Origin of the sequence: Cellulomonas cellasea (assembly GCF_006538745.1) — a bacterium.
GTDB lineage: Bacteria > Actinomycetota > Actinomycetes > Actinomycetales > Cellulomonadaceae > Cellulomonas_A > Cellulomonas_A cellasea.
This window is the reverse complement of the sequence record NZ_BJLR01000042.1, coordinates 1-49484: the sequence shown is the minus strand read 5'-3', so window position 1 is coordinate 49484 and position 49484 is coordinate 1. Positions and strand designations below refer to the sequence as shown.

General features: G+C 75.2%; 42 protein-coding genes. 29 read left to right on the top strand and 13 right to left on the bottom strand.

Going from position 1 to position 49484, the window contains the following annotated elements:
- The first annotated feature begins 40 nt into the window (after positions 1–40).
- The 5 genes from CCE01nite_RS20305 to CCE01nite_RS20285 all read left to right on the top strand — a co-directional run bounded on the left by CCE01nite_RS20305 (position 41) and on the right by CCE01nite_RS20285 (position 6710).
- On the top strand, positions 41–1075 hold the full coding sequence (locus tag CCE01nite_RS20305; protein WP_034630416.1) for a tyrosine-type recombinase/integrase: 1035 nt from the start codon (positions 41–43) through the stop codon (positions 1073–1075).
- Positions 1076–1341: 266 nt separating this feature from the next.
- Entirely contained in the window at positions 1342–1695 is a 354-nt protein-coding gene (locus CCE01nite_RS20300) for a hypothetical protein (RefSeq protein WP_034630414.1), read from the top strand.
- 129 nt (positions 1696–1824) lie between these two features.
- Positions 1825–3309: an FtsK/SpoIIIE domain-containing protein gene (locus CCE01nite_RS20295; protein WP_034630412.1), complete on the top strand. Its 1485-nt coding sequence runs from the start codon at positions 1825–1827 to the stop codon at positions 3307–3309.
- A gap of 150 nt (positions 3310–3459) precedes the next feature.
- On the top strand, positions 3460–4785 hold the full coding sequence (locus CCE01nite_RS20290) for a protein rep (RefSeq protein WP_034630409.1): 1326 nt from the start codon (positions 3460–3462) through the stop codon (positions 4783–4785).
- 800 nt (positions 4786–5585) lie between these two features.
- Complete coding sequence (locus CCE01nite_RS20285; RefSeq protein ID WP_034630407.1) at positions 5586–6710, top strand: hypothetical protein; 1125 nt, start codon at positions 5586–5588, stop codon at positions 6708–6710.
- A 217-nt stretch (positions 6711–6927) separates the two neighbouring features.
- On the opposite strand, the gene CCE01nite_RS20280 is transcribed toward CCE01nite_RS20285, so the two are convergent.
- On the bottom strand, positions 6928–7473 hold the full coding sequence (locus CCE01nite_RS20280; protein WP_052104173.1) for a hypothetical protein: 546 nt from the start codon (positions 7471–7473) through the stop codon (positions 6928–6930).
- Positions 7474–7637: 164 nt separating this feature from the next.
- On the opposite strand from CCE01nite_RS20280, the gene CCE01nite_RS22445 reads away from it, so the two are divergent.
- From CCE01nite_RS22445 to CCE01nite_RS20255, 5 genes are all read left to right on the top strand, one after another.
- A complete protein-coding gene (locus CCE01nite_RS22445; protein ID WP_281282415.1) occupies positions 7638–8861 on the top strand; it encodes a Fic family protein in 1224 nt (407 codons plus the stop codon).
- Between the two features lie 107 nt (positions 8862–8968).
- On the top strand, positions 8969–9910 hold the full coding sequence (locus tag CCE01nite_RS20270; protein ID WP_034630405.1) for a DUF6910 family protein: 942 nt from the start codon (positions 8969–8971) through the stop codon (positions 9908–9910).
- Between the two features lie 81 nt (positions 9911–9991).
- Positions 9992–11482 carry a DUF3375 domain-containing protein gene (locus CCE01nite_RS20265; RefSeq protein ID WP_034630403.1) on the top strand — a complete coding sequence of 497 codons (1491 nt, stop codon included), beginning with the start codon at positions 9992–9994 and terminating at the stop codon, positions 11480–11482.
- Positions 11475–12212, top strand: a complete 738-nt coding sequence (locus CCE01nite_RS20260) for a DUF4194 domain-containing protein (RefSeq protein WP_084142712.1) — start codon at positions 11475–11477, stop codon at positions 12210–12212. The genes CCE01nite_RS20265 and CCE01nite_RS20260 overlap by 8 nt, the downstream gene beginning before the upstream one ends.
- The gene (locus CCE01nite_RS20255; RefSeq protein WP_034630402.1) at positions 12209–15583 is read left to right on the top strand and encodes an ATP-binding protein; all 3375 of its coding nucleotides are present in this window, start codon (positions 12209–12211) and stop codon (positions 15581–15583) included. Before CCE01nite_RS20260 ends, CCE01nite_RS20255 begins: the two co-directional genes overlap by 4 nt.
- 83 nt (positions 15584–15666) lie before the next feature.
- On the opposite strand, the gene CCE01nite_RS20245 is transcribed toward CCE01nite_RS20255, so the two are convergent.
- The 5 genes from CCE01nite_RS20245 to CCE01nite_RS20225 form a co-directional block, all read right to left on the bottom strand.
- The gene (locus CCE01nite_RS20245) at positions 15667–16905 is read right to left on the bottom strand and encodes an MFS transporter (protein WP_034630400.1); all 1239 of its coding nucleotides are present in this window, start codon (positions 16903–16905) and stop codon (positions 15667–15669) included.
- A gap of 26 nt (positions 16906–16931) precedes the next feature.
- The gene (locus CCE01nite_RS20240) at positions 16932–17312 is read right to left on the bottom strand and encodes a VOC family protein (RefSeq protein ID WP_034630398.1); all 381 of its coding nucleotides are present in this window, start codon (positions 17310–17312) and stop codon (positions 16932–16934) included.
- Positions 17313–17390: 78 nt separating this feature from the next.
- Positions 17391–17792, bottom strand: a complete 402-nt coding sequence (locus CCE01nite_RS20235; protein WP_034630395.1) for a nuclear transport factor 2 family protein — start codon at positions 17790–17792, stop codon at positions 17391–17393.
- A 93-nt stretch (positions 17793–17885) separates the two neighbouring features.
- Positions 17886–18647, bottom strand: a complete 762-nt coding sequence (locus CCE01nite_RS20230) for a YqjF family protein (protein WP_246056789.1) — start codon at positions 18645–18647, stop codon at positions 17886–17888.
- A 40-nt stretch (positions 18648–18687) separates the two neighbouring features.
- Complete coding sequence (locus tag CCE01nite_RS20225) at positions 18688–18900, bottom strand: hypothetical protein (RefSeq protein ID WP_034630385.1); 213 nt, start codon at positions 18898–18900, stop codon at positions 18688–18690.
- 121 nt (positions 18901–19021) lie between these two features.
- On the opposite strand from CCE01nite_RS20225, the gene CCE01nite_RS20220 reads away from it, so the two are divergent.
- Positions 19022–19477 (top strand): MarR family winged helix-turn-helix transcriptional regulator, encoded by a 456-nt coding sequence (locus CCE01nite_RS20220; protein ID WP_084142711.1) that lies wholly within the window; start codon positions 19022–19024, stop codon positions 19475–19477.
- 23 nt (positions 19478–19500) lie between these two features.
- Here the strand turns inward: CCE01nite_RS20220 and surE are convergent, their stop codons facing one another.
- Positions 19501–20283: a 5'/3'-nucleotidase SurE gene (gene surE, locus CCE01nite_RS20215; protein WP_034630373.1), complete on the bottom strand. Its 783-nt coding sequence runs from the start codon at positions 20281–20283 to the stop codon at positions 19501–19503.
- Positions 20284–20346: 63 nt separating this feature from the next.
- Here surE and CCE01nite_RS20210 point away from each other — a divergent pair, with 63 nt between their 5' ends.
- The 7 genes from CCE01nite_RS20210 to CCE01nite_RS20185 all read left to right on the top strand — a co-directional run bounded on the left by CCE01nite_RS20210 (position 20347) and on the right by CCE01nite_RS20185 (position 28282).
- Positions 20347–21336: an NAD(P)/FAD-dependent oxidoreductase gene (locus tag CCE01nite_RS20210; protein ID WP_034630370.1), complete on the top strand. Its 990-nt coding sequence runs from the start codon at positions 20347–20349 to the stop codon at positions 21334–21336.
- A 137-nt stretch (positions 21337–21473) separates the two neighbouring features.
- Positions 21474–21605 carry a hypothetical protein gene (locus CCE01nite_RS22440; RefSeq protein WP_258726899.1) on the top strand — a complete coding sequence of 44 codons (132 nt, stop codon included), beginning with the start codon at positions 21474–21476 and terminating at the stop codon, positions 21603–21605.
- A gap of 537 nt (positions 21606–22142) precedes the next feature.
- Positions 22143–23270: an alanine dehydrogenase gene (gene ald / locus CCE01nite_RS20205; protein ID WP_034630367.1), complete on the top strand. Its 1128-nt coding sequence runs from the start codon at positions 22143–22145 to the stop codon at positions 23268–23270.
- Positions 23271–23431: 161 nt separating this feature from the next.
- A complete protein-coding gene (locus CCE01nite_RS20200) occupies positions 23432–23989 on the top strand; it encodes a dihydrofolate reductase family protein (protein WP_034630481.1) in 558 nt (185 codons plus the stop codon).
- Between the two features lie 37 nt (positions 23990–24026).
- On the top strand, positions 24027–24572 hold the full coding sequence (locus CCE01nite_RS20195) for a GNAT family N-acetyltransferase (protein WP_034630478.1): 546 nt from the start codon (positions 24027–24029) through the stop codon (positions 24570–24572).
- A 124-nt stretch (positions 24573–24696) separates the two neighbouring features.
- Positions 24697–26796 (top strand): M3 family metallopeptidase, encoded by a 2100-nt coding sequence (locus CCE01nite_RS20190; RefSeq protein WP_034630502.1) that lies wholly within the window; start codon positions 24697–24699, stop codon positions 26794–26796.
- An 88-nt stretch (positions 26797–26884) separates the two neighbouring features.
- Positions 26885–28282, top strand: a complete 1398-nt coding sequence (locus CCE01nite_RS20185) for a M20/M25/M40 family metallo-hydrolase (RefSeq protein ID WP_084142715.1) — start codon at positions 26885–26887, stop codon at positions 28280–28282.
- Between the two features lie 3 nt (positions 28283–28285).
- Here the strand turns inward: CCE01nite_RS20185 and CCE01nite_RS20180 are convergent, their stop codons facing one another.
- Positions 28286–28534, bottom strand: coding sequence for a DUF5703 family protein (locus CCE01nite_RS20180; protein WP_034630497.1), 249 nt, complete (start codon positions 28532–28534; stop codon positions 28286–28288).
- A gap of 94 nt (positions 28535–28628) precedes the next feature.
- On the opposite strand from CCE01nite_RS20180, the gene CCE01nite_RS20175 reads away from it, so the two are divergent.
- Positions 28629–28916, top strand: a complete 288-nt coding sequence (locus CCE01nite_RS20175) for a hypothetical protein (RefSeq protein ID WP_034630473.1) — start codon at positions 28629–28631, stop codon at positions 28914–28916.
- A gap of 53 nt (positions 28917–28969) precedes the next feature.
- Here the strand turns inward: CCE01nite_RS20175 and CCE01nite_RS20170 are convergent, their stop codons facing one another.
- Positions 28970–29932, bottom strand: a complete 963-nt coding sequence (locus CCE01nite_RS20170) for an aldo/keto reductase (RefSeq protein ID WP_034630467.1) — start codon at positions 29930–29932, stop codon at positions 28970–28972.
- Between the two features lie 63 nt (positions 29933–29995).
- Here CCE01nite_RS20170 and CCE01nite_RS20165 point away from each other — a divergent pair, with 63 nt between their 5' ends.
- A complete protein-coding gene (locus CCE01nite_RS20165; RefSeq protein ID WP_034630464.1) occupies positions 29996–30886 on the top strand; it encodes an undecaprenyl-diphosphate phosphatase in 891 nt (296 codons plus the stop codon).
- A 103-nt stretch (positions 30887–30989) separates the two neighbouring features.
- On the top strand, positions 30990–32252 hold the full coding sequence (gene mshC / locus CCE01nite_RS20160) for a cysteine--1-D-myo-inosityl 2-amino-2-deoxy-alpha-D-glucopyranoside ligase (RefSeq protein WP_034630494.1): 1263 nt from the start codon (positions 30990–30992) through the stop codon (positions 32250–32252).
- A 21-nt stretch (positions 32253–32273) separates the two neighbouring features.
- On the opposite strand, the gene CCE01nite_RS20155 is transcribed toward mshC, so the two are convergent.
- Positions 32274–33140, bottom strand: coding sequence for a PAC2 family protein (locus CCE01nite_RS20155; RefSeq protein WP_034630461.1), 867 nt, complete (start codon positions 33138–33140; stop codon positions 32274–32276).
- Between the two features lie 107 nt (positions 33141–33247).
- Here CCE01nite_RS20155 and CCE01nite_RS20150 point away from each other — a divergent pair, with 107 nt between their 5' ends.
- Positions 33248–33871 (top strand): hypothetical protein, encoded by a 624-nt coding sequence (locus CCE01nite_RS20150; protein ID WP_034630458.1) that lies wholly within the window; start codon positions 33248–33250, stop codon positions 33869–33871.
- Between the two features lie 27 nt (positions 33872–33898).
- Here CCE01nite_RS20150 and CCE01nite_RS20145 read toward each other — a convergent pair whose 3' ends face one another.
- Positions 33899–34477 carry a TetR/AcrR family transcriptional regulator gene (locus CCE01nite_RS20145; RefSeq protein ID WP_034630456.1) on the bottom strand — a complete coding sequence of 193 codons (579 nt, stop codon included), beginning with the start codon at positions 34475–34477 and terminating at the stop codon, positions 33899–33901.
- A 151-nt stretch (positions 34478–34628) separates the two neighbouring features.
- Here CCE01nite_RS20145 and CCE01nite_RS20140 point away from each other — a divergent pair, with 151 nt between their 5' ends.
- The 3 genes from CCE01nite_RS20140 to CCE01nite_RS20130 all read left to right on the top strand — a co-directional run bounded on the left by CCE01nite_RS20140 (position 34629) and on the right by CCE01nite_RS20130 (position 36931).
- On the top strand, positions 34629–35474 hold the full coding sequence (locus CCE01nite_RS20140) for an SDR family oxidoreductase (RefSeq protein ID WP_034630454.1): 846 nt from the start codon (positions 34629–34631) through the stop codon (positions 35472–35474).
- Positions 35471–35986, top strand: coding sequence for a VOC family protein (locus CCE01nite_RS20135; protein WP_052104176.1), 516 nt, complete (start codon positions 35471–35473; stop codon positions 35984–35986). Before CCE01nite_RS20140 ends, CCE01nite_RS20135 begins: the two co-directional genes overlap by 4 nt.
- Before the next feature lie 177 nt (positions 35987–36163).
- Positions 36164–36931, top strand: a complete 768-nt coding sequence (locus CCE01nite_RS20130; RefSeq protein WP_371861064.1) for an HAD family hydrolase — start codon at positions 36164–36166, stop codon at positions 36929–36931.
- Positions 36932–37002: 71 nt separating this feature from the next.
- Here CCE01nite_RS20130 and CCE01nite_RS20125 read toward each other — a convergent pair whose 3' ends face one another.
- Positions 37003–38187 (bottom strand): RecB family exonuclease, encoded by a 1185-nt coding sequence (locus CCE01nite_RS20125; RefSeq protein WP_307722760.1) that lies wholly within the window; start codon positions 38185–38187, stop codon positions 37003–37005.
- Positions 38188–38236: 49 nt separating this feature from the next.
- Between CCE01nite_RS20125 and CCE01nite_RS20120 the strand changes: the two genes are divergently transcribed.
- The 4 genes from CCE01nite_RS20120 to dop all read left to right on the top strand — a co-directional run bounded on the left by CCE01nite_RS20120 (position 38237) and on the right by dop (position 43956).
- Positions 38237–39394 carry a site-2 protease family protein gene (locus CCE01nite_RS20120; protein WP_034630449.1) on the top strand — a complete coding sequence of 386 codons (1158 nt, stop codon included), beginning with the start codon at positions 38237–38239 and terminating at the stop codon, positions 39392–39394.
- 65 nt (positions 39395–39459) lie between these two features.
- A complete protein-coding gene (locus tag CCE01nite_RS20115; protein ID WP_034630484.1) occupies positions 39460–40452 on the top strand; it encodes a tRNA (adenine-N1)-methyltransferase in 993 nt (330 codons plus the stop codon).
- A gap of 168 nt (positions 40453–40620) precedes the next feature.
- Positions 40621–42255, top strand: coding sequence for a proteasome ATPase (arc, locus tag CCE01nite_RS20110; protein WP_034630447.1), 1635 nt, complete (start codon positions 40621–40623; stop codon positions 42253–42255).
- 81 nt (positions 42256–42336) lie between these two features.
- Complete coding sequence (gene dop / locus CCE01nite_RS20105; protein ID WP_034630444.1) at positions 42337–43956, top strand: depupylase/deamidase Dop; 1620 nt, start codon at positions 42337–42339, stop codon at positions 43954–43956.
- 147 nt (positions 43957–44103) lie between these two features.
- Here the strand turns inward: dop and CCE01nite_RS20100 are convergent, their stop codons facing one another.
- A complete protein-coding gene (locus tag CCE01nite_RS20100) occupies positions 44104–49230 on the bottom strand; it encodes an SCO7613 C-terminal domain-containing membrane protein (protein WP_141372910.1) in 5127 nt (1708 codons plus the stop codon).
- Positions 49231–49484: the final 254 nt, after the last annotated feature.

Genomic DNA, 49484 nt, shown 5'->3' with positions numbered 1-49484 from the left:
TTCTGAGGCCCACCCACACGCTCGACCCGAAGGAAGCCTGATGCCCACCGCGGAGGAGCTGGCTGCCGCCCGACTGATGCTGTCGCGAATGGGCGTCACGGTCGATGACCTCATGGCCGGTGACGTCGCGTCGGTGAGCAATGTGCCAACGGTCGCCGAGTTCCTCATCAAGGTCGAAGCGCTGACGAACAGCACGAGCCGTCGCACGATGGAGAGCTACTGGAAGAAGCTGGGGACCCGGCTGGGTTCACGGCGCCTCGACGAGGTCAAGCCGTCCGACATCCGAGAGTTCATGAACTGGTGCCAGGAGAACGCCGTCTCACGGGCCAACGGGACGAACGGGACAGGTGCGGCTCGAAACGCTCTGTCCACCGCCCGCTACGTGTGGAAGCTCGCGATTGAGGACGGTCTGGTTCGCACCAGCCCTGCTGCCGATGTCGCCCAGGTGAAGCGCACACCTCGACTCCGACCCGCTCTCGATGCGTCCGAGCTGGCTGACCTCGCCTCCGTCGCCTCCGAAAGCGGGGACGACCCCGAGCTCGACGCACTCCTGCTGCGCTTCCACTGGGAGACCGGCGCACGACGCGAGGGCGCCATCGGTCTCACCATCGGCGCACTGGACTCGCGTCGGTCGACCGTCCGACTGTTGGAGAAGGGCCGCAAGACGCGCGAAGCACCCATCACAAGTGAGCTGATGCGAGCGCTCGGCGCCCATGTTCGTGAGCGTGGTGGGGACAACCAGCCGGCAGCCGCCGAGGTCTTCCGCTACCGCCGTGGCGGTGCCCTTACCCGCCGCCGCTACAACACGCTTGCGGAGCGCTGGCAGGAATCGTTGGAGTGGGCAGCGTCTCTGGGTGTCTCCATCCACTGGGTCCGGCACACCGCATTGACCGAGACCGAGCGTTGCGCCGGCGAGGCGGTCGCTGCACTGCTTGCCGGGCACACGGGCACGACGACGACCTCCGGCTACACGGTCGCAACGCTGCCCGAGGTGGCTGAGGCGCTCCACCAGCGAACGGGCACCCCACACCCGCTGTGCACCCCCGTCTGCCGCGACGCACAGGCGCGGAGCTGAACCAAGGCGTGGGGAGCGGGCGAGACGCTCGCGGGGCCCCTGGCCGGCGTGGGCGCGCCAGCGTCCACGCGCGCGAAGCGCGGCACCGGCCGGGGTGCGTGCAGGCGCGCTCGGTCCCCACGCCGGGCCGGCGCAGCCGGCCCCTTGGTAAGACATCGCGGAGTTTGCTTCCGTTCGATGGCGGAGCAACCTCCTTGCGCTATCGGCCCTTGCCGACACGGTTCGGGGTACAGCAACCCCGCTGCCCGTGACCTTGGAGACTTCCCATGCTTCTGCCCATCGACACCGCCCGCCTTCACGCCGTGCTCGCCGCAACCGCCGGTGAGGCCCGCCCTGCTCAGCGCTACGAGGGCTCGGGCGCAGATGCCCGCGCCGTCGGCCAGGCCACGAACGACGCCGGCGTCCCGCTGTGGCAGGTCGAGGCCGTTGTCGCCGGGCAGGACGGCGCCGAGACCATTCGCGTGCGCATCCCTGCCATGACCGCGCCGAACTTCCCGGCCCCGCTGGCCCAGCTCACCATCACGGGTCTGACCGCACGGGTGCTGCGCGACGGGCGCGTCTCCTACTCCGCCGACTCTGTGGTTCTCGCGCCGAAGAGCGGCGGTCACCGCGAGGGCTGACCGGCACTCGCGCCAGGGGACAGGGCCCGGTCCACAACCACGGGCCGGGCCCCCTTCCCGCACCGCACTTGTCGGTCGTACCACCACCGCCACCCCGGCAACAACGCCTCTGACCCCGGAAGTACCCCGATGACCGAGACCAATACTCCGGCCGGCGACGCCGGTACCGCGGCCGTGCTGGCCGTTCTTGCTTGGCGCCTGCTGCGCTTGGTGTTCACCCCGTTCCATCGACGGGTGTGGGTCTACGCCTGCCTGGTGCTTGGCATGGCCGAACGAGCGCACGGCGCCGGCGTCCTCGGCGCAACCGCGCTGGCCTCGCCTCTGGCGTGGTGGCTGCTGCGGACCAGCTGGGCGCCCGCATCGGCCTGGTACGCCGCCCGGGAGACGGAGCACCGGGCGGGCCGCTACTCACGCGAGCGGTCTCAGGCTGCACGGGCGGTGCTCGCGCACCTGAACCTCGACGCTGAGGTCGTCGTTGCCTCGTTTCCGTTCGGTGATGAGCTGACGGTGCGAATCCCGCACGGTGGCACCCGCGCGCAAGTGCTGAACGCCGCGCCTGCGCTTCGCGAGGCGCTGGGCTACCTCACGCTGAACGCCGCCGATGACGACGCGCCCGGCGTCGTGAAGCTCAACGGCGTCACACGCGACCTGCTGTCCGACCCGCTGGAAGGTCCCGCCCCGGTCGCAGCCGACGGTTGGGAGGCCGCCGCTGGCAGTTGGGTCACGGTCGCTCTGGACCGCAACGGGAAGGACGTCGAGCTGCCGCTGTTCCTGCCGGCCGCCGGTGGGCTGCGCTACCTCATCGCCGGGGCATCCGGCTCTGGCAAGTCGTCGTGCCAGACGCAGCTCACGGTTGCCGCCATCCGTTCCGGCGCCCGCGTGTGGTTGGCCGACCCGAAGCAGACCGAGATGGCGGGCTTTCGGCCGTGGGCCGAGCGGTATGCGACGACGCCCGACGGCATCGTCGAGATGCTTGAGGCGCTCTGCGTCGAGATGCGTGCCCGTCAGGGCGCCCTCGCGGGTCAGTTCCAGAGCTGTTGGACCCTCGCGGACGGCCCCGTCGTCCTGCTGGTCGTGGACGAGCTGAGCGCGGTCACGATGTGCGGGGACAAGAAGCTCAAGGAGCGCGGCCTACGTGCCCTCGAGGACCTCGCCGCGCGCTCGCGCTCGGCCGGCATCACGCTCATCCTGACGACGCAGCAACCCACGACCGATGTCATCCCGTCTGTCATCCGGTCGAACCTCGACATCCGCATCGGGCACCGCGTGATGACCGCGACCGTGAGCGACGTCATCATCCCCGGCAGCGCCCGCGACGGGCTCGGCGCCCCGCACGACATCCCCGGCAGCTACGACCGTTCCGGTCGCCTGACCTGCGCCGGTGTGTTCTACCTCGACGGCATGGGCCCGCGCACGCTGGCCCGCGCCTGGTACATCCCGCAGGCCGAAGTGCCCGACATACTGACGGGAGCCGGTGTCCTGCCAGTCGTCCGGCCAGCCCAGGAGGCATCGCGTGACCGGGCGCCGTCGCCCACGTCGTCCGCCGGCGAGCCCGATGCCGCGCGGCCCGAGCGCCGCCCTCGTCGACGCCGGACCCCGGCACCCGGAGCCTGAGCGTCCATGCCATCCCGGCACCCTTGAGAAGGCCACGCGCACAGGCCCGGTGCCGGGGGTTTCACCACGCCCTGGCGGCCGTGACCCAGCGCTTCTGCCAGCGTCGCCCGGATACTGGCGCGACCGCCCGGCGCGCGCACGGTGCGCGGGGTGCGCACCACCGATGACCCCACCGCCCCCACGCCCGAGCCGGCTGCCCGCCGCCGGTCGCGCTACAAGACCCGCGCGGCCATCCAGCAGCTCATGGACGAGCATGGCTCGCAGCGACGCAGGTTCTGCGGCCACACCACCGGTGGAAGTGTTCAGGTGCGACACACGCCCGGAGCCGGCGGACTTCGTGGCGTCCAGCGCTGCGGCTCCGTATGGCTGTGCCCCACCTGCGCAGCCACTATCGGCCAGCACCGCGCCGACGAGCTGAGCAAGGCCCTCGACACCTGGCGTGCGGACCCCAGCCACGACGTCGTGATGCTGACCCTCACGATGCGCCACCACCAGGGCCACACCCTCGCGCAGGTTAGGGACGCGTACCGCTCTGCCTGGCGCGCCGTCACCTCTGGCAGGGCCTGGACCCGCACTCGCGAAGCCGCCGGCGTCGTCGGGTACACCCGCTCGACCGAGCTCACCGTCGGCGCCAACGGCTGGCACCTGCACGCGCACGTCCTTCTGTTCCTCGACCGTCCTCACGCCCTTACGCGGCTGGCCGTTGAGGCGTTCGCAATGAGCGCGTTCGACCGATGGGCCGCCAAGCTCGTCGCGGCCGGCCTGCCCCGTCCCATCGCCAGCAGCGGTGGCCTCGACCTGCGCGCAATCCGAGAGGGCGGAGCTGATGGGTTGGCCACCTACCTCGTCAAGATGGCCGCCGCCGCCGACGACGCAACCGGCTGGGTCGAAGAGGACTCCCACCGTCTCCCACGCGCCGGAGAGCCAGGACGGACGGCTGGCCAGCAGCTTGCCACCGAAGCCGTTCGCGCGGACCTCAAGGCCGGCCGCCGCGAGAACCGCACGATGTGGCAGGTCATCTCCGACTATCTCGCCCACGGCGAGGTCTCCGACCGCGACATCTGGCGCGAGTACGAAGCCATCATCCCCGGCACGCAGATGCTTGTGTGGTCCCGCGGACTGCGAGCGGCCATCGCCGCGCTCACCGAGGACTTGCCCGCCGCAGAGCTGACCGACCAGCAGGTCGTTGACCGCGACCGTGAGGGCACCACTCTGGGGATGCTGGACGCGACCGCCTACGGTCACGCCCTGCGCGTCGCGCCGGACGTCATCGCCGATGTCGTGACCGCCGCCGGAGCAGCAACGCCCGCTGAAGCGCTGGTCGGGGTGCAGGCCGTCCTTGCGCGCTACAACGAACGTCTCGACGCGGAGGCGGCGCCGCAATACCTGCGGCTTCACCTCGACACCGACCCCGCGCGCATCCATCGCCTCGACGAGGGCTTTCGACGCCTTGAGAGAGAGCACGCGACGACATGACCCGTGCGACTTCGAGCCGCCCCGACACCGTCCGTGGCATCACGGCACCCTCGCCGCCGAGCCAAGGAGGCCCCATGCGGGAGCAGCTCGCACCCCAGAAAATCCATCCCGGAAGGCGAGTGAGGCCACCGCGAGCGCAGACACGCACAGCGGGCGGCCGCCAACGGACGTCCGTTGGCCACGGTCAAGGCGCGCTCATCGGCGAAGTCGGTGCTGCCGCGCTTCCGCCAGCGCCCGAGTCGCCCGCCTACAGCCGCTCCGCTCGCGGCCGAGTCTCAGCAGTTCTGGCGTCCGCTGTTGCGTTCACCGTCCTGCTCGCTTGTGCCACGGCCGTTCGCGCCTTCTCGGCACCCATGCCTCCCGATGCGATGTACGTGGCGTGGCTGGTCACGCCCCTCGCCGCCTTGCCCTTGGTCATGTGGGCCGGTGGTGCACCGCTCAGCGCCATGCCGCTCGCCATCGTGCTCGCGTCCGGGCATCTGACCCTGCTGGTCGTTGCAGCTCGCCGCCTCATCCCGCGAGGTCGTGGTCTCACGGCGTCGAGCCGTCCGGCTCGTTGAGCAGACGCTGCCGCGACCCCTGGGGCCCGTCCCCTGTGTACGTGCTGTTCGGGGGATGGCCGTCCTGGCCGCGCCGGTCAGGGAGAGGAGCGACGCAGCGCGCGTAGCCACGTACGGCTATGCCGAAGCACGTACCGTAGACAAAACGCACGTACCCCTGTAGGGTTGCACGTACTGGCGCCGGATGGGGTCAGGACAACCGGCTCCGGTAAGCGGTGCCAAGACGAAATGGAGAGAACAATGGGCAACTACAAGGGTGAGCCGCTGGTCGTGGTCCGGCACCTGCGCGAGGTCGACGACGCCGGCGTCACGCACTTCGAGGGCATCTTCACGGGCAGCTGGTTCGAGGACGCCGAGAGCCGGGATTTGCTCAAGCTCGAGGGGAACATCCGCCCCGACTGGCAGACCGGCAAGATGGGCGCCAAGACGAAGCGCAAGGTCGAGCGGTGGGTCGAGGAGCTCCTCGCCAACAACGCCGTCATGGGGAACCTCAGCGTCCGGCTCGACCCGAGCTCCGCGGAGTACGAGGTTGAGCGGGACGAGGACGGCGACTACACGCTAACCCTCTGGTCCGGGGCCTTCGACACGGGTGTGGACTCCCAGTCGCGCATCACGGCCATCCTGAGGGCGGCCCGGAACGACCTCGGAACCTTCCGCGGTGACACCAAGTTCGCGACGCGCATCTGGATTGCGGACGACGAGCTGGCGGCGCGGGTGGGGTCGGACTACAACACGCGCGGCGACAAGGTGAACGACACCGCGGCCAAGTTCGCCTACCAGGACAACGCCGAGAAGCGCCTCGCGAGGGCCTTGCTCAGCGGCAGCGCGCACCTCGGCATCGACAACATCGAGGTGCTCAAAAACACGGTCTCGGCTTCGAGCTCGAAGCTCGTCGCCTTCAACACGCTCACCCAGGCGATGGAGAGCTACTGGCATGGGGACCCGGTGAACCCGGCCGAGGAGGCGCTCCAGGCCAAGTTCCTGGTCGACTTCTGGGACGCCCTCGTCGACATCCGCCGCGAGTTCGGGCGACTGGGCAAGACCGAGCGCCAGAGCCTCCGTGGCGCCTCGATGGCTGGCACGGCGCTCTCCATCCACGGTGTCATCGCGGTCGCTGATGCGGTCTACCAGCAGGGGCTCGATGCTGCCAAGGTCCTGGCGCCGCTCGCGGAGCCGGTCTACCAGAACGGCGAGGCGCTCGACTACTTCTCGTACGACAACCCCGTCTGGACGAAGCTCGGCGCGCTCGTGCCGTCGACCGACAGCAGCGGCGTCGAGAAGCTCACCCTTCGCATGAGCTTCCAGACCCGGAAGTCGGTGGCGAACGAGCTCCTGCGGCGCGTCGGCGTCGTCGGGGAGGACTGAGGCGTGACCGGGTGCCCCCAGGTCAAGTGGGGGCACCCGGCGACCGCCCGAAGATTTGGGCGGTACACTTCAGTATGCAGTCCGGAGAAGTGGGGATGAGTCCCCACGAGAGGGGTTCGCTTCCCCCTCCGGACACTCGTTGAGACAGCGACGAACACGGCCTGACCTGCGGAGACGCGTGGTCGGGCCGTTGCTCGTCCCATGGTGCGCCCTCCCGTCAGGGCAGCAGCGGGCGCACGGCGCTCCAGGCCCGCACGTCCGCCTCGAACCGCGGCACCGGTGCATGGCGGGCGATCGCGAGCCCGGGGGTCAGCAGGTTCTTCACCTTCCGGAGCTCGAGGATCTGTGGGAGCGGGAGGTCCCGCCAGTGCACCGCGCGGCGCCGTGACTCGTCGGCGGTCATCGGCAGCGAGCGGAACAGCCGGTCGAGCATCGCGTCCGGGTCCAGCAGCGCGACGTCCGCGCGCGGTCGCGTCCGGGCGAGCATCGCGGCGCTGTTGTTCAGCCGTCGGGTGAGGTGGGCGATGTCGTCCTCGAGGCCGGTCGCGTGCACGGCCGCTGCGGCATGCTCGACCGCACGACACCGGACCGCCCAGTCGCGCGGCTCGGCGTCCGCATCGGCTGCGAGCACGAGCGCGTTGATCTGGAACGCGACCCCGAGCCACTCCGGCGGGTCGAGCGCGTCGACGGGCGGCTCGCCGGCCGCGAGGAGGCTGCTCAGGGCGGGCAGGTCGAGCGCGACGAGCTCGGCGAAGGTGGTCATGAGGTCGATGATGTCCGACCTGGAACCCGGCGGTCGGCGCCGGACAGGCCGGGTGAGGCGGGTGGATCGCCCCGGCCGGTCTGAGTTGGGCGGCACGAGCGCAGACGAGCACGAGACGCAGCCTTATCCATCTTTACGCCAGTATGAAGTGATAGCGTCGAACCGTGGCAACGGATGGTGCGCGACGGGTCGTGATGCCGTACTGGCCGGCCGCTCGCTTCGAGGAGCACCCCTGGCGCTCGTCCCTGCCGCCCGAGCTGCTGTCCCGCTCCGCTCGGGAGCAGATGTCCGAGCCGTACCGGGCTGCCGTCACGCCGGAGATCGCCGACGTCGAGGTCCGCCTGCCGCGTGAGACCGCTGCTGCGGCCGAGGAGGCCTCGGTCCTGGTCCGCGCGTTCGACGTCGAGGTCGGCCACGACATCGCGCCCTTCGCCTCGATCCTCCTGCGCTCCGAGTCGGCGTCCTCCTCGGAGATCGAGAGGCTGACGTCCGGCGCGAAGCAGATCGCCCTGGCGGAGCTGGGGGAGGACGCCAAGCGGAACGCGACGCAGATCGTCGGCAACGTCCACGCGATGCAGGCGGCGATCCGGCTGTCGGAGCGGCTCGACGCCGGGTCCGTCCTCGAGATGCACCGGGCGCTGATGCAGGACGCCGAGCCCGACATCGCCGGGAGGTGGCGCACCCAGCAGGTGTGGATCGGGGGCGGCGGCTACTCGCCGCACCGGGCGGCGTTCGTGCCTCCCCACGCCGACCGCGTGGTCCCGGCGATCCACGACCTGGTCGCGTTCATGGCCCGGGAGGACGTCCCCGCGCTGCCGCACGCCGCGCTCGCGCACGCCCAGTTCGAGACGATCCACCCGTTCCCCGACGGCAACGGCCGCACCGGTCGGGCGCTCGTGCACTCCCTCCTGCGCAAGCGGGCCCTCACGCGGTCCGTCACGGTGCCCGTCTCGGTTGGTCTGCTCGTGGACACCCGCGCGTACTTCGACGCTCTGACGGCCTACCGGCTCGGCGACCCGGCCCCGATCGTCGACACGATGGCCCAGGCGTCGTTCGACGCGGTCGCCAACGGTGGCGTCCTGGTCGAGGAGCTGCGTGAGGTCCGAGCCGGCTGGGTGTCGAGCATCCGGGCGCGGTCCGACTCGTCCGTGTGGCCGCTCGTCGACCTGGTCCTCCGTCAGCCGGTCCTGCACACCGGGCTGGTGCAGCACGAGCTGGGTATCACCCACACCAACGCGATGAAGGCGATCGGGCGGCTCGTCGAGGTGGGGGCGCTGGCGGAGGTGGGGGGTCGTCGCCGGTCGATCCTCTGGCAGTCCGCGCAGGTGCTCGACGCGCTCGACGCGTTCGCGGCACGCGCCGGCCGGCGTCAGCTCGGCGCACCCTGAGCCCGGGCTGCGGCAGGGCGACGCCCGTCGACGGGTGCCCCACCGGCGACCGTCCTAGCGTGGCCGTGAGCCGGTCGCCCGGTCCGGCCGCCCGAGGGAGGTGCCGCGTGCAGGTCGAGGTCGAGCACGTCACCGCGCTGCGGTTCGACGACGGCGCCCCGGTGCGGGCGGCATCGGCGGTCGTGGCGTTCGGGGGAGGCTGGCTCGTCGCGCAGGACGACGCGACGCACGCCGCGTGGGTCCGGCCGGACGGCGTGACACCGGTGCGGGCGCTGCCGCCGGTGCGCGGGCTCGACACGTTCGAGGAGGAGCGCGGCACCAAGGCGCTCAAGCCCGACCTGGAGGCGGCCTTCGTCGTGCCCGGCGACCTGCTCGTCGACCTGCCCGGCGGCGACGGCGCCGTGGTGCTGCTCGGCTCGGGGTCGTCGCCCGCGCGCGTGCGGGGCTGCCTGCTGCGGCCCCCGGGTTCGGCCGACGCCGAGCCGCTGGTCGCGGACCTCGCGCCGCTCTACGCCGCCGTGGCCTGCCGGCTCGGGGTCGACGCGGACCTGCTCAACCTCGAGGGCGCGTGCGTCGTGGGCGACGTGCTGCGCTGGTTCCAGCGCGGCCTGCCGGACGCCGGGGTGCCCACGGCGAGCGTCGACGTCGACGTGCGCGCGCTGCTCACGGCGCTCGCGGGGGAGGCCCGCCCGGCCGACGTCCCCGTGACCGGCGAGCGGCGGTACGACCTCGGCAGCGTCCGCGGGGTCGGGCTCGCGGTGACCGACGCGGTCCTCCTCCCGGACGGGGCCGTGCTGGTCAGCGCCGCGGCCGAGGACACGCCCGACCCGCGCGACGACGGTCCCGTCGTCGGGTCGGTGCTCGCGGTGCTCGACGGCGGCGTCGTGCGCGATCGGGTCGACCTGCCGCACGTGCACGGCGGGGTCGCCAAGGTCGAGGGGCTCGGCGTCGTCGAGCACACCGGCGACGGCGCGCGCCTCCTGGCGACGGTCGACGCGGACGACCCGACGGAGCCCTCGCTCGCGGTGGGGCTGCGCGTGCGGTGCTGAGCCGCGCGCCGGGCCGCCTCACCCCCGGCGCGCGCGGGTCGAGTCACGGGCCCCGGCCCGCGCCGCCTACGCTGTCCGGCGATGACCACTCGTGCCGTAGCGGCCTACCTCGGAGCCGTCCGGGCGTTCCAGAACCCGATGCTCGACCTGCTGCACAAACGGCACGCACCCCTCGTCGTGTCCCTGCTCTCGGTCGTCTTCACCGCGGAGCGCCCGAGCGTCCCCGTCGCCGACGCGCACACCGAGATCGGCGACGCGCTCGAGCAGCTGCGCGCCGCGGGCCACGGCGACGACCTGCCCGTGGGCACCGCGCGCGAGCTGTGCCGGCAGTGGTCCGACGCGGGCTGGCTCGTGCGCCACGTGCTCGAGGACGACGTCGAGGTCTACCGGCTGTCCGCGCACGCCGTCGGCGCGCTCGAGGTCGCCGGGCGCGCGGGCGGCACCCGGGCCCGGGTCTCGCAGTCGCGGGTGCGGACCCTGCTCGACGCGGTCGAGCGCCTCGCCCAGGACGCCGACCCGGACGTGCTCGTGCGCCTCGCGCGGCTGGACTCGGAGATCCGGCGGCTGCGCGCCGAGGTCGCGCGCATCGAGCGGACCGGAGCGGTCGACGAGGTCGACGAGGAGCAGCTGCTCGAGGAGGCCGAGAACGTCCTGCACCTCGTGCGCGAGCTCCCGGCCGACTTCGCGCGCGTCGCGGAGTCGATCAAGGCGATGCAGCGCGACGTCGTGACCGCGCTGCGCCAGGACGAGCGGCCGACGGGTGACGTGCTGCGCGAGTACCTCGCACGCGGCGAGCACGTCATGGAGTCGACGTCCGAGGGTCGCGCGTTCGCCGGCGCCCTGCGCCTCATCGGCGACCCGCAGCGCCTCGACGAGCTCGCGACGCACCTCGACGTCGTGCTGCGGCACCGGTTCGCCCGGCGGCTGCCCGCGCCGCAGCGCACCGAGCTGCGCGAGATCGGCCGGCGCATCGAGCAGGGCCTCGACCAGGTGTTCACCGCGCAGCGCGAGGCCTCATACGTCATCACGACGCAGGTCCGCAACCACGACCCGCTGCGCGACCGCCAGGTCGACGAGCTCCTGCGCGACGTCATGACCGGCCTCCAGGCGTGGGTGCCCGACGCGCGGCGCGGGCAGTCCGTCGAGCCGCTGCGCCGACTGCCGGTCGCGGAGGTCGACCACCTGCGCCAGACCGCCGGCGACCTGCGCCCGCCCCAGGCGCCCGCGCCGCTGAGCGACCGGGACGACGACGACGCGGACGTGTCCCAGGACGAGGTGCGCGCCTGGGGAGGACCCCGCTACGCCGAGCTCGACGCGCACCTCGCGGCGCTCGCGGACGGGTCGGGGGAGGTCGACGTCGCGGCGGCGTTCCGCGCGGCGCCCGACGCGATGCGACGGCCCGTCGACCTGCTCGGCCTGCTGGAGATCGCGCACCGGTACGGCATGACGGAGACCGGCGAGGTCGCCTACGTCGACGCGGTCCGCCCCGACGGGACCCGGCGACGGTTCGCGTTCGAGGGCGTGACGACGACGGCGGCCACCGCGTCCACGACGGAGGAGACCCATGGCTGAGACGACCGACGCGCCGCCCGACGCGGCCCCCGAGGTGCCGGTCGCCGGCGCTGCCCCCGCGGCCGACCCTGCGACCGACCCCGGCGCGGAGAACGGCTTCATCGCGCCCGTCCCCATGGAGGAGGACCCCGCCGAGCTGTTCGCGGGCGACTCCGGGACGCTCGACGCCGAGGTGCGCACAGTGCTCGTCCGCCTCCTGCAGCGCCGCTTCCTGACCGCCGAGAGGAACCGCGCGCAGTGGCGGACGCTGCTCGACCACCAGCAGGTCATCGAGTCGCGGCTGCACGACCTGTTCGTGCACCTCGTCGTCGACCACGAGCGCGGCGTCGCCTACAAGAAGCAGGTCCGCTCCGCCGAGCTCGACGTGCCCGTGCTGCTGCGCGACGACGCCTACAGCCGCGCCGAGACCCTCGTCCTGGTGCACCTGCGCACGGTGTTCCAGCGTGAGCGCGGCGCGGGGGAGACCTCGGTGCGCGTCGACGTCGAGGAGCTCGAGCAGACGGCCCTGACGTACTTCGACCCCGACGACACGAACGTCGCGACCCGCCAGCGGGAGATCCGCGCGGCGGTCACGCGCCTCGCGAAGGACGGGCTGATCGAGGAGGAGTCGGAGGGGCGCTACAGGGTGACCCCGCTGGTCGAGGTGGTGCTGAGCAACGAGCGGCTCGCCGAGCTGCGCGACTGGCTGCGCGCGCAGGCGGCGCACACGGGTGAGGACGGCGCGGCATGACGATGGTCGACACGCTCTTCGGGCTCGTCCCGGTGACCTCGACGGGCCAGCAGTGGGTCGCCCGCGACCTCCAGCTCGTCAACTGGGGCGGGTACGACGGGCACCACCGCGTGCGGCTCGCGTCCACCGCGACGCTGCTCTCGGGCGGCTCCGGCTCCGGCAAGTCGACGCTCATGGACGCGTACATCGCGCTGCTCATGCCCCACACGACGCCGTTCAACGGCGCGTCGAACGGCGGGGTCGTCGGGCGGCCGCGCGGCAAGGACCAGCGCAACGTCCTGTCCTACGCGCGCGGCAAGGTGGACGAGGCGCGCACCGAGGACGGCACCCGGGAGAGCGTGCTGCGCGGTGACGGGCGCGACACCTGGTCGGCGATCGCGATGACGTGGGCCGACCAGGCGGGGCGCGAGCTCACTGCCGTGCGGGCCTGGTACGTGCCGGCCGCCGCGCGCGTGCTCGACGACGTCGTCGCCGTGCGGGCGACCTGCGACGGGCCGTTCGACCTGCGCGACCTCGAGCCCGCCGCCGCGGACCGGCTCGGCCGCGCGGCCGTGACCGCCGCGGGCCTCACGCCGTTCGACACCGACCGCGAGCTCACCGCCCGGCTGCACTCGACCCTCGGCATCGGCGCCACGGGCGACGGCAACAAGGCGGTCGCGCTGCTCGGCCGCATCCAGGCGGGCCAGCAGATCACCACGGTCGACGCGCTGTACAAGGCGATGGTGCTCGAGGAGCCCGACACGTTCGCGACCGCCGACGCCGTCGTCGAGCAGTTCGACAAGCTCACCGGCACGCGCGACCAGATGATCACCGCGCGCCAGCAGGTCAAGGCGCTCGAGCCGATCCGCGCGCACCGCGCCGACATCGAGGCGGCCGCCCGGCGGCTGCGCGTCATCGAGCAGGCCGGGTCGTTCGACGACGGGACGTCCCCGGCCGCGCTGTGGCGCCACGAGCGCCGGCTCGGGCTGCTGCGCGCGGTCGAGCAGGACCTGCAGCGCCGTCACCAGGACGCGCAGCGGCTCGCCGCCGAGACCTCCGGGCGCGTCGACGCGTCGCGCTCCGAGCTCGACGGCGTCAAGGAGACGCTGTGGGCGTCGGGCGGCGACCGGCTCGCGACCGCGCAGCGCGAGCTCACCGGCGCGCAGCAGCGCCTGGACCGCGTCGTGCGGGCGCGCGAGCGGCTCGACGGCGTGGTGGGGACCGCGCTCGGCGCCGCGCCGGCCTCGGCGGAGGAGTTCGCCGCGCTCGCGGAGCGGGCGGGGGACGCGCTCGCGGACGGGGACACGAAGGCCGGTGCGCGCCGCGCGTTCGGCGACGCGATGGCGGAGAAGAAGGACGCGAAGGACGAGCTCGCCGGGCTCGCGGCCGAGCGTGCGCGCGTCGAGCGGCGGCAGGGCAACATCCCGGGCGACCTGCACCAGGCGCGCGCTGCGCTCGCGCAGGTCGCGGGGCTCACGGTCGAGGACCTGCCCTTCGTCGCCGAGCTCGTCGAGGTCCGCACCGAGCACGAGCCGTGGCGCGACGCGTTCAACCTCGCGCTCGGCGGCTTCGCGACGCTCCTGCTGCTCGACGCGGCGCACCTGCGCGCCTTCCGCGCGGCGATCGACGCGGTGCCCACCGCGCGCCGGATCCGGTTCGAGGGTGTGCCGACGGGGCTCGAGACCGACGTCGCGCTCGACCCGCGCACGCTGCCCGGCCGCCTCGACCTGCGCGCCACGTCGTTCACCGGGTGGCTCCGCAGCGAGCTCGGGAGCCGGTTCGCGTACGTGTGCGTCGACACCCCGGGCGAGCTCGCGCAGCACGCCAAGGCGCTCACGCGCGCCGGTCAGGTCTCCGACGGGCGGCAGGGCGCGCACGGCGGGCAGAGCCGGGCCAACGTGCTGGGCTTCACGAACACGCGGCTGCTCGGCCACCTCGACCAGCAGATCGCCCGGGCGCAGCAGCGGCTCGAGCTCGCCGAGGCGCAGGTCGTCGCCGCCGAGGGGCAGCTCGACCGGCACGAGGTCGAGCGGCGCGCGTTCGAGGCGCTGCGCGAGGTCACGTGGGACCAGGTCGACGTCGTGACTGCTCAGGGCGAGGTGGCCCGCTGGTCGCAGGTCATCGAGGACGTCACGTCCGGCAACCCCGAGGTGACCCGGCTGCAGCGTCGCGCGACCGAGCTCGAGACGGCGATCCGCACGCTCACCGAGGAGCTCGGCCGGACCAAGGGCGCCGCGCAGGAGCTCGCCGAGCGCTGGTCGGCGACGACCGACGACGTCGACGCGGCGCAGCGCGCGCTCGACGAGGCCCGGACCGGCGGCACGACGGTCGCACCCGGCGCGCGCGCGTACCTCGACGCGCTGCTCGGCGGCGAGGTCGGCAGCGGCACGGCGGCCGAGATGGCGACGCCGGCCGGTGCCCTCGCCGCGTTCGACGCCGTGGTGGCGCGCGCGAGCGACCTGCTGCGGTCGGACCGCCAGGCGGCCCAGGGGGTCGTCGGGACCGCGCGGGACGCGCTGCGGCGCACGTTCGAGACCTTCGTCGAGCGCTGGCCCGACCCCGACCTCGGTACCGACCCCGACGCGTCGTACGCCGACTTCGCGCGCCTGCTCGCCGAGCTCGAGACGCACGGCCTGCACGAGCTCGAGGGGGAGTGGCGCACGAGCCTCCTGCGGCTGTCGGGCAACGACCTCACCGACCTGCACAACGCTCTGAGCCGCTCGGTCCGGGAGATCAAGGAGCGGATCCGGCCCGTCAACGAGATCCTCGCCGACCTGCCCTTCGCCGACGACGGCCACCGGCTGCGCATCGACGCGCGCGACACGCAGTCGACGGTCGTCGCCCGGTTCCGCAAGGAGCTCCGCGACCTGCGCGAGGTGCTGCAGACCGAGGCGACGGACGCCGAGCGCGAGCGCCGGTACGTCCGGATGGCCAAGGTCATCGACCGCATCCGCCGGACGTCGCCGGACTTCGCCGACCTGGTCGACGTGCGCCGCCACGTGCGGCTCAGCGCCGAGAAGGTCGACCTCGAGGGCCGGCACGTTGCGCTCTACGACCACATCGGCGAGAAGTCCGGCGGCGAGTCCCAGGAGCTCGTCGCGTTCATCGTCGGCGCCGCGCTGCGCTACCAGCTCGGCGACGCCGGGGCCGACCGACCCCGCTACGCCCCCGTGTTCCTCGACGAGGCGCTCATCAAGGCCGACGCGCGGTTCACCGGGCGGGCGATCGGCGCGTGGCGCGGGCTCGGCTTTCAGCTCGTGATCGGCGCCCCCAACGACAAGTTCGGTGCGCTCGAGCCGCACGTCGACCTCAAGTACGTCGTGCTCAAGGACGCCACGGGACGCTCGCGCACCAAGCTCGTCGCGGGCGTGCCGGACGGGACCGGCGCCTGACCGCGTGGCCCCGAGGAGGCGGGCGCCTGACCGCGTGGCCCCGAGGAGGCGGGCGTCTGACGCGCGGCCCCGACCGTCGATCGTCAGCCGCCGCCGACGTCCGCGGGGCTGCGCCGGCGCCGGGACGCGACGAGGAACGGCAGCGCGAGCAGGTTGACGACCGCCCCGATGAGGTAGGTCGGTCCGTACCCCCACACGTCGGCCGCCCGGCCGAGCGCGGGCTGCACCACGACCCCGCCGGCGCTGCCGACGAGCGAGTCGAAGGACAGCACCGTGGCGCGCTGGGCGGACGGGACGAGGTCGTTGAGGTACGCCTGGCGCACGGGCGTGACGGCCGCGCCGGCGACGCCCCACAGCACGAGGAGCGCGAGGGCGAGGCCGAAGCCGTCGACCACGCCGAGGAGCGCGAGGGCTCCCGCGCCGGCCGCGGTGCCCGCGAGCAGCACCGTCGTGCGCCGGCGCACGAGGCGCCGCACCCGGGTCGCGAGCGTCCCGCCGAGGATCTGCGACCCCGCGATGACGGCGGCCGCGAGACCGGCGACGGCGTACGCGTCGGGGTCGCCGTACAGCGCGAGCAGGAACGGCTGCATCGCGTAGAAGGCGTACACGCCGACGCCCGAGACGAACGGCGCCGCGAGCATGAGCCAGCGCACGGGCGGGTTGCCGAGGCCGTGCTGGAGCGACTGCGTGAGGATCGCGCGGACCGCCTCCCCGGGCCGGGCGTGCGCGGCGGGCGTGAAGCCGAGGTCGCGCATGAAGACGGCGGCGATGACGAGCATGACGAGCAGCACGCCCGCGCGCACCAGGAACGGCACGCCGAGGTCGGTGACCTGCGCCAGGGCCCCGCCCGCGACCGAGCCGACGAGCATCGCCACGCCGCCGGCGACCTGGCCGCGCGCGAACACCGGCTCGAGCTCACCGGCGTACCCCGTGGCGCGCAGCGCGTCGACCAGCCACGCCTCGACCGCGCCCGAGAAGAACGTGAACCCGAGCCCGAGCAGCACCGACACGACGGCCCACGCCCAGAACGGGCCCTCGACCCGCCACAGACCCCAGTACAGCGCGGTCGACGCGGCCAGCGTGACGGTCCCCAGCAGGTAGGAGGCGCGCCGCCCGCGGGAGTCCGCGACCACGCCGGTCGGCACCTCGAACAGGACCATGCCCGCGGTGAAGAACGCGTTCGCGGCGAAGGCCTCGACGTTGCTCAGGCCGGCGTCGAGCAGGAACAGCGTGTTGATGCCCCAGATGAACGCCGCGGCGAGCGTGTTGCCGACGACGAGCGCGAGGTAGGTGCGCTGCACCCGGCGCGCGAGGGGCGTCATCGGGCGAGCCTGTCACCGCCCCGGCGTCAGGGCCAGACCCGGGCGTGCGCCCGGAACTCCTCGGGGTCGCTGTGCACCGGGATGACGCACACGAGATGCCCGCCCGGGACGCGCAAGGTGCGGCAGTCGAGCCAGCGCCCCACCTCGACGGCGCCGAGCGCGAGGAGCCGGCCGGTCTCCGCGTCGAGGTCGTCCGTCTCGAAGTCCAGGTGGTAGCGCGGCGCGTCGTCGACCGCCTGGACCGCGGTCACGAGGCCGGGGACCGCGTCCGGGACGGCGGTGAACTCCTCCTCGTCGGTCTGCGGCCGGATCGGCCCGCCGAGGGCGGCGGTCCAGAACGTGGCTGCTGCCTCGGCGTCGTCGTGGTGCGCGTCGACGAGCAACGTCGAGATCCTGCTGCGGTGCATGGGCCCTCCCTCGCGCGAGCGGTCGGCGGAGGACGACGACGGTACCGGCGCAGGTGCCGGGGCGCCGCAGGCGGCGGCCTACCCCTCGTCCGTCGTGGGGTCCGCAGCGCCGGGGGACGACGCCGTGTATCCGCGGCCCGGCCAGTACGCCCACTCCTCGAAGTGCTCGACCCGGCCGTCGTCCGCGAAGCGCAGCACCCACAGGTCCCGATACTCCTGCGGCTCGTCGCCGCCGTAGCGCACCTCGGCGCGCACGACGGCGACGGGCCAGGCGACGGCGACGGGCTCGGCGCGCATCGTGAACGGGGTGTCGTCGGACCAGAAGTCCCGGATCGCCTGCCACCCGACGAGCGGCGGCTCGTACGGCGAGCGCAGGTAGTGCGCCTCGGGCGTGAACAGGCGCTCGACGGCGGTCACGTCGTCGTCGCGCCACGCGCGCTCGTAGCGCCCGACCCACTCCATGACGGATGCGGCGTCCATGGTCGTATCGTCCTGCGACGCCCGGGCGCCGACAAGGCGTCACGGCCGAGGCCGTGACCCGCACCCGGTCCGGCGGCCCGGCGAACCGGCGGCTCAGGCGGACGTCGGCACCACCAGCGGCCGGCCGAACACCGTCCGCACGCCGGGCGACCACAGCACCGAGTCGGGCTCCCGGCCGGCGAGCCCGCCGAGGCCGGCGGCGGCCACGAGCGAGTCGTCGAGCTCGTGCAGCGTCGCGGTGTGCAGCGGCCACGGGCCGTGCTCGTTCGGCACGTACAGCAGCCGACCCAGGTGCCGGGTGTGCAGTCCCCAGCGCGCGGTGAGGAACTGCGCGAGCACGTCGGGCTCGGCGATCCGCGCCCCGGGGGTCACGACCACCCGGCCGCCCGCGCCGCGCGGCCCGGGGGCCAGCCGTGACGTCGTGTAGGTGAGCCGCTCGCCGTCGGACCGGATCCGCATGCGCGCCCACACGTACGGCAGCCCGAACGCGAGCCGCGCGCCCACCACGACGGCGAGCCGGGCCGCGTCGAGCGAGCGGAAGACGACGCCCCGACGTCCCTCGGCGTCGACCGAGTAGAGCCGCACGTTCGTCTCCGCGAACGTCCCGAACCACGGCACGCCGGGCCCCCGGCCGAGCCCGGCGTCGGCCAGGCGGAACGGCACGAGACCGACCCAGGTGGCCCCGTCGTGCACGTCGGGCGTGGTGCCGCGCGGCAGGAGCGGGGCGACGAGGGCCGGGTCGACCCGCCAGTGCACGAACGCCAGGTCCTCCCAGCGCTGCGACAGGATCGCGCGGCCGTGCAGGCCGGGGGCGTCGACCGAGACGGGCAGCGGGGGCACGGGTGCAGGGGTCACGGGGACCAGCGTGCACCGTCGGTCCGGGGACGGCCCGCGGTCAGCCCTGCTCGTCCCGCTGCACGAGGTAGACGCGCCCGTCCGGTCCGAGGACGCGGGTGAGCTCGGCGTGCAGCTGGTCCTCGCGTGCGGTCTCGTCCGCGCTGGCCCGGCGGCCGGGGCGGTCGTGGCCGAGCTCGGGCGGGCCGAAGAAGCGCAGGAGGTAGCGCTCGGTGAAGCGCATGCCCCAGGAGCGGCGCGGGCTGTCGGTCACGGCGGGTCTCCCGGGGTCGGCGGTCCCGGCTCGCGCGCCGAGACCGGTGGGACCAGATCGCTGAGTGCACGAACCATCAGTGCACTCAGCATACCCCGGGCGCGGGCTAGACTCAGGCACCGTGACGACCTCCGCCGCGGTGCCGACGGACCTGCTCGCGCTCGACCGGCAGGTCTGCTTCGCGCTCGCCGTCGCCGCGCGCGAGGTCACCGCCGCGTACAAGCCGCTGCTCGAGCCGCTCGGCCTCACGCACCCCCAGTACCTCGTGATGCTCGCGCTGTGGGAGGCGAGCCCGGTCCGGGCCGGCGACCTCGCGCGCCGGCTCAGCCTCGAGCCGGCGACGCTCTCGCCGCTGCTCAAGCGCCTCGAGACGCGCGGCCTCGTGACACGCGCGCGCGACCCCCGCGACGAGCGGGCGCTCGCGGTGACGCTCACCGCGCAGGGCACCGCGCTGCGCGCCGAGGCCGAGCGCATCCCGCCGGCGGTCGTCGAGCGGCTCGGGATGGGCCTCGACGAGCTCGAGCACCTGCGCGACTCGCTCACGTCGCTCATCGCCGCGGCCCGCTCCGGCGCCTGACGCGTCGACGCCCGGCCGGCCGGTCAGCTCCCGTCGGGCGCGGCGAGCGGTCCGTCGAGCACCTCCGGCAGCTCCACGGCTGCGTCCGCGCACGGCGCCCGCAGCAGCGTCAGCGTCGCCCAGCCGTCCGCGAGCAGCCCGGCGTCGGAACCGGCCGCGGCCTCGTCGTCCGTCGCGCGGTAGCGCACCACGAGGTCGCCGGCGTCGTCCGCGCGCACGCTCGCCTGGACCGCCCCGAACGGCGCGAGCGTCGCCGCCCGGACACCGCGCAGGGCGTCCGCGGGCCGGTCGGGCACGTTGACGTTGAGCACCCCGTCCCCGGCGTCGCGGCCGACGAGCCACCGCAGGCCGCGCGCCGCGACGACGCCGGCCGTCGCCCAGTGGCGCGGGTCCGGTGAGTCGAGCGACACCGCGAGCCCGTGGATCCCGAGCGTCATCGCCGACAGCGCGGCCCCGACGGTGCCCGAGTGCAGGACGGCGTGGCCGGTGTTCGCACCCCGGTTCACGCCCGAGAGCACGACGTCGGGCCGCGGCCCGAAGCCCTCGTACGCGGCGAGGAACGCGATGAGCGCCGGGGTCGCGTGCACCGCGAACGACGGGACGTCGCCGTCCACGCCCGGTGCCGTGCGTCGCTCGACCCGCAGCCGGCCGCCGTGCTCGACGCCCACGAGCGACGTCCCGGAGCCCGACGCCTCGGCGGCCGGTGCCGCGACCGTGACGTCGTAGCCCGCGTCGCGGGCGACCGCGACGAGCACCGCGAGCCCGGGGGAGGAGATGCCGTCGTCGTTCGTGACCAGTGCGCGCATGGACCCACCCTGGCACCGGGCGGCCGGAGGGGCCCGCCTTTGCGGGCGGTCCCCGGGCAGGTCATGGTGGTCACGGAGGTGGTCGGGGTGCGGGCAGGCGGACCAGGAGCGCAGGACGACGCCGCGTACGACGTCGTGGTCGTCGGGGGAGGCCCGGCGGGTCTGAGCGCCGCGCTCGTGCTCGCCCGTGCCCTGCGCAGCGTCGTCGTGGTCGACGCGGGCGAGCCCCGCAACGCCCCCGCCCACGGTGCGCACGGCTTCCTCGGGCACGACGGCATCGCCCCGCTCGACCTGCTGGCCTCCGGCCGGCGCGAGGTGCGCGCGTGCGGCGGCGAGGTCGTGGCCGGCCGGGCCGTGACCGCCGGTCCGGCGTCCGACGGGCTCGCGGTCCACCTCGACGACGGCCGGGTGCTGCGCGGGCGGCGCCTGCTCGTGACGACCGGCCTCGCGGACGAGCTGCCCGACGTGCGCGGCCTGCGCGAGCGGTGGGGCCGCGACGTGGTGCACTGCCCGTACTGCCACGGCTTCGAGCTGCGCGGTCGGCGCCTCGCGGTGCTCGCGACCGACCCGTCAGGTGCGCGCGAGGCGCTGCTGCTCGGCCAGTGGAGCCCCGACGTCGTCCTGCTGCGCCACACCGGCCCGGAGCCCGAGGAGTCGCTCGCCGAGCAGCTCGAGGCGCGCGGCGTCGAGGTCCGCGACGGCGTCGCGACCGAGCTCGTCGTGCAGGACGACCGGCTCGTCGGGGTGCGCCTCGACGCCGGGGCGGTGGTCCCCTGCGACGCGCTCGTCGTCGCGCCGCGCCTCGTGCTCCGGGACGGGCTCCTGGCCTCCCTCGGGATCCTGCCGGGGCCCGACGGCGTCGTCGGCGTGGACGCGGACGGCCGCACGGAGGTCCCCGGGGTCCACGCCGCGGGCAACGTGGTCGACCCCACCGTGCAGGTCGTCGGCGCGGCCGCGGGGGGCAGCGCCGCCGGGATCGCACTCAACGCCGACCTCGTCCAGGAGGACGTCGGGCGCGCGGTCGAGGGCCGCCGGGCGGCGGCGCGACGCTGACGCGGAGCACGATGCGCGCGTCACGGGTGCGGGCCGGCGAGGGGCCCGCCCGCGGCGCCCGCGGGACGCTCGTGTGGCACGGTCACCCGTTTGCCGCGAAGATGTTGCGGCACATGTCATCGGCACCAGGAGCTCTCATGTCTCGAACCGACCGCCAGCAGCAGCCCGCGGCCGTGAGCACGTCGACCGGATCGAGCGCCTCGCCGATCTACGACGCGCTCGTGGGCGAGCTGGGTGACCCGGCCACGGCCGGCACCTCGCGCGACTGACGCACGCTCCGTCGACGGACCGGGAACGGGCCCGGTCCTCGGCGGACACGCCGCCCGGTGCACGCCGGCGCGGCCCGGCACGGACCGTGCGGGACCCGGGCGCACCGCCGCGCCGGGGTCTCCCGTCCGGGTCGTCGCGCGCCTCGCGCGGGACGAGCGGAATAAAGCCTCGACCCTGAGCGCTGAGAGGGTCATGATCGAGTCTCCCGGTCTGCGCGGCGGTGTCAGCATCCCGCCGCGAAGGATCGGCCCGGACACGGAGAACGCTCCCCTCGTGAGGGGTGGACGGACGTGGTCCGGGTGGCTCGTCACCGACGGCCCCCAAGCAGGCCCGGGGCGGTTCAGGTCGCGCGTGAAGAGGACAAGCGGGCGCGACGGACGGTGACGTACAGATGCTGACCGGCGGCGACGGCCCCGGACCTGCGGCTCAGCCCAGGTCCGGGGCCGTCTGCGCGTGACCCGCGCGCGCACCGACCCCGTCCCGTAACATCCGGAGCACCGAACCCGCACGTCGAGCGCACCCACGAGGAGCCGTCGATGAGAATTGGTGTCCCCACCGAGGTCAAGAACCACGAGTACCGGGTGGCGGTGACGCCCGCGGGCGTCGACCAGCTCGTCCGGGCCGGGCACGAGGTCGTCGTCCAGACGGGAGCCGGGACGGGCTCCGCCATCGACGACGAGGACTTCCGCGTCGCCGGCGCGCGGGTCCTCCCGACCGCCGAGGAGGTGTGGGGGACCGCGGACCTCGTGTGCAAGGTCAAGGAGCCGGTCGCCTCGGAGTACCCGCTCCTGCGGGACGGGCACGTGCTGTTCACCTACCTGCACCTCGCCGCGGACCGGCCCGCGACTGACGCGCTCCTCGCCGCGGGCACCACGTCCGTCGCCTACGAGACGGTCCAGCTCGCCGACGGGGCCCTCCCGCTGCTCGCGCCGATGAGCGAGGTCGCCGGCCGGCTCGCGACCCAGGTGGGCGCCTACCACCTCATGAAGAACGAGGGCGGCTCGGGCACGCTGCTCGGCGGGGTCCCCGGGGTCGCCCCCGCGAGCGTCGTCGTGATCGGGGGCGGGGTCGCCGGCCGGCACGCCGCCGAGATCGCGCTCGGCATGCACGCCGAGGTCACGGTGCTCGACGTCTCCCTGCCGCGCCTGCGCGACCTCGACGCCGCGTTCGCCGGGCGCGTCCGGACGCTGGCCTCGAGCGCCTACGCGATCGCGCGCGAGGTCGCCCGCGCCGACCTCGTCGTCGGTGCCGTGCTCGTGCCAGGTGCGCGCGCCCCCAAGCTCGTGACCGACGAGATGGTCGCGACGATGCGCCCCGGGTCGGTGCTCGTCGACATCGCGGTCGACCAGGGCGGCTGCTTCGAGTCGACGCGCCCGACGACGCACGCCGACCCGACGTTCCCCGTGCACCGCAGCGTCTTCTACTGCGTCGCGAACATGCCCGGCGCGGTCCCCGTGACGTCGACGCGCGCGCTGACGAACGCGACCCTGCCGTACCTCACGGCCCTGGCGGACCACGGCTGGCGCGGTGCGCTCGCGGCCGACCCCGCACTCGCCCGCGGGCTCACGACGCACGCCGGGGCGCTGCACAACGCGGCGGTCGGCGCGGCGCACGGCTACCCGGTGCAGCCGGTCGACGCGGCGCTGGGCACCGCGGCCGGCTGATCGCGGCCCGCCCGCACCTGACCCCCGGCCCGCCCGCGCCCGACCCCCCGGCCCGCCCGCGCCTGACCCCCGCCCGCCCGCGCCTGACGCGGCGCGGGAACGGGCGGCGGGCGGCGGGCGCTCCACGCCGCCGTGTCGGCGCCCGGGTGCACGCTCGTCGCATGACGCTGACCCAGTACCTCGTCGCCGCGAGCGTCGACGGCTACATCGCCGACCCCGAGGGCTCGCTCGACTGGCTGTTCCAGTTCAACGACACCGAGGGCCTCATGGCGCACGTCGACACGTTCGTCGCGGGCACCGGGGCCATCGCGATGGGCGCGGCGACGTACGAGTTCATGCTCGGCCAGGGCGGGCCGTGGCCGTACTCGGACCAGCGCACGTGGGTCTTCACGCACCGCGACCTCCCGGTGGCCCCCGGGACCGGGGTGGAGCTGACGCGCGACCCCGTCGAGGACGTCCACGCGCGGATGGTCGAGGCGGCCGCGGGCCGCAACGTGTGGCTCGTCGGCGGCGGGGACCTCGTCGGGCAGTTCGCGGCGCGCGGGCTGCTCGACGAGATCTGGCTCGGCGTCGCTCCCGTCGTCCTCGGGGGCGGCACGCCGCTGCTGCCGCACCGGCTCACCGGGCGCCTCGAGCTGCTGGCGGTCACGCACTTCCCCGACGGCTTCCTCGAGCTGCGCTGCCGCGTCCCGCCCGCGGACGGCACGCCTCCGCAATGACCGTGCGGACCACGCGGGCCGCGTGCCAGGGTTCCGCATGGACAGAGTCGAGCTGACCGACGACGTGGTGGTGCTCCGCGCACCGGAGCCCGCGGACGTCGACCGCATCACCGAGCTGTGCCAGGACCCCGACGTCCAGGAGTGGACGGTCGTCCCGTCGCCCTACACGCGGGCCGACGCCGCGGGCTTCGTCGAGCACGTCGTCGACGCCGGGTGGGCGACGGGGGCGGAGCTGACGTGGGCGGTCCGGGACGCCGCCACGGACCGACTGGACGGGATGATCGGCCTGTCCCTGGCCCCCGGCGCGTCGGCGGAGATCGGCTACTGGCTGGGGCCGGACGCGCGGGGCCGCGGCGTCATGACGCGCGCGGTCCGGCTCGTCGTCGACCACGCGCTGCGGCCGGACCGCCTCGGGCTGGACCGGCTCAGCTGGAGCGCGGTCGTCGGGAACACCGCGTCGCTGCGCGTCGCCGAGCGTGCCGGGTTCCGGGTCGAGGGCACGGTGCGCGGGTTCGTCCTGCAGCGAGGCAGCCGCCGGGACGGCTGGGTCGGCACGCTGCTCGCGGGCGACCCGCGGCCGTGAGCCGCGCGACGGGGCCGCGGTCCTCGGCTGCACCCCGACGGCGACGAGCCGAGCCGCGGTCCACGACGACGCCTACGGGCGGGTTCCCGGTGCCGCGTCGCACCCGTCGGTCATGATGGTCCGCATGACCGACACCACCCTCGACCCGGCGAACCCCTTCGCGTCGGCGTCGACCCTCCCGTACGGGCTGCCCGACTTCCGCGTGATCCGCGAGGAGCACTTCCTGCCCGCGATGCTGGCCGGCATGGCCCAGCACCGAGCCGAGGTCGAGCGCGTCGCGACCGACCCGGAGGCGCCCACGGTCGAGAACACCCTCGAGGCGCTCGAGCGTGCGGGGCGGCTCCTGCGGGTGTCCGCGACGGCGTTCTTCAACCAGTCGAGCTCCGACTCGACGCCGGGCCTGGAGGCCGCGGAGGAGCACGTCGCCCCGCTCCTCGCGCAGCACCACGACGCGATCTACCTCGACCGCCGGCTGTACGCCCGCGTGCGCGCGCTGCAGGACCAGGTCGAGGCCGGCGAGCTCGTGCTCGACCCCGACACCGCCTGGCTGCTGCACCGCACCGCCGTCGCGTTCGTGCGCTCGGGCATCGAGCTCGACGACGCGGCGCAGGAGCGCCTCCGGGCGCTCAACGGCGAGATCACCTCGCTCGAGACCGCGTTCGGCCGGATCCTGCTCGCGGGCACGAACGCCGCCGCGGTGCTCGTGACCGACGAGGCGGAGCTCGACGGGCTCCCCGAGGACGCCCGCGCCGCCGCGGCCGAGGCGGCGCGCGGTCGGGGCCACGAGGCGGGCTGGCTCCTCGAGCTGCAGCTCCCGACCCAGCAGGCCCCGCTCGCGGTGCTCCGGGACCGCGGGCTGCGCGAGCGCGTCCACCGCGCGTCGGTCGGCCGCGGTGCGACGCGCGACGAGCACGACACGCGCGCGACGCTCCTCGCGCTCGCGCGGCTGCGGGCCGAGCGCGCACAGCTGCTCGGGTACGCGCACCACGCGGCGTACGTCGCCGAGGACGCGACCGCCAAGACGGCCGAGGCCGTCGAGGCGATGCTCGCGCGCCTCGCGCCGGCCGCGGTCGCGAACGCGCGGGCCGAGGCCGCCGACCTGCAGGCCGCGCTCGAGCGCGACGTGCCCGGCGCGACGCTCGAGCCATGGGACTGGGCGTACTACGCCGAGCAGGTCCGCAAGGAGCGGCGCGCCCTCGACGACGCGCTGCTGCGCCCGTACCTCGAGCTCGAGCGCGTGCTGCGCGACGGCGTCTTCCGTGCGGCGGGCGAGCTCTACGGCCTGCGCTTCACCGAGCGCCCCGACCTCGTCGGTTACCACCCGGACGTCCGCGTGTTCGAGGTGCTCGAGGCCGACGGCACGGGGCTCGGGCTGTTCCTCGGCGACTTCTGGACCCGCGAGTCCAAGCGGGGCGGCGCGTGGATGAACAACCTCGTCGACCAGTCCACGCTGCTCGGCGAGCAGCCCGTCGTCGTGAACAACCTCAACATCCCCAAGCCGCCGGCGGGCCAGCCGACGCTGCTCACGTCCGACGAGGTCGTGACGCTGTTCCACGAGTTCGGGCACGCGCTGCACGGGCTGTTCTCGGCGGTGCGGTGGCCGTCGCAGTCGGGCACCTCGGTGCCGCGCGACTTCGTCGAGTACCCCTCGCAGGTCAACGAGATGTGGATCTTCGACCCGGCGGTCCTGCGCGAGTACGCGGTGCACCACGTGACCGGCGAGCCGATGCCGCAGGAGTGGGTCGACACGCTGCTCGCCTCGCAGCAGGACGGCGAGGGGTTCGCGACGACGGAGTACCTCGCGGCCGCGCTGCTCGACCAGGCCTGGTACCGGCTCGCGCCCGACGAGGTCCCGACCGACGTCGAGGACGTCGTGCCGTTCGAGCAGGCCGCGCTCGAGCGGGCCGGGGTCGCGTTCGCGCCGGTGCCGCCGCGGTACCGCACGACGTACTTCAACCACGTCTTCGGCGGCGGCTACTCGGCCGGGTACTACTCCTACATCTGGTCGGAGGTGCTCGACGCGGACACCGTCGAGTGGTTCCGGGAGAACGGCGGCCTCTCGCGCGCCAACGGCGACCGGTTCCGCGCGGCGCTGCTCTCGCGGGGCGGCTCCTGCGACCCGCTCGAGGCGTTCCGCGACCTGCGCGGCCGCGACCCGCAGATCGAGGCGCTCCTCGCGCGGCGCGGGCTGCTGGACGCCGTCCCGCCCGCCGCCGGAGCCTGACGCGACCGGCGCGCCGTGCGCGCCGAGGAGGGGCACCGCCCTCGTCGGCCCGCACGGCGCGCCCGGGCGCGCGGGTACCGTGGTGCGCATGCCCACGGTTCCCTCCGCCGCGTCCTCCGAGCCCTCCGACCGCCTCGCGACGGGAGCGGTCCCCGGTGCCCGTGAGCAGGTCGGCGGGCACCCGACGGCGGAGGACGAGGTCGTCCGGATCTGCCAGGAGCTCATCCGCCTCGACACCTCGAACTACGGCGACGGCTCGGGTCCGGGGGAGCGCGCCGCGGCCGAGCACGTGATGGCCCTGCTGACCGAGGTCGGGCTCGCGCCCGAGTACTACGAGACCGCCCCGGGCCGGGCGAACGTCGTCGTGCGCCTCGAGGGGGAGGACCGCAGCCGTCCCGCGCTCGTCCTGCACGGGCACCTCGACGTGGTCCCGGCCCAGGCCAAGGACTGGAAGATCGACCCGTTCGCGGGCGAGGTGCACGACGGCCTCGTGTGGGGCCGCGGCGCCGTCGACATGAAGGACATGGACGCGATGATCCTCGCGGTCGTGCGGCAGATGGCCCGCGAGGGCCGACGGCCGGCGCGCGACGTCATCGTGGCGTTCTTCGCCGACGAGGAGGCCGGCGGCGTCTGGGGCGCGCGCTGGTCCGTCGACAACCGGCCCGAGCTGTTCGAGGGCGCGACGGAGGCGATCAGCGAGGTCGGCGGCTTCTCGGTCGACGTCGACGGGCGCCGTGCCTACCTGCTGCAGACCGCCGAGAAGGGCATCGGCTGGCTCCGGCTGATCGCCGACGGGCGCGCGGGCCACGGCAGCCAGGTCACGACCGACAACGCCGTGACGCACCTCGCCGGGGCGATCGCGCGCATCGGCGCGCACCCGTGGCCCCTCGCGCTCACGCCCACGGTGCGCGCGCTGCTCGAGGGCGTCGCCGACCTCACGGGACTGCCGTTCGACCCGGAGGACGAGGGCACGGTCGACCGGCTGGTCCGGGCGCTCGGCCCGGCTTCCCGCTTCGTCGGCGCGACCGTCCGCAACACGACCAACCCGACGCAGCTCGTCGCCGGCTACAAGGCCAACGTGGTGCCCGGCCGCGCGGAGGGCGTCGTCGACGGGCGGTTCGTGCCCGGCACGGAGGAGGACTTCCTCGCCACGATCCGCGACCTCGCCGGCCCGCACGTGCGCGTCGAGCACATCCACCGCGACATCGCGCTCGAGGTCCCGTTCGAGGGCGACCTCGTCGACGCGATGGTCGGCTCGCTGCTCGCCGAGGACCCCGGTGCGCGCGTCCTGCCCTACACGCTGTCGGGCGGCACCGACAACAAGTCGCTCGCCCGCCTGGGCATCACGGGCTACGGCTTCGCGCCGCTGCGCCTGCCCGCCGACCTCGACTTCGCCGGGATGTTCCACGGGGTCGACGAGCGGGTCACGACCGACGCGCTGCGCTTCGGCGTCCGGGTGCTCGACCGCCTGCTGCGCAGCGCCTGAGGCTCACTCGAGGGTGTAGTCGAGGGTGCTGCGCACCCGGATGATCTTGCGCCGCAGCCACACCTTGCGCTCGCCGCCCGCGAACAGCAGCGTGCGGGCGAGCTCCCAGCGGCCGTACTCGGCCTCGTCGGTGAGCAGCCGGCGCGCGTCGCCGCGGGTCGTCGTGCGAGGGATCGTGAGGACCCGGTACTCGTACTGGCCGCCCTGCGCGACCCAGTCGCCGCGCGCGGACCGCCCTGTGCTCCCTGCCATCGTCACCGCCGTTCTCGCGAGAGACCGGTCCAACGCCCGGGGCGCCCGGTCCATTCCCGTGCCATTGTGCACGGCGCGGCGCTACCGTCATGGCATGACCGTCGACCCGCGTGCCGCACTCGATCGCCTGATCGCCGCCCTCGAGGCCCACTACCACGCAGTCGCCACCCGGCGGGGCGAGGACGACCCCGCCGTCGACGACGCCTACGACATCCTGGCCGACGCGTTCGAGGTGTACGACGACGCGCTCGGGACGGTGCACGGCGAGGCCACGCCGTTCTACCTCGCCGAGGAGGACGACGAGCACGACGACGACGAGCACGACGACGACTTCGACGACCTCGAGCCCCTCGCCGGGAGCGTGCCCGCCGACGAGCGGTGACGACCGGCAGCCGGTGACGACCGAGGCTCGGCGACCGCGGTCCGCGAGGGGGCTCAGCGCCGCTCGGGGTACCCCAGCTCGGGGGCGCTGACCTCGTCGAGCGCGTGCAGGATCTCGGGCGGCAGGACGACGTCCTCCGCCGCGAGCGACCCGCGCAGCTGCGCGGCCGTCCGCGCGCCCACGATCGCCGACGTCACCTGCGTGCGGACGCGCAGCCAGGCGAGCGCGACGTCGAGCGGCGTGCGGTCGAGCCCCGCCGCGGCGGTCGCCACGGCCTCGACGACCGAGAGCGACTCCGCCCCGAGGTAGGGCTCGACGAACCCCGCGAGGTGCGGCGACGCGGCGCGCGAGTCGGCCGGGATCGTGCGCCGGTACTTGCCGGTCAGCACCCCGCGGCCGAGCGGGGACCACGCGAGCACCCCGACGCCCATCTCGGCCGCCGCGGGCAGCACCTCGCGCTCGATCCCGCGCTGCAGCAGCGAGTACTCGGCCTCGACCGCGGCGAGCCCGACGTCCTCGCCGAGCAGCGTCGCGGCGCGCGCGACCTGCCAGCCCGCGTGGTTCGACAGCCCGACGTACTGCGCGCGCCCGCTCGTGACCGCGATGCGCAGCGCCGACACGGTCTCGGTGAGCGGGGTGCGCGGGTCGGGCGTCTGCACGAGCCACAGGTCGACGTGGTCCGTCCCGAGCCGGCGCAGCGACGCGTCGAGCGTGCGCAGCAGCCCGCCGCGCGAGGCGTCGACGACACCGCCCGACGGCGTGCGCCGCACCCCCGCCTTGGTGCACAGCACGACGTCGTCGCGGGGCACCATGCGGTCGAGCAGCGACCCGAGGAGCTCCTCGGCGCCACCCTCCGCGTAGGAGGCCGAGGTGTCCACGAGCGTGCCGCCCGCGTCGACGAAGTCACGCAGCTGTTCGCTCGCCTCGTGCTCGTCCGTGTCGCGGCTCCAGGTCAGCGTGCCCAGACCCAGGTGCGAGACGCGAAGTCCGGTCCGTCCGAGCTGCCGCTGTTCCATGAGGCGCAAGGGTAATCGGACGGGGGTCCGGCACCGTTAAGGTTGCGCCTCGTGGCATCAGGCATGAGTACATGGGAAGCGATCGTCCTCGGCTTGGTGCAGGGGCTCACCGAGTTCCTCCCGGTCTCCTCGAGCGCGCACCTGCGCATCATCGGGGAGCTGATCGGCTCCGGTGACCCCGGGGCGGCGTTCACCGCGATCACGCAGATCGGCACCGAGACGGCCGTCCTGCTCTACTTCCGGCGCGACATCAAGCGGATCTGCCTCGCGTGGTGGCGGGCCGTGCGCGGCGACCACGGCACCGACCTGCGGTCCCGGCTCGGCAGCCCGGTGGGCGGCCCCGCGGACCTCGACGCGCGCATGGCGTGGTTCATCGCGCTCGGCAGCGTCCCCATCGTCGTGCTCGGCCTCGCGTTCCAGGACGCCATCGAGACGCCGTTCCGCAACCTCTGGCTCATCGCGCTCACGCTCGCCGGCTTCGCGCTCGTGCTCGGCTGGGCCGACGCGCGCGGCGCGAAGCAGAACCAGCTCGAGGACCTGCGGCCCAAGCACGCCGTGCTGTTCGGCTTCGCCCAGGCGCTCGCGCTGATCCCGGGCGTCTCGCGCTCGGGCGGGACGATCACCGGCGGGCTGCTCATGGGCTACACCCGCGAGGCGGCCGCCCGGTACTCGTTCCTGCTCGCGATCCCCGCGGTGTTCGGGTCCGGGGTCTTCCAGCTCGCCAAGAGCGTCGGCGAGTTCGGCACCGCCGGGACGCCGAGCCTCGGGGCCACCGTGCTCGCGACGGTCGTCGCGTTCGCCGTCGGCTACGTCGTCATCATCGCGTTCCTCAAGATCGTCTCGACCTACAGCTACCGGCCGTTCGTGATCTACCGCCTCGCGCTCGCCGCCCTCGTCGTGGTCCTGCTGCTGACGGGCGTGCTCGAGCCGACCGCGGGCGCGCCGGTCGAGTGACCGGGCTCCGGCCGGTCGTGTACCGGCCGGCGGGTCCTCGCCGCACCCGGGCCGTCGGCGGACGGCGGCGGTGACCCGACGCGGTGCCGGTTAGGCTTCCGTGGTGCTCACCTGGCCGGCCCCGCAGATCCCGCAGCTTCCCGGCCGAGGCGGCCCCGTCCGCGTACGCGACACGTCGACCGGTGAGCTCGTGGTCGCGGCCCCGGGTCCGGCGGCGACGCTCTACGTGTGCGGCATCACCCCGTACGACGCGACGCACCTCGGCCACGCCGCGACCTACGTCGCGTTCGACCTGCTCGTGCGCGCCTGGCGCGACGCCGGCCACAGCGTGCGGTACGCGTCGAACGTCACGGACGTCGACGACCCCCTGCTCGAGCGCGCCGAGGCCACGGGCGTCGACTGGCGCGAGCTCGCCGTCGAGCAGACGACGCTGTTCGCCGACGACATGACCGCCCTCGGCGTCGTCCCGCCCGACGCGTACACGGGCGCCGTGGAGTCGATCCCCGCGGTCGCCGACGCCGTCCGGGCGCTGCTCGGGGCCGGTGCCGCCTACCGGGTCGGCGTCCCCGACGCCTCGGGGGAGGGCGCCGGCGACGTCTACGCCGACCTGACGGCCGACCCGGCGCTCGGCGGCGTCGCGGGACTCGCGCGGCCCGAGATGCTCGCGCTGTTCGCGGAGCGTGGCGGCGACCCCGACCGTCCCGGCAAGCGCGACCCGCTGGACCCGCTCCTGTGGCGCGCCGCGCGTCCGGCGGAGCCCGCGTGGGACGGCGGCGTGCTCGGGGCCGGGCGGCCCGGGTGGCACATCGAGTGCGCGGTGATCGCCCGCGACAGCCTCGGGCTGCCTTTCGACGTCCAGGGCGGCGGCTCCGACCTGCGCTTCCCGCACCACGAGATGAGCACGTCGCACGCGCGCCTGCTCGACTCCGGCCACGGCGCCCGCACGCACGTGCACGCGGGCATGGTCGGGCTCGACGGCGAGAAGATGAGCAAGTCGCGCGGCAACCTCGTGCTCGTCTCGCGGCTGCTCGCGCAGGGCGTCGACCCGATGGCCGTGCGGCTCGCGCTCCTCGCGCACCACTACGCCGAGGACTGGGAGTGGACCGACGCCGAGCTCGAGCGGGCGCAGGTCCGGCTCGACCGCTGGCGCTCCGCGGTCTCCGGCAACGGCGGGCCCGACGCCGACGCGACCCTCGCGGCGGTCCGCGCGGCGCTCGCCGACGACCTCGACGCACCGGCGGCGCTGCGGCACGTCGACGCGTGGGCCGACCTGTCGATCGCGCAGGGCAGCACCGACGACGCGGTCGAGGGTGCGCCCGGCGTGATCGCGCGCGCGGTCAACGCGCTGCTGGGCATCCGGCTCTAGCGACCCGGCGGCGCCGGGCGGCTACCCGCCCGTGCCGCGGTCGCGCCGGCGCAGGTAGCGCTCGAACTCCTGCGCGATCGCCTCACCGCTCGCCTCGGGCAGCTCGGCGGTGTCCTTGGCCTCCTCGAGCTGGCGCACGTACTCGGCGATCTCGGTGTCCTCGTGCGCGAGCTCGTCGACCCCGTGCTGCCACGCGGCCGCGTCGTCGGGCAGCTCGCCGAGCGGGACGGGCTCGCCGAGGAGCTGCTCGAGGCGCGTGAGGAGCGCGAGGGTGGCCTTGGGGCTCGGCGGGTGGGCCACGTAGTGCGGCACAGCCGCCCACAGCGACAGCGCCCGCATGCCGCGCGCCGCCGCCTCCTGCTGGAGCACACCCACGATGCCCGTCGGACCCTCGTAGCTGTTCGGCTCGATCCCGAGCAGCTCGCGCACGTCGGCGTCGTCGCTCGTCGTCGTCACCGGGATCGGGCGGGTGTGCGGGACGTCCGCGAGGAGCGCGCCGACGGTCACCACGGTCCGTACGCCGAGCCCGGCCGCGATGTCGAGCAGTTCGGTGCAGTAGCGCCGCCACCGCATCGACGGCTCGATGCCGTGCACCAGCACGACCTGCCGGCCCGTGCGCGGCGCGGTCGCGACGGCCACCGCGGTCGTCGGCCACGTGATCTCGCGACGGCCGTCCGCGCCCGTCCCGACCACCGGACGGTTCACCTGGAAGTCGTGGTACTCCTCCGGGTCGAGCTCGTCGACCTGCACCGCGCCCCACGACTCGTGGACGTGCTCGAGCGCCTGGGTCGCGGCGGAGCCGGCGTCGTTCCAGCCCTCGAAGGCCGCCAGCAGGATGGTCTCGCGGGGCGGGAGGTCGTGGGGACGCTGCTGCTCCTGCTCGGTCATCTGCCCAGCGTAGGGTGCGTCCGCGGCGGGGGCTCGCGACGCACCCGGCGTCGGATCGGGCCTGTGGACGACGGCCGGGGCCAGGGACGCGCTGCTGAGGTGGGCGCATGACCTCCTCACCGCCCGCCGTCGCCCGCCGCCTCCTCCCCGCCGCAACGCTCGCGGTCCTCACGCTCGGCGGGTGCGCCTCGGCGCCCGCGGGGTCGGTCGACGACCCACGTCGCCTCGTGGCGACCGACGACTCGTTCACGATCGACGTCCCGCAGGAGTGGCACGAGCTGGACGTGGGGGAGGCCGTCGAGGTCCTCGCCTCCGCCCAGGGCCCCGACGCGGCGGACCAGCTGTTCGTCACGCGCCACGACGGTGTCGACGGAGGAGAGTGGGCCGCCCTCGAGATCGTCACGCAGCTCATGACCGCCCGGGACCCGATCGGGTGCTACCGCGTCGACGACACCCGGGCGTTCGGTGCGCCCCGGCTCGTGTTCGACTGCCCGCAGGAGTGGGAGGGCCGGGTCGTGCGGCGCGTGCTCGTGCCGCACGTGCGGTCCGACGGCACGAGTCTCCTGGTCTTCGTGCAGACCACGGGCGAGCACCTCGTCGACACCGCGGCGGTCGTGCGACCGATCCTCGACAGCGTCCAGGACTACCGGGCGCCGCTCGCACCGCCGCCCGAGCTCGTCGTCGTGCCGGTGCCCCCGGCCGGGGACGCGGGGACGCCCACCGTCCCGTGAGGGCTGCTCGGGTCCGCCGGCCGTGCGTCAGGCGCCGTAGCGGAGCCCGTCGACCACGAGGTCGAGCAGGCGCCGGACCTGCGCGTCCCACTCCGGGCCGTCGGGCACGAGCCACACCCCGCTCATCGCGAGCATGACGTCCCGCGCGTCGACGTCCGAGCGCACGGAGCCCTCGGCGCGGCACGCCTCGAGCAGCACGGTGAGGGCCCCGATCAGGCGGGTGCGGGTCTGGTCGAAGAGCGGGGAGTCGGAGCCGACCGCGTTCCGCAGGGCGCCGCCGAGCCCGCGCTTGGTCGCCGCGTAGCCGACGAACCGGCGCACCCACTCGCGGAACCCGTCGAGCGCCGGCCCGTCGCCCCCGACGAGCAGGGGCGCGGCGTCGCACAGCTCCTCGACCTCGTGGCGGTACACGGCCTCGATGAGGGCGTCCCGGTTCGGGAAGTGCCGGTAGAGCGTGCCGATGCCCACGCCGGCGCGCTCGGCGATCGTCTCGAGCGGGACGTCCACGTCCTTGGTCAGGACCTCGGCGGCGACCGAGAGCAGGCGCTCGCGGTTGCGACGGGCGTCGGCGCGCAGCGGGCGGTCCGCGGCGGGGGTGGTCGGCACAGCTCTCCTCTTGCTAAGCGGAGGGTCCTCCGGTTAGTGTCATCGATGGAAGCGGAGGTTCCTCCGTTCCAGGGTACGCAGCCGTGCGCCCCACGTCCACGTGGCGACCGACCGGCGCACCCGTCCACCCCCGGCATCCCGAGGAGCACTCGTGAAGACCTGGTTCATCACCGGCGCGTCGCGCGGCTTCGGCCGCACCTGGACGCAGGCCGCGCTCGAGCGCGGCGACCGCGTCGCCGCCACCGCCCGCACGCTGTCGACGCTCGACGACCTCGTCGAGCGCCACGGCGACGCCGTGCTGCCGCTCGAGCTCGACGTGACCGACCGCGACGCGGCCCTCGCCGCCGTCGACCGCGCGCACGCGCACTTCGGCCGGCTCGACGTCGTCGTCAACAACGCGGGCTACGGCCAGTTCGGCATGGTCGAGGAGCTCACCGAGCGTGAGCTGCGCGACCAGCTCGAGACCAACCTGTTCGGCGCCGTCTGGGTCACGCAGGCCGCGCTGCCGCACCTGCGGGCGCAGGGGAGCGGTCACGTCGTCCAGGTGTCGTCGATCGGTGGCATCAGCGCGTTCCCGAACATCGGCGCCTACCACGCGTCGAAGTGGGCGCTCGAAGGCCTGACCCAGTCCCTCGCCCAGGAGGTCGCGGCGTTCGGCATCCACGTCACGCTCGTCGAGCCCGGGGGCTTCGCGACCGACTGGGCCGGCCCGTCCGCGCGCCACGCGGTGCACCACCCGGCCTACGACGAGGTCCGGGAGGCCACGTCGTTCGCCCGGCTTCAGCGCACCGTCAGCGTCGGCGACCCCGAGGCCAGCGCCGCGGCGCTCTTCGCCGTCGTCGACGCCCCGAACCCGCCCCTGCGCGTGTTCTTCGGCGAGGCGCCCCTCGCCCTCGCCACCTACGACTACGAGCAGCGGCTCGCGACCTGGCGGGAGTGGGACCACGTGGCCCGGCTCGCGCACGGCACGCCGGCCGCAGCGACGGAGGCACGATGACCACGACGACGACCCGCTCGACGACGACCGCCCGCCCGACGACGACCACCCGCTCGACAACGACCCGCCCGACGACCGCCCGCTCTGCCGCGGTCCTCGCGACGTCGGCTCGTGCTGCGGCCGGCGTCGCTCCCACCGCGCCCGTCCGGACGACGGCGCCTGCCCCGGCGTTCCGGGGGCTCGCCTACGACGCGTTCGACGCCCTGGCCACGGCCGAGTTCTGGGCCGCGGTGCTGCGTGCCGAGGTCGCCCCGGGCGCGAGCGCGCTGCACGCCGAGCTGCTCGACGGCTCCGCGGCCGGGCTGCCCCGGCTCGTGTTCCGCCAGGTGACCGAGGGGAGGGAGCTGCGCACGCCCGTGCACCTCCAGCTCACGACCGGCGACCTGGACGGCGAGGTCCGACGGCTCCAGGCGCTCGGTGCCCGCCGGCTCGGCGGGCTGACCGACGGCGGGCGGCGCTCCGTGACGCTCGCCGACCCCGAGGGCAACGCGTTCGACCTCGTCGCAGCCTGACCGACGGGGACGTGGCGCCACCGCTCGCGCCACCGGCCCGCGTCCCCACGAGCGGACCCGCGGCCGGCGGTGGCGCGACGTGCGGCTTCCCCGGCCCCCGCCGAGGTCTGTGGGCTCGCCCACACGAGCCCGTCGTCGGACGCTCCGGCGGTTAGCCTCGATCGGTGCACCAGCGCGGTGCGCAGCGTCGATCGGAGCCTCCTCTTGACCTTCCAGCCTGGCAGCGCGACAGCGAGTCGAACCCCCACGGCGGCGGCGACGTTGCCTGCAGCGGTCCTCTGGGACATGGACGGCACGCTCATCGACACCGAGCCGTACTGGATGAGTGCCGAGACCGAGCTCGTCGAGGCGCACGGCGGGGTCTGGACCCGTGAGGACGCGCTCGGGATGGTCGGGAGCTCGATGGCGGTCTGCGCGCGGACCCTGCGCTCGCGGGGGGTGGCGCTGCCCGACGAGGAGATCAGCGGGTTCCTCAACGCGCGCGTCGCGGCCGGCGTCGCCGCGGGGATCCCGTGGCAGCCGGGCGCCCGTGAGCTGCTCGACGAGCTCGTCGCGGCGGGTGTGCCGCTCGCGCTCGTGACGTCGTCGTTCGCCGTGCTGGCCGAGCCGTTCGCGCGCGCCGTCGGCGTGTTCGACGTCGTCGTCAGCGGTGACGAGGTCGCGCACCCCAAGCCCCACCCGGAGCCGTACCTGACGGCGGCCGCCCGGCTCGGGGTCGACGTCCGGGACTGCGTCGCGGTCGAGGACTCGCGCTCGGGCATCGCGTCCGCGCACGCGTCGGGCGCCCGCACGCTGGCCGTGCAGCTCATCGCGCCGGTCGAGCCGCTCGACGGGGTCAGCATCACGGGCTCGCTGCGCGCCGTGTCGCTCGACGTGCTCGCGGGGATGGTCGCCGGCCACGTCGTCGACCTGCGCGGCGAGGGCGCACCCGTCACCGAGGGCTAGCCGGGCCCGGACGTTGGTCGTGCGCGCCGCCGGCGGCTGAACGGCGGCCGGTCCCGCCCCGCGCCCGCGGACTAGACCAGCAGCCCAGCGGTTCCCGTCGCGTCGGCGGCCGGGGGGGCCGGGAGGTCCGACCCGGCGGAGTCGGGCGTGCCGGCGACGACCGACGGCGCCGTCGTCGCGCTCGGTGCCGGCGCGGGAGCTGTTGTCACAGAGTCGCGCGGCGCCGGGACCACCCCGAGCACGAGCTCGACCGCGCCCTCGGGCACCTCCGGTGCCGTACCGCCGAACGCGGGGCACCGGTCCTTGAACGAGCACCACCCGCACAGCTTCGACGGGCGCGGGCGCCAGTCGCCGGACCGCGCGGTGTCCTCGATACCGGACCAGATCGAGCGGACGCGCTGCTCGAACGTGACCATCTCGGCCTCGCTCGGCGCGTGCCGCACGATCTGCTGGTCACCGAGGTACACGAGCTGCAGCAGCGCGGGCAGCACGCCGCGCTCCCGCTGGATCACGTACGCGTAGAACCGCATCTGGAACAGCGCTGAGCTCTCGTACCCCGGCCGCGGCGATCGACCGGTCTTGTAGTCCACGACCCGCACCATGCCGTTCGGCGCCACGTCGATGCGGTCGACGATGCCGCGCAGCTGCGGGCCGTCCTCGAGCTGGGTGCGGACCATGAGCTCGCGCTCGCGCGGCTCGAGCCGGTTCGGGTCCTCAAGCGTGAAGTAGGTGTCGAGGAGCGTGCCCGCGCTCGCGAGCCACTCGGTGCGCTCGTCGTCGGACGCGAACAGCTCGCGGTAGGCGGGGGACTCCTCGAGGAGCGCGGCCCACTGCCCGTCGACCATCGCGCGCGCCGCGGCGGGCGTGCGCTCCCCGGCGGGCAGGTCGTAGAGCCGCTCGAGCACCGCGTGCACGAGCGTGCCGCGTGCGGCGGCCGGGCTCGCGGGCTCCGGGAGCTTGTCCACGACGCGCAGCCGGAAGAGCAGCGGGCACTGCAGGAAGTCGTTCGCGCGCGACGGCGAGAGACCGGGCACGGACCGGCGCTCGACCGGCGCCGGGACCTCGGTGTCCGTCGGGACGATCCCCGCGGTCTCGGCGTCGCCGACCGTCTCGGCCGGGACCGCCGGCGCCCCCCCGGGCACGGCGGGCTGCACGGCGAGGTCGGCAGGGTCGATCGCCGCCGCGTCGATCTCCGCCGCGTTGATCTCCACTGCTTCGATCTCCGCCGCGTCGAGCTCGGTCAGGTCGGTCGTCACAGCACGAGCCTAGGCGGCCCCACCGACACGACGACCTAGGCTGGCCGGTGTGAGCAGCGCAGAGCGACGCCAGGGCACCCGGGGCTGGGTCGTCGGCCGGGCGGCGGGCGCGCCCGTCGTCGTGACGCCGAGCTGGCTGCTCACCGCGGTCGTGCTCACCGCGGTCTTCGCACCGACGATCGGGGCGCGGGCACCCGGCCTCGGCGCGCTCACGTGGGTCGTGGCCGGTGCGTTCGTCGTCATGCTCTTCGTCTCGGTGTTCGTCCACGAGCTCGCGCACGGCTTCGTCGCACGCGCCCGGGGCCAGGTGGTCCGGGAGTTCGCCCTGACGCTGTGGGGCGGTCACACGGCCTTCGGCGGGGTGGCGCCGACCCCGGCGACGAGCGCGCTGGTCGCGGTCGTCGGCCCGCTCGCCAACGTCGTGATCGCCGCCGCGTGCTGGGCGGGCGCGCAGGCCCTGCCGTCGTCGAGCCTGCTCGGGATGCTGCTCTACGCCGGCGCGGTCACCAATGGCTTCGTCGCGCTCTTCAACCTGGTGCCCGGGCTGCCGCTCGACGGCGGGCGGGTGCTCGAGGCGCTCGTCTGGCGCGTCACGGGCGACCGGCACGCCGGCACCGTCGCCGCGGGGTGGGTCGGCCGGTTCGTCGCGGTGGGCGTGCTCGTGTGGGCGCTCGCGCTGCCGCTGCTCGAGGGCACGCGCCCGTCACTCGTCACGGTCGGCTGGGCCGGGCTCGTCGGGGCGTTCCTGTGGAGCGGGGCGAGCGGCGCGGTCCGCGAGGGTCGCCAGGGGCGGGTGCTCGACCTCGTCACGGTCGAGAGCGTCGGGCTCCCGGCGACGGTCGTCCCCGCGGGGGCCTCCCTCGCGGACGCCGACCGCGCCCGGAGCACCGCCGGGGTCGACGACGTCGTGCTCGTCTCGCCCGAGGGGCACCCCGAGGCGTACGTCGACCGGGCGGCCGCCGCGGGCGTCCCGTCCGAGCAGCGCGCGTCGACCCCGGTCGCGGCCGTCGCGGTCGTGCTGCCGGCCGGCGCCGTCGTCGACGGGACGCTGCGCGGCGCCGAGCTCGTCGGGGCCGTCGGGCACGCGACCCGCCTCTCGCCCGTGATGGCCGTCGTCACGGACGGGCGCGTCACGGCGCTCGTGCGGGCCACCGACGTCGTCGCGGCGCTGCGGCACGTGGGCCCAGGCGCCTCCGCGCGCTCCTAGACTCGACCCCCGTGACCCACGAGACGATCCCCCCGACGGCGCCGACGAGCAGCACGGGAGCTGCGATGCGGCGCGGCCCGCTGCGCGAGGGGGACCGCGTCCAGCTCACCGACCCGCGCGGCCGCCTGCACACGATCACGCTCGCGCCGGGCGCGTCGTTCCACACGCACAAGGGCTACTTCACGCACGACGCGCTCATCGGCGCACCCGAGGGCACGGTCGTGCGGAACACCGCCGGCATCGAGTACCTCGCGCTGCGTCCGCTGCTGAGCGACTACACGCTGTCGATGCCGCGCGGCGCCGCGGTCGTCTACCCCAAGGACGCGGGGCAGATCGTCGCGATGGCCGACATCTACCCGGGCGCGCGCGTCGTCGAGGCGGGCGTCGGCTCGGGTGCGCTCACGATGTCGCTGCTGCGGGCCGTCGGCGACGCCGGCGCGCTGCACTCCATCGAGCGCCGCGAGGACTTCGCGGCCATCGCCCGCGGCAACGTCGAGGCGTTCTTCGGTGCGCCGCACCCCGCGTGGACCCTGTCCGTCGGGGACCTCTCCGACGTGCTCCCGGTGACCTCCGAGCCCGCGTCGGTCGACCGCGTCGTGCTGGACATGCTGGCGCCGTGGGAGAACCTCGACGCCGTCGCGACCGCCCTGGCGCCCGGCGGCGTGCTCATCGCCTACGTCGCCACGACCACGCAGCTCTCGCGGCTCGCCGAGGACATCCGCGGCGACGGCCGGTACACCGAGCCCGAGGCGTGGGAGTCGATGGTCCGCGGCTGGCACCTCGAGGGCCTCGCGGTCCGCCCCCAGCACCGCATGATCGGGCACACGGGCTTCCTGCTGACGACGCGGCGGCTCGCGGACGGCGTCGACGCACCCCTGCGCCGCCGTCGTCCCGCGAAGGGTGCCTATCCGGACGCCGACGCGGTCGAGGGCGTCGCGAGCGCCGCGGCCGTGCCCGACGAGGCGTGGTCGCCCGAGGCGCTCGGGGAGCGGGCGATCTCCGACAAGAAGATCCGGCGCGTGCGGCGCGACGTCGGTCAGGCGCCGACGGCCGACTGACCTGGTCGCTCGTCTGCCACGGGGTCCGCCCGCGACACGGTCGCGCCACCTGGTGGCGCCTCGTGCGAGCGATTGACACGTGTGGTTAGGGTCGCTGCAAGCGCACACCGGCGTGCACCGTGGACGACTGCCAGGGCCCGCCAGGGTCAGGGGACGGAGGCTGACGCGATGACCGATTCCGGAGCACCAGGCCGGGACCTGCAGCGCGAGCTCGCGCTGCTGTCCGCCCGCAACGAGCGGATCGCCGAAGCCCTCGTGGCCGCGCGCGAGCAGATCGTCGAGCTCAAGCGCCAGCTCGACGAGCTCGCGAAGCCTCCGGGGACCTACGCGACGTTCCTGTCCGCGCGCGAGGACGGCACGGTGGACATCGTCTCGGCGGGCCGCAAGATGCATGTCGGCGCGTCCCCGACGCTCGACGTCCACCGCCTGCGCCCCGGCCAGGAGGTCATGCTCAACGAGGCCCTCACGGTCGTCGAGGCCGGCGGGTACGAGGAGGTCGGCGAGCTCGTCACCGTCAAGGAGCTCCTCGGCACGGGTCGCGCGCTCGTCGTGGGCCGCGGTGATGAGGAGCGGGTCGTGCGCTTCGCGGGCCAGCTCCTCGAGGCGTCCGTCCGGGTCGGCGACGCGCTGACGATCGAGCCGCGCAGCGGGTTCGTGTTCGAGCGGATCCCGCGGGCCGAGGTCGAGGAGCTCGTGCTCGAGGAGGTCCCCGACATCGAGTACACCGACATCGGCGGGCTCGGACCGCAGATCGAGACGATCCGCGACGCGGTCGAGCTGCCGTTCCTGCACCCCGAGCTGTTCCGCGAGCACGGCCTCAAGCCACCCAAGGGCGTCCTGCTCTACGGCCCGCCCGGGTGCGGCAAGACGCTCATCGCCAAGGCCGTCGCGCACTCGCTCGCCGCGACCGCCGCCGCCGCGCGCGGTGAGGACGCCGACGAGACGAAGTCGTACTTCCTCAACGTCAAGGGCCCCGAGCTGCTGAACAAGTACGTGGGGGAGACCGAGCGGCACATCCGGCTCATCTTCGCCCGCGCCCGCGAGAAGGCGTCCCAGGGGCACCCCGTCGTCGTGTTCTTCGACGAGATGGAGTCGCTGTTCCGCACCCGCGGCACGGGCGTGTCGAGCGACGTCGAGACGACGATCGTCCCGCAGCTGCTCTCCGAGATCGACGGGGTCGAGCGGCTCGAGAACGTCATCGTCATCGGCGCCTCGAACCGCGAGGACATGATCGACCCGGCGATCCTGCGGCCCGGGCGGCTCGACGTGAAGATCAAGATCGAGCGGCCCGACGCCGAGGGTGCGCGCGAGATCTTCGCGAAGTACCTCACGCCGGGGCTGCCGATCCACGCCGACGACCTCGCCGAGCACGGCGGCAGCGCGCGTGCGGCCGTGGACGCGATGATCACGCGCGTCGTCGAGCGGATGTACACCGAGAGCGAGGAGAACCGCTTCCTCGAGGTCACGTACGCGAGCGGCGACAAGGAGGTCCTGTACTTCAAGGATTTCAACTCGGGCGCGATGATCCAGAACGTCGTGGACCGCGCGAAGAAGTCCGCCATCAAGGACTTCCTCGCGAGCGGCCAGCGCGGCATCCGCGTGGACCACCTGCTGACCGCGTGCGTCGACGAGTTCAAGGAGAACGAGGACCTCCCGAACACGACGAACCCCGACGACTGGGCGCGCATCTCCGGGAAGAAGGGCGAGCGCATCGTCTTCATCCGGACGATCGTGCAGGGCAAGAAGGGTACGGACGGCTCGCGCACGATCGAGACCGTCACCAGCACGGGCCCGTACCTCTAGGCACCTGCCGCTGCGTCACCCGCGTCTCCGCGTGGCGGACCGCGCACGGGCCCACCCCGGCGAGCGCCGTAGGGTGGGCCCGTGAGCGTGCGCCGCGTGATGGGGATCGAGACCGAGTACGGGATCCTCCAGCCCGGCCGACCGAACGCGAACCCGATGCTGCTGTCCAGCCACGTCGTCGCGGTCCACGCGGCGGCGCGCGAGGGCGGGCGCACGCGGGCCCGCTGGGACTACGACGACGAGGACCCGCTGCACGACGCGCGCGGGTTCCGACTGCAGCGGGCGTCCGCGCACCCGTCGATGCTGACCGACGACCCCGACCACGCCGCGCCCCCCGCCGACGGCCCGCAGGAGCTCGCGCGCCCGCTCGTCGAGGAGTACGAGGACCCCGGCGCCGCGAACGTCATCCTGACCAACGGCGCCCGCCTCTACGTGGACCACGCCCACCCCGAGTACTCCTCGCCCGAGGTCAGCGGCCCGCTCGACGCCGTGCGCTGGGACCGTGCCGGCGAGCTCGTGATGCTCGCGTCGGTGCGCGCGCTCGCGTCCACCTCGGCGATGCCCGACGTGTCGCTGTACAAGAACAACGTCGACGGCAAGGGCGCCACGTACGGCACGCACGAGAACTACCTCGTCGACCGCGCGGTGCCCTTCGCGGAGCTCGCGGCCCGGCTCATCCCCTTCCTCGTGACCCGCCAGGTGTTCACGGGCGCCGGGCGCGTCGGGATCGGCCAGCGGGGCGAGGACCCGGGCTTCCAGCTGTCGCAGCGGGCGGACTACATCGAGGCCGAGATCGGGCTCGAGACGACGCTGCGCCGGCCGATCGTCAACACGCGCGACGAGCCGCACGCGGACCCGACCCGGTGGCGACGGCTGCACGTCATCATCGGCGACGCGAACCTCCTCGAGGTCGCGACCTACCTCAAGCTCGGCACGACGTCGCTCGTGCTGTGGGTGCTCGAGCGCGCCGTCGGGGAGGGGCCCGCGGCCGCCGAGGCCCGTGCCGCCGTCCACGCGCTCGACCGCCTCACGCTGCGCGACCCCGTCGAGGCCGTGCACACCGTCAGCCACGACCTCACGCTGACCGCGCCGCTCGCGCTCGCGGACGGCCGGAGCCTCACCGCGCTCGAGGTGCAGCGCGAGTACCTCACGGCGGTGACCTCGGTGCTGGACGCCGTCGGCGGTGCGGGGGACGACGAGACGCGCGACGTCGTCGCCCGCTGGGGCTCGCTCCTCGAACGGCTCGCCGACGACCCCGCGAGCTGTGCGCGCGAGGTCGAGTGGCTCGCCAAGCTGCGGCTGCTCGAGGGGATGCGGCGGCGCGACCAGCTGGACTGGGACCACCCGCGCCTCGCCGCGGTCGACCTCCAGTGGTCCGACGTCCGGCCCGAGCGTGGGCTGTACCACCGGTTGGCGGCGGCGGGCGCCGTCGAGCACCTCGTCACGTCCGACGCCGTCGAGGAGGCCGTCGGGCACGCGCCGCACGACACGCGCGCGTACTTCCGCGGCGAGGTGATCGCCCGCTTCGGGTCGCAGGTCTCAGCGGCGAGCTGGGACTCGGTGATCTTCGACGTGCCCGGCGCGCCGACGCTCCAGCGCGTGCCCATGAAGGACCCGACGCGCGGGACCCGCGAGCACGTCGGGGGACTGCTCGACCGCAGCACCGACGCCGCCGAGCTCCTGCGCGCGCTCGGGGCCTGACGGCGCCGGCGCCCGGGTCGGACGCCGCGACCCAGCCGCTCGGTGCGGGTGCGGGTGCAGGCGGGATGTGACGCGGTGCGGGCGTCGGCGTCGCCTGCAGGCGCGGGTGACGTGCCGGTCAGGTCGGGGCTCGGTGCCGCGTCGGCGTCAGCGCATCGCGACGACGAAGCGTGCGGCCTCCCGGGCCTCGCGAAGCCGGCGCTCGTAGGTCAGGCCGAGCCCGAGCAGCACCGCGCCGCCGAGCGCGAGCACGACCCACCACTCGACGACCTGCATCGCGGCGACCGCGGCGGGGGACACCTGGACGACCGCGACGACGGCGAGCGATCCGGTGCCGAGCACGAACGGCGCCTGCCAGCGCAGCACCGCGCCGACCACGACCGCGGCGGTCGCGCCGACCAGCACGAGCACGAGACGCCACATCGTCGGCTCCCACCACGCGGTCGCGACCGGGACGACCACCGCGAGCACCAGCCCCGGCGCGAGGCACGTCCACGAGCTCGCCCGGGAGTCGCTGCGCAGCGCGAGCGTCCCGACGACCAGCAGCGTCGCGCCGAGCAGCACGAGGGGAGCGTCGACGGGCACCGCACCACCTCGCGCGGCCGTGAGCAGCGCCGCGGCCGCCGCGAGCACGACGCCGACCGCGCGCACCTGCGTGGCGGCTGCGCCCCAGAGCCTCGCGGCCGGTGCACGCCCCGACGCGGGGGTGGGCGTGGGGGCGGATGTGGTGGCGGCCCGCCGCGCCACCCGCGCCGCGCCCAGGATCGCGAGGACGGAGCAGGCACCGAGCACGACACCCGGCCGGACGAGGTCGGCGGGATCGTCGAGCGCCGCGGACAGGCTCGGGAGCGTCGCGGCGAGCGCGACCGGCCACGGCCCCCACGTGCGGGGTGACGGACCCGGGAACGGCCAGCGTCGAGCGAGGAGCGTGAGCGCGGCGCCGAGCACGAGGGCGGACCCGAGCGCGACCAGCTCGACCCGCAGGCCGGCTGCGGCGCTCGCCGCGTCGGCGGTGTGACGCGCCGCGACCGCGACGGCGAGCAGTGCGGCGACCGAGAGGGGCACCGCGCCGGCCCGGGCGGCGACACCGGCCCGCGACAGCCCCGCACCCACGCCGAGCGCGACCGACGCGACGACGAGACCCACGGGCGGCCCGCCCCACGGGGCCGGCGTCCCGACGAGCTGCACGACCAGGAGCGCACCGAGGAACGGCCAGCCCGCGCCCGGATCGGCGCGGGCCACGTGCGCGGCTCCGACACCGGCCACGAGCAGTCCCACGGCGGCGAGCACCGTTGCTGGCGGCGGGACGGAGGGTGCCGCGGCGGACGCGAACCAGGCGAGCCCGGCCACGGCGAGGCCGAGCGGGACGAGCGAGGTGCCGAGGACCCGACGCGGGGGAGCGGTCCCCGTGACCCCGGCGACGGCGACCGTCGCACCGGTGGCCAGCACGGCGAGCGTGCGTCCGAGCGAGAGCGGCGACGGGGCGAGCGCGGTCGCGGCGACGGCGGTCGGCACCGCGGCGACGGCGGCCACGAGCCAGATACCGGTGCTGCGGGCCGCGGCGGCCACGGGCGTCGTCCGGCGGGTCAGCTCCCGCAGCGCGACGGCGAGCAGCACCGCCGCCGGGAGCGCCCACACCTCGACGGCGCCGAGGCTCGCGCCCGGTCCGCCGGCCCGGGTGGTGGCGAGCCGTGCGGGCCCGAGCAGGGCCAGCAGTGCCGCGGTGCCCAGCAGCAAGGTGTGGGTGCTGCGCGCGACCCGGAACGCACCGGACCCGCGAGGTGCCACCGCGGGGTCTGCATCGGCTCGCGGCCCTCCGTCGACGGCGCCGGGGGCCGTCCCGCTTCGCCGGACCGCGACCGCAGCGCCGACGAGGGCAGCCCCGAGCACGACAGTGACCACGCCGCGCCACACCTCGTCCTGGAGGGCCGGCGGCAGCACGAGGACGGCGCCCGCCACCCCCCACCACGGTGCGGTGCCCGCGGCTGCGCGGAGCACGGCGACGGCCAGCACGAGCAGGCCGAACGCGGCCACGAGCGCGTCCCCGGGTGGCTGGGTCAGCGACGCGGCGCCGGCGAGCGCACCGAGCCCCGCCGCGAAGAGGCCCACGGCGGCGAGGTCGGCACGCTCGCGCGGGTCCGAGGCCCGCCGGGCGGTCGCCAGCGCGAGCGCAGCACCGGCCGCGAGCGCCGCGAGGGCACGCACGAGCCCCGGCCCGGAGTCGGACACGGCGACGACGGTCGGCACCGCGGACACGGCCGCGACGGCCCAGGGCCCCCAGGCGCCGACCCGCAAGCGCGCGGCGGACGCGTCGCGGGTGAGGAGCCACGCGGCGGCCGCGACGACCGCTGCGGCCGGCAGCGACCACGCCTCGACGGCGAGGACCTGCTCACCGAGGCTCCGGCTCGTGACGGGCTGCCCGGCCCCGCCCAGCGCGCGACGCCACGGGCCCAGGACCGCGAGCAGCCCGCCCAGCAGCGACAGGACGTGCACGGGCCGGAGCGTCGACGTCCCCGCACCAGGGCGCCGTCGCACGGCCGGGACCGCCGCGAGCCCGACGAGCAGCGCGGCGACGAGCCCGGCGACGGCGTGGCGGGGGAGCCCGGCGACGAGTTCGCCGCCGAGGAGCGCGCCGGGGACGGTCGCGAGCGTGAGCCCCGCGCCGAGGAGCGCGACGTCGCCGTCGGCCCCGAGCCGCCAGCGGCGTGCACCGACGACCGCGAGCACGAGCCCCGCGGGTGCGAGATACGCCTCCGGCGTGCCGACGTCGCCGGCCACGAGCAGCACCCAGGACGCCACGGTCGCGAGCGCGAGCGTCCCCCAGCGGGCCCAGCGCCGACCGGGTGCCAGCGACCACGCGCCGGCGGTGATCGCCGCGACCAGCAGCACGAGCGCCGCCGTCGCCGCGGACCCGAGCCGACCGGGGGTGGACGCCGTTGCGACTGCAGCGGCCAGGACGGTCCACCCGCCGGCCTCCGCGGCGCGGCGTGCGTGCTCGTCGTGCCCGGTCGCGTCGGCCGCGGCCCCGAGCCGGGGCGCGTCGTCCACCGCCGCGCCCCGCGCGAGCACCGGGGCGAGCAGCACGCCGACGGCGCCGGCCGCGGCGAGCCCGACCGCGACCGAGGTGCCCGGCAGCGCGGACCCCGTGGCACCCTCGACGCTCACCACGACGAGCGCACCGAGCGGCGCGACGACTGCGGCTGCGACCCGGGCCGAACGCGGCACGGTCCGGCGACCCCGCACCGCGACCACGACCGAGCCGGCGAGCGCGAGAACGGCGAGCAGCACGAGCAGCGCGAGCAGCACGCGCCGCGGGCCGGCGCCGTCGAGCGACGACGCGGCGGACGCCCCGGGCCACGCGGTGCCGAGGGCAGCGACCCCGGTCGCGAGCCAGGCGACCCGGTCGTGCGGCGCACCGGCCCTCCGCACGGCGAGGAGCACCGAGCCGGCGACGACGGCGCACCCGGTCGCGATCAGCGCGAGTGCGGGGCCCATTCCTGCCGCGGCCAGCGCCACGACCGCGGCCGCCCAGCCGAGCAACGCGCCGGTGGTGAGCGCGGCGGCGCGGAGCTCGGTGGGGCGCGCGATCCACCGTCGGGTGCCGGCGCTCAGCGCCCCGGTACCCGCGAGCGCGAGCGCGAGCGGTCCGAGCGCCCCCTGGGAGGCCGCGAGCGAGCCCAGGACCGCGACGACGACGACGGTGCGCGCCGGGGCGCTCGTGCCCAGCACCGGCCTGACGCCCGCGGCGTCCCCGGCGAACGCCAGCCCCGCGAGCACCAGCAGCAGGACGACGAGACCCGCGCCGACGAGCCCGGGCCACACGCTCGCGAGCGCGACGGGGACCGCGACGAGCACGGCCACGGCGATCCACGAGCCGGCCTGCGCCTGTCGGCCCGCGGCCCGCGTGAGCGCCACCGTCGCGGCCGCGCCGAGCACGAGCGCGACCACCGTGGCAGGCTCCGGCGCCAGTCGGGGGTCGACGAGGAACGCCGCGACGATAAGGGGGAGCGCGACGACCGTCGGCACGCCCGCGAGCAGCGCAACCGCGTGCGCCCCCTGAGCTGCCCACGCGGCACGACCCCGCCGGTGGTGGGCGAGGCGCAGCCCGAGGGTCACCAGGGTCGGCGCGAGCGGCACGAGGGTCCACAGCCCGGCGTCTGCGGTGACGCCGGCGCGGGCGAGGAGCACAACGACCGCGAGGGCGGCGACCGACGCGACCGCGCCCGCCGTCGTCGTCCACGCCCGGGCCGCCCCGCCGAAGCCGGCGAACGACACCGGTGCGCCGCCACCGGCGCCGGTCCCGACGGTCCACGGGCCGCTGCCCGCGAGGGTGCGCGGGGACGCCGGCGCACCGGTCCCCGCACCGCTGCCGACCGCGGCGTCGGGCTGCCGGGGCGCAGGGGCCGGCTCCGCCGCAGCAGCGCTGTCCTCGCTGGGGCCGGCGCCCGCCCCGAGCACGTCGTCGGCGAGCGTGCCCCGGGCGCGACCCGCGTCCGCGTCAGCGGTCGCCCCGGTCGCCCCGGTCGCCGCGTCGGAGGCCGCCGTCGCCGTGCCGGTCGGGGCCGACGCGCCGCCGGGCCGCTCGCCCGCGACCGCCGTCCCGGCGAGCCGCCCCTGGACGGCGGCGAGCACCGAGGCCGCCACCAGCGCGGCGACCGAGCCCCACGCCGGCACGGTCGGCGCCCGCCAGCCGGCGCCGTCGAGCAGCGCCCCGACGGAGGCGACGAGCACCGCGACGGCGACGAGGACCCAGGCCGCCGCGGCGAGGACCGCGCGCTCCGGCGCGTGCCGGTCCGGCGCGGTCCCGCGGCCCGCGAACCGGACGGTGGTCAGCGCGAGCGCCGTGCAGGCGAGTCCCGCGAACCCGCCCGCCGAGGGCACGAGCGGGGCGAGCAGCAACGGTGCGGCAGGCACGAGCACCGCTCCGGAGAGCGTGCCGACACGCAGCCGGGCGCGCACGCCCCAGACCGCGAGCGCGGCCCCGCACACGAGCGCCGCGACGCCCGCGTACACCGCGGGCTCGGCCGGTCGCACGAGGCCGGTCGCGGGGATCGCCCACGCGTCGAGCAGCAGGAGCACGGCGGCCAGGCCGCCGACGGCCTCGGCGCTCGACGTGAGCCCCGAGCGGCGCAGCCGGCTCGCGACGGCGAACACCACGACGGTGCCGACGGCCACGGCGACCGCGCGGCCGACGAGCGGGATCCAGCCCCAGCTGAAGAGGAGGAACACGATGCTCGCCGCCGCGAGCAGGCTCGCGCCGAGGACCTGGAGCACGGTCTGGACCCGCCAGTGCGGGCGCTCCGGGCGCGCCGGCGGCGCCGGCGCGGGCGAGGGCGGCGCGCCGGCGACCCCCGCACCGGCCGGGACGCCGGCGGGTGCGGACGGGCGCCGGGGGGTCGTCCGCGGGGGAGCGGACGGCCCAGAGTGCCCCAGTCGAGGTCCGGTCGGGACGGGCGCCGGCGCCGCGGCGCCCGACCACGCCGGCGCCGCCGGGCCGGGCGCCGCGACCGGGGGTGCTGCGGCGGCCC

What these genes read in the sequence shown, in the direction of transcription:
- ald (WP_034630367.1), top strand. Translation starts at nt 22,143, where the DNA reads ATGAGAATTGGTGTCCCCACCGAGGTCAAGAACCACGAGTACCGGGTG.
- CCE01nite_RS20150 (WP_034630458.1), top strand. Translation starts at nt 33,248, where the DNA reads ATGACCTCCTCACCGCCCGCCGTCGCCCGCCGCCTCCTCCCCGCCGCA.
- CCE01nite_RS20285 (WP_034630407.1), top strand. Translation starts at nt 5,586, where the DNA reads ATGGGCAACTACAAGGGTGAGCCGCTGGTCGTGGTCCGGCACCTGCGC.
- CCE01nite_RS20240 (WP_034630398.1), bottom strand. Translation starts at nt 17,312, where the DNA reads ATGCACCGCAGCAGGATCTCGACGTTGCTCGTCGACGCGCACCACGAC.
- CCE01nite_RS20245 (WP_034630400.1), bottom strand. Translation starts at nt 16,905, where the DNA reads ATGACGCCCCTCGCGCGCCGGGTGCAGCGCACCTACCTCGCGCTCGTC.
- CCE01nite_RS20200 (WP_034630481.1), top strand. Translation starts at nt 23,432, where the DNA reads ATGACGCTGACCCAGTACCTCGTCGCCGCGAGCGTCGACGGCTACATC.
- CCE01nite_RS20235 (WP_034630395.1), bottom strand. Translation starts at nt 17,792, where the DNA reads ATGGACGCCGCATCCGTCATGGAGTGGGTCGGGCGCTACGAGCGCGCG.
- CCE01nite_RS20155 (WP_034630461.1), bottom strand. Translation starts at nt 33,140, where the DNA reads ATGACCGAGCAGGAGCAGCAGCGTCCCCACGACCTCCCGCCCCGCGAG.
- CCE01nite_RS20260 (WP_084142712.1), top strand. Translation starts at nt 11,475, where the DNA reads ATGGCTGAGACGACCGACGCGCCGCCCGACGCGGCCCCCGAGGTGCCG.
- surE (WP_034630373.1), bottom strand. Translation starts at nt 20,283, where the DNA reads ATGCGCGCACTGGTCACGAACGACGACGGCATCTCCTCCCCCGGGCTC.
- CCE01nite_RS20135 (WP_052104176.1), top strand. Translation starts at nt 35,471, where the DNA reads ATGACCACGACGACGACCCGCTCGACGACGACCGCCCGCCCGACGACG.
- CCE01nite_RS20255 (WP_034630402.1), top strand. Translation starts at nt 12,209, where the DNA reads ATGACGATGGTCGACACGCTCTTCGGGCTCGTCCCGGTGACCTCGACG.
- CCE01nite_RS20300 (WP_034630414.1), top strand. Translation starts at nt 1,342, where the DNA reads ATGCTTCTGCCCATCGACACCGCCCGCCTTCACGCCGTGCTCGCCGCA.
- CCE01nite_RS20185 (WP_084142715.1), top strand. Translation starts at nt 26,885, where the DNA reads ATGCCCACGGTTCCCTCCGCCGCGTCCTCCGAGCCCTCCGACCGCCTC.
- CCE01nite_RS20165 (WP_034630464.1), top strand. Translation starts at nt 29,996, where the DNA reads ATGAGTACATGGGAAGCGATCGTCCTCGGCTTGGTGCAGGGGCTCACC.
- CCE01nite_RS20175 (WP_034630473.1), top strand. Translation starts at nt 28,629, where the DNA reads ATGACCGTCGACCCGCGTGCCGCACTCGATCGCCTGATCGCCGCCCTC.
- CCE01nite_RS20170 (WP_034630467.1), bottom strand. Translation starts at nt 29,932, where the DNA reads ATGGAACAGCGGCAGCTCGGACGGACCGGACTTCGCGTCTCGCACCTG.
- CCE01nite_RS20305 (WP_034630416.1), top strand. Translation starts at nt 41, where the DNA reads ATGCCCACCGCGGAGGAGCTGGCTGCCGCCCGACTGATGCTGTCGCGA.
- CCE01nite_RS20180 (WP_034630497.1), bottom strand. Translation starts at nt 28,534, where the DNA reads ATGGCAGGGAGCACAGGGCGGTCCGCGCGCGGCGACTGGGTCGCGCAG.
- CCE01nite_RS22440 (WP_258726899.1), top strand. Translation starts at nt 21,474, where the DNA reads ATGTCTCGAACCGACCGCCAGCAGCAGCCCGCGGCCGTGAGCACGTCG.
- CCE01nite_RS20265 (WP_034630403.1), top strand. Translation starts at nt 9,992, where the DNA reads ATGACCACTCGTGCCGTAGCGGCCTACCTCGGAGCCGTCCGGGCGTTC.
- CCE01nite_RS20195 (WP_034630478.1), top strand. Translation starts at nt 24,027, where the DNA reads ATGGACAGAGTCGAGCTGACCGACGACGTGGTGGTGCTCCGCGCACCG.
- CCE01nite_RS20190 (WP_034630502.1), top strand. Translation starts at nt 24,697, where the DNA reads ATGACCGACACCACCCTCGACCCGGCGAACCCCTTCGCGTCGGCGTCG.
- CCE01nite_RS20115 (WP_034630484.1), top strand. Translation starts at nt 39,460, where the DNA reads ATGCGGCGCGGCCCGCTGCGCGAGGGGGACCGCGTCCAGCTCACCGAC.
- CCE01nite_RS20210 (WP_034630370.1), top strand. Translation starts at nt 20,347, where the DNA reads ATGGTGGTCACGGAGGTGGTCGGGGTGCGGGCAGGCGGACCAGGAGCG.
- arc (WP_034630447.1), top strand. Translation starts at nt 40,621, where the DNA reads ATGACCGATTCCGGAGCACCAGGCCGGGACCTGCAGCGCGAGCTCGCG.
- CCE01nite_RS20295 (WP_034630412.1), top strand. Translation starts at nt 1,825, where the DNA reads ATGACCGAGACCAATACTCCGGCCGGCGACGCCGGTACCGCGGCCGTG.
- CCE01nite_RS20280 (WP_052104173.1), bottom strand. Translation starts at nt 7,473, where the DNA reads ATGACCACCTTCGCCGAGCTCGTCGCGCTCGACCTGCCCGCCCTGAGC.